The sequence below is a fragment of the Novipirellula aureliae genome, from assembly GCF_007860185.1.
In the GTDB taxonomy this organism is placed as follows: domain Bacteria; phylum Planctomycetota; class Planctomycetia; order Pirellulales; family Pirellulaceae; genus Novipirellula_A; species Novipirellula_A aureliae.
In genome coordinates this window covers 474,756-532,113 of record NZ_SJPY01000004.1, presented here as the reverse complement: position 1 = coordinate 532,113, position 57,358 = coordinate 474,756, and the positions used below count along the sequence as shown (strand labels likewise).

General features: G+C 52.7%; 48 protein-coding genes, 1 tRNA gene, 1 other RNA gene and 1 pseudogene. 29 read left to right on the top strand and 22 right to left on the bottom strand.

All coding sequences use genetic code 11. The features are described from left to right. From Q31b_RS14430 to Q31b_RS14420, 3 genes are all read left to right on the top strand, one after another. Positions 1-911: flagellin (locus Q31b_RS14430; RefSeq protein ID WP_261343856.1), on the top strand; the 911-nt coding region annotated here is incomplete at its 5' end. Between the two features lie 158 nt (positions 912-1,069). Further along, entirely contained in the window at positions 1,070-3,844 is a 2,775-nt protein-coding gene (gene fliD / locus Q31b_RS14425) for a flagellar filament capping protein FliD (RefSeq protein ID WP_146600365.1), read from the top strand. Between the two features lie 33 nt (positions 3,845-3,877). Next, a complete protein-coding gene (locus Q31b_RS14420) occupies positions 3,878-4,357 on the top strand; it encodes a flagellar export chaperone FliS (protein WP_146600364.1) in 480 nt (159 codons plus the stop codon). Between the two features lie 166 nt (positions 4,358-4,523). Here Q31b_RS14420 and Q31b_RS14415 read toward each other — a convergent pair whose 3' ends face one another. Next, positions 4,524-5,141 (bottom strand): c-type heme family protein, encoded by a 618-nt coding sequence (locus tag Q31b_RS14415; RefSeq protein WP_231617573.1) that lies wholly within the window; start codon positions 5,139-5,141, stop codon positions 4,524-4,526. A 259-nt stretch (positions 5,142-5,400) separates the two neighbouring features. Here Q31b_RS14415 and Q31b_RS14410 point away from each other — a divergent pair. Further along, positions 5,401-5,655, top strand: a pseudogene (locus tag Q31b_RS14410) (hypothetical protein); the annotation flags it as partial. A 162-nt stretch (positions 5,656-5,817) separates the two neighbouring features. Beyond that, positions 5,818-7,167: a magnesium transporter gene (mgtE, locus tag Q31b_RS14405; RefSeq protein WP_146600362.1), complete on the top strand. Its 1,350-nt coding sequence runs from the start codon at positions 5,818-5,820 to the stop codon at positions 7,165-7,167. 76 nt (positions 7,168-7,243) lie between these two features. On the opposite strand, the gene ald is transcribed toward mgtE, so the two are convergent. From ald to Q31b_RS14385, 4 genes are all read right to left on the bottom strand, one after another. Beyond that, positions 7,244-8,344, bottom strand: coding sequence for an alanine dehydrogenase (gene ald / locus Q31b_RS14400; RefSeq protein ID WP_146600361.1), 1,101 nt, complete (start codon positions 8,342-8,344; stop codon positions 7,244-7,246). A 267-nt stretch (positions 8,345-8,611) separates the two neighbouring features. Beyond that, complete coding sequence (locus Q31b_RS14395) at positions 8,612-9,508, bottom strand: dihydroorotate dehydrogenase electron transfer subunit (protein WP_146600360.1); 897 nt, start codon at positions 9,506-9,508, stop codon at positions 8,612-8,614. A 6-nt stretch (positions 9,509-9,514) separates the two neighbouring features. Continuing rightward, a complete protein-coding gene (locus Q31b_RS14390) occupies positions 9,515-10,696 on the bottom strand; it encodes a pseudouridine synthase (protein ID WP_146600359.1) in 1,182 nt (393 codons plus the stop codon). Between the two features lie 70 nt (positions 10,697-10,766). Next, a complete protein-coding gene (locus Q31b_RS14385) occupies positions 10,767-11,057 on the bottom strand; it encodes a membrane or secreted protein (protein WP_231617572.1) in 291 nt (96 codons plus the stop codon). Positions 11,058-11,084: 27 nt separating this feature from the next. On the opposite strand from Q31b_RS14385, the gene Q31b_RS14380 reads away from it, so the two are divergent. Next, on the top strand, positions 11,085-11,342 hold the full coding sequence (locus Q31b_RS14380) for a hypothetical protein (protein WP_146600358.1): 258 nt from the start codon (positions 11,085-11,087) through the stop codon (positions 11,340-11,342). A gap of 266 nt (positions 11,343-11,608) precedes the next feature. After that, positions 11,609-12,841: an NAD(P)/FAD-dependent oxidoreductase gene (locus tag Q31b_RS14375; protein WP_146600357.1), complete on the top strand. Its 1,233-nt coding sequence runs from the start codon at positions 11,609-11,611 to the stop codon at positions 12,839-12,841. 86 nt (positions 12,842-12,927) lie between these two features. On the opposite strand, the gene Q31b_RS14370 is transcribed toward Q31b_RS14375, so the two are convergent. Next, positions 12,928-13,257 (bottom strand): hypothetical protein, encoded by a 330-nt coding sequence (locus tag Q31b_RS14370; RefSeq protein WP_146600356.1) that lies wholly within the window; start codon positions 13,255-13,257, stop codon positions 12,928-12,930. Positions 13,258-13,291: 34 nt separating this feature from the next. Here Q31b_RS14370 and Q31b_RS14365 point away from each other — a divergent pair, with 34 nt between their 5' ends. From Q31b_RS14365 to Q31b_RS14345, 5 genes are all read left to right on the top strand, one after another. Continuing rightward, the gene (locus Q31b_RS14365; protein WP_146600355.1) at positions 13,292-13,579 is read left to right on the top strand and encodes a hypothetical protein; all 288 of its coding nucleotides are present in this window, start codon (positions 13,292-13,294) and stop codon (positions 13,577-13,579) included. 146 nt (positions 13,580-13,725) lie between these two features. Then, a complete protein-coding gene (locus Q31b_RS14360; RefSeq protein ID WP_146600487.1) occupies positions 13,726-14,355 on the top strand; it encodes a ClpP family protease in 630 nt (209 codons plus the stop codon). Positions 14,356-14,418: 63 nt separating this feature from the next. Then, the gene (gene clpP, locus Q31b_RS14355; protein WP_146600354.1) at positions 14,419-15,015 is read left to right on the top strand and encodes an ATP-dependent Clp endopeptidase proteolytic subunit ClpP; all 597 of its coding nucleotides are present in this window, start codon (positions 14,419-14,421) and stop codon (positions 15,013-15,015) included. 69 nt (positions 15,016-15,084) lie between these two features. After that, a tRNA-Arg gene (locus Q31b_RS14350) sits at positions 15,085-15,158 on the top strand. Positions 15,159-15,739: 581 nt separating this feature from the next. Further along, positions 15,740-17,056, top strand: a complete 1,317-nt coding sequence (locus Q31b_RS14345; RefSeq protein ID WP_146600353.1) for a Gfo/Idh/MocA family protein — start codon at positions 15,740-15,742, stop codon at positions 17,054-17,056. Between the two features lie 98 nt (positions 17,057-17,154). Here the strand turns inward: Q31b_RS14345 and Q31b_RS14340 are convergent, their stop codons facing one another. After that, positions 17,155-18,360 carry a hypothetical protein gene (locus Q31b_RS14340; protein WP_146600352.1) on the bottom strand — a complete coding sequence of 402 codons (1,206 nt, stop codon included), beginning with the start codon at positions 18,358-18,360 and terminating at the stop codon, positions 17,155-17,157. A gap of 219 nt (positions 18,361-18,579) precedes the next feature. Continuing rightward, positions 18,580-19,023 (bottom strand): tRNA adenosine(34) deaminase TadA, encoded by a 444-nt coding sequence (gene tadA, locus Q31b_RS14335; RefSeq protein WP_146600486.1) that lies wholly within the window; start codon positions 19,021-19,023, stop codon positions 18,580-18,582. Between the two features lie 444 nt (positions 19,024-19,467). On the opposite strand from tadA, the gene ilvN reads away from it, so the two are divergent. From ilvN to dnaX, 4 genes are all read left to right on the top strand, one after another. Next, entirely contained in the window at positions 19,468-20,010 is a 543-nt protein-coding gene (gene ilvN / locus Q31b_RS14330; protein ID WP_146600351.1) for an acetolactate synthase small subunit, read from the top strand. 116 nt (positions 20,011-20,126) lie between these two features. Continuing rightward, complete coding sequence (ilvC, locus tag Q31b_RS14325; RefSeq protein ID WP_146600350.1) at positions 20,127-21,131, top strand: ketol-acid reductoisomerase; 1,005 nt, start codon at positions 20,127-20,129, stop codon at positions 21,129-21,131. Between the two features lie 232 nt (positions 21,132-21,363). Next, an RNA gene (ffs, locus tag Q31b_RS14320) (signal recognition particle sRNA small type) lies at positions 21,364-21,458 on the top strand. Between the two features lie 73 nt (positions 21,459-21,531). Next, positions 21,532-23,337, top strand: coding sequence for a DNA polymerase III subunit gamma/tau (gene dnaX / locus Q31b_RS14315; protein WP_146600349.1), 1,806 nt, complete (start codon positions 21,532-21,534; stop codon positions 23,335-23,337). A 195-nt stretch (positions 23,338-23,532) separates the two neighbouring features. On the opposite strand, the gene Q31b_RS14310 is transcribed toward dnaX, so the two are convergent. Then, positions 23,533-23,952, bottom strand: a complete 420-nt coding sequence (locus Q31b_RS14310) for a hypothetical protein (RefSeq protein WP_146600348.1) — start codon at positions 23,950-23,952, stop codon at positions 23,533-23,535. A gap of 467 nt (positions 23,953-24,419) precedes the next feature. Between Q31b_RS14310 and folE the strand changes: the two genes are divergently transcribed. Together folE and Q31b_RS14300 are read left to right on the top strand one after the other, a co-directional pair. Beyond that, positions 24,420-25,067 carry a GTP cyclohydrolase I FolE gene (folE, locus tag Q31b_RS14305; protein WP_449289930.1) on the top strand — a complete coding sequence of 216 codons (648 nt, stop codon included), beginning with the start codon at positions 24,420-24,422 and terminating at the stop codon, positions 25,065-25,067. A 50-nt stretch (positions 25,068-25,117) separates the two neighbouring features. Continuing rightward, positions 25,118-28,087, top strand: coding sequence for an FAD-binding and (Fe-S)-binding domain-containing protein (locus Q31b_RS14300; RefSeq protein WP_146600346.1), 2,970 nt, complete (start codon positions 25,118-25,120; stop codon positions 28,085-28,087). Positions 28,088-28,090: 3 nt separating this feature from the next. Here the strand turns inward: Q31b_RS14300 and epsC are convergent, their stop codons facing one another. Beyond that, positions 28,091-29,059: a serine O-acetyltransferase EpsC gene (gene epsC, locus Q31b_RS14295; RefSeq protein ID WP_146600345.1), complete on the bottom strand. Its 969-nt coding sequence runs from the start codon at positions 29,057-29,059 to the stop codon at positions 28,091-28,093. Between the two features lie 430 nt (positions 29,060-29,489). Further along, a complete protein-coding gene (locus Q31b_RS14290) occupies positions 29,490-29,981 on the bottom strand; it encodes a hypothetical protein (protein WP_146600344.1) in 492 nt (163 codons plus the stop codon). Between the two features lie 311 nt (positions 29,982-30,292). Here Q31b_RS14290 and Q31b_RS14285 point away from each other — a divergent pair, with 311 nt between their 5' ends. From Q31b_RS14285 to Q31b_RS14275, 3 genes are read left to right on the top strand one after another with little or no spacing between them, the layout of a single operon-like run. After that, a complete protein-coding gene (locus tag Q31b_RS14285; RefSeq protein ID WP_146600343.1) occupies positions 30,293-30,700 on the top strand; it encodes a hypothetical protein in 408 nt (135 codons plus the stop codon). After that, positions 30,697-31,218, top strand: a complete 522-nt coding sequence (locus Q31b_RS14280) for a response regulator (RefSeq protein WP_146600342.1) — start codon at positions 30,697-30,699, stop codon at positions 31,216-31,218. Before Q31b_RS14285 ends, Q31b_RS14280 begins: the two co-directional genes overlap by 4 nt. Continuing rightward, positions 31,215-32,909, top strand: a complete 1,695-nt coding sequence (locus Q31b_RS14275) for a preprotein translocase subunit SecA (protein WP_146600341.1) — start codon at positions 31,215-31,217, stop codon at positions 32,907-32,909. Before Q31b_RS14280 ends, Q31b_RS14275 begins: the two co-directional genes overlap by 4 nt. Before the next feature lie 83 nt (positions 32,910-32,992). On the opposite strand, the gene Q31b_RS14270 is transcribed toward Q31b_RS14275, so the two are convergent. The 3 genes from Q31b_RS14270 to Q31b_RS14260 all read right to left on the bottom strand — a co-directional run bounded on the left by Q31b_RS14270 (position 32,993) and on the right by Q31b_RS14260 (position 35,061). After that, positions 32,993-33,463: a response regulator gene (locus tag Q31b_RS14270; RefSeq protein ID WP_146600340.1), complete on the bottom strand. Its 471-nt coding sequence runs from the start codon at positions 33,461-33,463 to the stop codon at positions 32,993-32,995. Positions 33,464-33,537: 74 nt separating this feature from the next. Continuing rightward, on the bottom strand, positions 33,538-34,056 hold the full coding sequence (locus Q31b_RS14265; protein WP_146600339.1) for a hypothetical protein: 519 nt from the start codon (positions 34,054-34,056) through the stop codon (positions 33,538-33,540). Between the two features lie 168 nt (positions 34,057-34,224). Next, positions 34,225-35,061: a glycosyltransferase family 2 protein gene (locus Q31b_RS14260; RefSeq protein ID WP_231617570.1), complete on the bottom strand. Its 837-nt coding sequence runs from the start codon at positions 35,059-35,061 to the stop codon at positions 34,225-34,227. An 879-nt stretch (positions 35,062-35,940) separates the two neighbouring features. Between Q31b_RS14260 and Q31b_RS14255 the strand changes: the two genes are divergently transcribed. Beyond that, complete coding sequence (locus Q31b_RS14255) at positions 35,941-36,711, top strand: rhomboid family intramembrane serine protease (protein ID WP_146600337.1); 771 nt, start codon at positions 35,941-35,943, stop codon at positions 36,709-36,711. Positions 36,712-36,778: 67 nt separating this feature from the next. Here the strand turns inward: Q31b_RS14255 and Q31b_RS14250 are convergent, their stop codons facing one another. Together Q31b_RS14250 and Q31b_RS14245 are read right to left on the bottom strand one after the other, a co-directional pair. After that, on the bottom strand, positions 36,779-39,442 hold the full coding sequence (locus Q31b_RS14250; protein ID WP_231617569.1) for a DUF11 domain-containing protein: 2,664 nt from the start codon (positions 39,440-39,442) through the stop codon (positions 36,779-36,781). 101 nt (positions 39,443-39,543) lie between these two features. After that, positions 39,544-40,053, bottom strand: a complete 510-nt coding sequence (locus Q31b_RS14245; protein WP_146600335.1) for a hypothetical protein — start codon at positions 40,051-40,053, stop codon at positions 39,544-39,546. A gap of 105 nt (positions 40,054-40,158) precedes the next feature. Here Q31b_RS14245 and Q31b_RS14240 point away from each other — a divergent pair, with 105 nt between their 5' ends. Next, the gene (locus Q31b_RS14240; RefSeq protein WP_146600334.1) at positions 40,159-41,616 is read left to right on the top strand and encodes a hypothetical protein; all 1,458 of its coding nucleotides are present in this window, start codon (positions 40,159-40,161) and stop codon (positions 41,614-41,616) included. Positions 41,617-41,811: 195 nt separating this feature from the next. Here the strand turns inward: Q31b_RS14240 and Q31b_RS14235 are convergent, their stop codons facing one another. The 3 genes from Q31b_RS14235 to Q31b_RS28240 all read right to left on the bottom strand — a co-directional run bounded on the left by Q31b_RS14235 (position 41,812) and on the right by Q31b_RS28240 (position 44,999). Continuing rightward, a complete protein-coding gene (locus Q31b_RS14235) occupies positions 41,812-42,942 on the bottom strand; it encodes a Gfo/Idh/MocA family protein (protein ID WP_146600333.1) in 1,131 nt (376 codons plus the stop codon). Then, entirely contained in the window at positions 42,939-44,054 is a 1,116-nt protein-coding gene (locus Q31b_RS14230) for a sugar phosphate isomerase/epimerase family protein (RefSeq protein ID WP_231617568.1), read from the bottom strand. Before Q31b_RS14230 ends, Q31b_RS14235 begins: the two co-directional genes overlap by 4 nt. 489 nt (positions 44,055-44,543) lie before the next feature. Then, positions 44,544-44,999: a hypothetical protein gene (locus tag Q31b_RS28240; protein WP_197171528.1), complete on the bottom strand. Its 456-nt coding sequence runs from the start codon at positions 44,997-44,999 to the stop codon at positions 44,544-44,546. A 180-nt stretch (positions 45,000-45,179) separates the two neighbouring features. On the opposite strand from Q31b_RS28240, the gene Q31b_RS14220 reads away from it, so the two are divergent. The 3 genes from Q31b_RS14220 (at position 45,180) to Q31b_RS14210 (ending at position 49,085) form a co-directional block, all read left to right on the top strand. Continuing rightward, positions 45,180-46,271, top strand: coding sequence for a glycosyltransferase (locus Q31b_RS14220; RefSeq protein ID WP_146600332.1), 1,092 nt, complete (start codon positions 45,180-45,182; stop codon positions 46,269-46,271). 442 nt (positions 46,272-46,713) lie between these two features. Further along, positions 46,714-47,883: a trans-sulfuration enzyme family protein gene (locus tag Q31b_RS14215; RefSeq protein ID WP_146600484.1), complete on the top strand. Its 1,170-nt coding sequence runs from the start codon at positions 46,714-46,716 to the stop codon at positions 47,881-47,883. Beyond that, the gene (locus Q31b_RS14210) at positions 47,880-49,085 is read left to right on the top strand and encodes a trans-sulfuration enzyme family protein (protein WP_146600331.1); all 1,206 of its coding nucleotides are present in this window, start codon (positions 47,880-47,882) and stop codon (positions 49,083-49,085) included. Before Q31b_RS14215 ends, Q31b_RS14210 begins: the two co-directional genes overlap by 4 nt. Before the next feature lie 258 nt (positions 49,086-49,343). Here Q31b_RS14210 and Q31b_RS14205 read toward each other — a convergent pair whose 3' ends face one another. Further along, complete coding sequence (locus Q31b_RS14205) at positions 49,344-51,545, bottom strand: sialate O-acetylesterase (RefSeq protein ID WP_197171526.1); 2,202 nt, start codon at positions 51,543-51,545, stop codon at positions 49,344-49,346. A 440-nt stretch (positions 51,546-51,985) separates the two neighbouring features. Here Q31b_RS14205 and Q31b_RS14200 point away from each other — a divergent pair, with 440 nt between their 5' ends. The 3 genes from Q31b_RS14200 (at position 51,986) to arsM (ending at position 54,201) form a co-directional block, all read left to right on the top strand. Then, positions 51,986-52,513, top strand: a complete 528-nt coding sequence (locus Q31b_RS14200; protein WP_146600330.1) for a hypothetical protein — start codon at positions 51,986-51,988, stop codon at positions 52,511-52,513. A 117-nt stretch (positions 52,514-52,630) separates the two neighbouring features. Further along, on the top strand, positions 52,631-52,885 hold the full coding sequence (locus Q31b_RS14195; RefSeq protein WP_146600329.1) for a hypothetical protein: 255 nt from the start codon (positions 52,631-52,633) through the stop codon (positions 52,883-52,885). 437 nt (positions 52,886-53,322) lie between these two features. After that, positions 53,323-54,201 carry an arsenite methyltransferase gene (gene arsM, locus Q31b_RS14190; protein WP_146600328.1) on the top strand — a complete coding sequence of 293 codons (879 nt, stop codon included), beginning with the start codon at positions 53,323-53,325 and terminating at the stop codon, positions 54,199-54,201. A gap of 340 nt (positions 54,202-54,541) precedes the next feature. On the opposite strand, the gene Q31b_RS14185 is transcribed toward arsM, so the two are convergent. Both Q31b_RS14185 and Q31b_RS14180 read right to left on the bottom strand, forming a co-directional pair. Then, positions 54,542-55,774, bottom strand: a complete 1,233-nt coding sequence (locus Q31b_RS14185; RefSeq protein WP_146600327.1) for an NAD(P)/FAD-dependent oxidoreductase — start codon at positions 55,772-55,774, stop codon at positions 54,542-54,544. A gap of 47 nt (positions 55,775-55,821) precedes the next feature. After that, on the bottom strand, positions 55,822-56,325 hold the full coding sequence (locus tag Q31b_RS14180; protein ID WP_146600326.1) for a MarR family transcriptional regulator: 504 nt from the start codon (positions 56,323-56,325) through the stop codon (positions 55,822-55,824). Positions 56,326-57,358: the final 1,033 nt, after the last annotated feature.

Genomic DNA, 57,358 nt, shown 5'->3' with positions numbered 1-57,358 from the left:
CGATGACCGCCTACAACTCGACCGACGGAACGGCCACACCCACCGCGTTTGCTGACGGCGTGGATGCAGCAGGCGGACTCGCCGAAGACGTTGTCTTCGAACTGCTGGGCAAATCAGGCTCCGAAGTGTTCAACGTCAGTGCCGGTACAGGCATCGACGATTTGATCACTCAAATCAACCTGGTCAAAGACGCAACAGGCGTCACAGCGACCAAACAAGACCAAAGTTTGGTGTTGACATCGAGTGACTACGGCTCCGATGCGATCGTTGACCTTCGGGTAATCAACGAAGATGCTGCTGGAACACTCACCGAGAAGGTGGGTGCGGGTGTCCGTGATACGGGAACGGACATCGTCGCGAAGGTCAACGGTATCGATGCAAACGGCAAAGGCAACGAATTGTCGATCAACACGTCCAGCTTGGACGTGACGCTTCAGGTCGAAGATGGTTCGAGCGATAGCATCGACTTTACGATCAACGGCGGTGGTGCATTGTTCCAACTCGGTGCCGATGTTGTCAGTAATCAACAGGCTCGAATCGGCATTAGCAGCGTTAGCTCGGCTCGCCTTGGCGGTCCATCAGGAAGGCTATTCCAGCTTGGTAGCGGCGAAACGGCTTCCTTGGCGAATGACCCCAACCAAGCAGCCAAAATTGTGACCGAAGCGATTGAGCAAGTGACCAGCCTTCGTGGTCGATTGGGTGCGTTTCAGTCGACAACGCTCGAAAGCAACATCGTCAGCTTGAATGACACGGTTGCCAACTTGCAGGAAGCGGAAAGCTCGATCCGTGATGCTGACTTTGCGGAAGAATCGGCACGTCTAACACGTGCTCAAATTCTGGTCCAATCGGGCACCAACGTTTTGTCGATGGCCAACCAAAATCCACAAAACGTCCTATCGCTTCTTCGATAACGTTCAAACCGTCGAATGACGATGAATAGATAGCAATCGGCCGGACGGGGTCACAACCTCGCCCGGTCGTTTGCGTTTAGGTGAACGTAACCGCTACAAAATGACGATAGAAAAGACGTCGATCCTCCTCAAACCTACCTTCCACACTCGAAACTCTCATGGGACGAATTCAATCATCCGTCGGATTGGTCACGGGAACTGATATTGTCGGCACCGTGGACCAATTGATCGCGATTAGTGCACAGCCGCGGGACCGTGTATCGGCTCGCAATGAAGCGCTCGCTAAACAGCAGCAATCGATTGCGGAATTGACCGCTTCGGTCATCGGTGTGCAACTCAGCGGAAACCGGCTTGCCAATTCCTCATTGTTTCGCTCCAAATCGGCTGAATCATCCAACAGTGACGTGATTTCCGCGACGGGAGGAAACAAATCTCCCGTCGGAACGCATACGATTGAGACGCTGCAAACCGCCGCGACCCACGATGTGCGTTCGCTGCAACGATTCGATTCGGTCGACACCGCACTCGGATTGAGTGGCCAAATACGTATTAATCCTGGCAGCAAACTGCTCGACGATTCCGTCAAATTATCGGAGCTAAATGAAGGACGCGGAGTCGAAGCAGGGGTGATCCGAATCACCGATCGCTCTGGCGCAACCGCGGATATCGATCTGTCCAAAGCCCGAACGATGGACGATGTGCTGCAAACGATCAACGATGCCAATATCGGCGTCCGCGCAACGACCGTCGGCAATGCATTCAAGTTGGTGGATGAAACGGGTAGCACGGCTAACAACTTGAAAGTCGAACAACTTGGCAGCGCCGAAACGGCAGCGGACATTGGATTGTGGGGCATCGATGAAGCTGCTTCCTCCGTAACCGGGATCGATCTAGAGCTACCCGATGGGGTCAACTCCTTGCGTGGTGCGGCACTGTCGGAACTTGGAGGCGGCAGTGGCATCGGACCGCTTGGTGACCTATCGATCACTCTATCCGATGGACAAGCGGCCACCATCGACTTGTCATCTGCCACCACATCAAGCGAGGTGATCGATTTAATCGACGCCTCCGGTCTGCCGCTAATCGCAAAGCTAAACGATGCGAAAAATGGCTTTCAAATACGTGATGTTTCGGGTGGGGAAGGCAATTTCAAAATTGAATCTGCCGACGATACAGCGTCGCAACTAGGGTTGGTTGCCGACACGACCGATCAAATAGTGGTCGGTAAAAATCTGAATCGACAGACGGTCACTTTGGAGACCAAGCTGACGGAGCTCAATCGTGGAAATGGCGTCGGCACCGGTAGCTTTCTGGTAACCGACAGCAAAGGTGTTATCGGAGCCGTCAGTATCTCAGGAGACGAGATTGAAACCGTTGGCGATTTAGTCGATGCCATCAACAATCTTAGTAACAACGTGACCGCTTCGATCAACGAGGCAGGCGACGGCATTTCGATCGTTGACAGCGCGGGCGGCACCAAATCGCTAGCCGTTAGGAGTTCGGGCACGTCCGAAATCGCCGAGAATTTGGGGATTGCTGGGACGGCAACCGATCATACGATTGGCGGACAAACGGTCAAAGCACTCGTTGGAACCCAAGCGGATGTGATCGAAATCGAGGAGGAGGATACGTTGGCGTCGATCGTTGAGAAGATCAATAGCGAAGAGGGTTACGCGAAAGCGTCGATCCGAACCAATGATGACGGCAGCTATTCGCTTCAGATTCGTAGTATCCAAGGTGGCGAAGCGGGGAAGTTGGCGATCGACACTAGCGGTTTTAACCTCGATCTGCGAACTCAATCCACCGGCCGAGATGCACTTGTTTCGGTCTCGACCGATGGTGGCGTTAGCCAATTCATGAGTTCTTCCGATGGCGTCTTCGAAATGAGCAACTCGTTCGAAGCAAGCAAGATTAGCCGCTCAACCAACCTTGCCGACATGAACGATGGATTGGGAATTAGTAGCGGTAGTATTCTGCTTACCGATAGCCTCGGAAAGTCGAGCGGCATTAATCTGGTCGTGCAGAACATTACCTCCGTCGGAGAATTTCTCGATGCAATCAACTCGCTCGGTATCGGTGTTTCGGCATCGATTAACGACGATGGAACTGGCATCACCATTATCGATACGGCGGGCGGTTCGGAAACCCTTGAAATCGAAGACGTCGGTAACGGTAAAGCAGCAACCGATCTGGGAATTGCCGGAACGGCTACAACGACGACCATTGATGGGGTAAGTGTTTCAGCATTGACCAGCTCGATCGTCGATACGAACACGACGGAAACCCAAGGATTGTCTTTTACACTCAAGGAATTATCCGACTCACCCATCACAATAACCGTCAAAGACGACGCATCCACCGTGACCAATGCGGCCCAGACCTTTGTTGATCAATACAACAAACTACATGAGAAGTTGGAATCGCTGACCTTCTACAATGCCGATACCGAGGAGGTTGGTTTGCTATTCGGATCGAATGAGACCTATCGGATTCGGGATGGCTACTCGCGATTGCTATCGGGAACGATCAGTCAAGCGGGTGATTTTAAGTCGCTCGCGCAAGTCGGCATCGGCTTTGACGAAACCGGTAAATTGGAACTCGATAGCGACAAACTTTCCAGTGCGATGGTTTCGGATCCTAGCGCGGTCGAAGCGTTTTTCACAACGGACGAAACAGGGTTGGCTGATCGACTAAGCAGCCTTGCAGACAAGCTTGCTGGGCCGAGCACCAGTTTGCTGCTCACTCGGACCGAGACACTCGGTACGCAGATGGAGAAAAACAATGAGCGGATCGAACAACTCAATGAACGACTCGATAACGAACGAGAGCGATTGCTGAAGCAATTCTATGCAACCGAGACCGCCATTGGGAAATTGCAAACCAATTCAAACTACATTTCACAGATAGAACGGATCGAATTCCCGACTTCGTAATCGTTTTTCGTTCTTGCAAGGAGGCAAGTCAGTATGTCGTACGCTCAGTCGAAACCAGCTTCGAATTTTCGTCCAAGCGGCTACCAGACGGGAAGAGGTTCAGCCGACGAATATCTCGACTCAATGGTTCGCAGCGCGTCGCCAGCCCGTCTGAGACTCATCGTGCTCGAACGGGCTGTCGAAACGGCAACGACCTTGTCGGCAACATGGCGCGAGGACACTTCGAGAAAAGGACCGAATGAATGGTCGTTGAAACTTCTCGATTTGATCAGCGAACTACTGTCGGGCATCACCAGTGACGAGGGCGTTTGCGGCAAGGTTGCCGACTTGTACGTGTTCTTGTCAAAACACTTGATCATCGCCGAGCGTACAGGTGACGCCGATGCGATCGACGAGATTCGCTTGGTGTTGGAAGTCGAAGCCGAAACCTGGCGAATGGTGTGTGCCAACGAACTCGGTGCATCCGATTCGCGGCAACCCATCACGAGCGGCGGCTTGAATCTTGAGGGCTAGCCCGGATGATTCATGGGCTTGCAAATTGTTTTGCTAACGTCTACGCCTTAAAGCGTTTACGTTCCTTGCTCGAAAAACAGTCTGCGTATTAGCAATGGGATCGCGAGCATCATCATTCCGAAGAAAGGGCCTCTTCGGATAACAAGGTCCAGCGATCGCCCAATCGTTAGGATTGCGGCGTTTCAACCCAGAACCAGCCACGCAGTTCACCTTCGTTGAAGCCGACCGCTTGGTCACCTGGATAGAGCTCAGCGAGTTGCGACTGGATGTCTGGTGAGATCTGTTCCGAGGGTCCATGGCACATCAAGCATTGCGATTGGAGTTTGATCGGCAATAGCGCCGCCGCGTTTCCGTTGCTTAAAGTTGTAAAGACGGGCGTTTCAGACTTTGCTTCGATCAACGCCGCTGCCCAAGCGGGCCCAGTGTTTTCGGGGTTTCGAAGCCGAACTCCCAGACGTCCGATGCTTAACTTATGTTCGTCGCCAACTTCATTGGCAATTTGCGTTGCCTCTTTTTGGCAAACAGCGATTGCTTGTGCAGGTCCCTGCGTCATCATCGCTTCCATCAATCGCTCTGACAATCGTTGAAACAAGGCATCCTTGGCCGCCACGATCGCAGAGCGTTGTTGGTCGGATGGCTCGGTCCCGGGCACGATTCTAACCGCCGCTTCCGCATCGGCGATCGGTTCCATCTCGCTACTTTGGGGAAGCGGATTACACCCAATCAAAAAAACGGTCGTTGAAAGGCAAAACAGGCACACCGTGCCATGCAAAAATCGCTTCATAACATTATCGTTTTGGTTGCAAGAAACTCAGGAAGTGCTTTTGGGTTGAGAACTCTCCGTAATTGTATCCCCTTTTATCGATTTTGCGGAAGAGTTCTGTCGGAATGCACATTGTTTCAAGCAATTTGCCGGCGGTCGAGCGAAGCGAATCCCCTCGAAAACGCAATCGAGGATCTACTCATTTGTGCCGGACGATGATGCCGGACGAGTGATTCCAGGCTTCACACTTTCCGGTATTTTCGATTGAGAGCGAAATCATTACGACCGGATGGTTCATTTCATGTCGGGGGTGCTTGGGTTGCCTCCGCTTTCAGAATCGCTGCAATCGTATTGTCGAATCCGGCCTGCCGCAGCGGCCCTATTGTTGGCGATTGGCATGTGGCTTGGCGATTGGTCGCAGAACCATTTGCCCTCGCTTGGCTTGCAACGATGCGGATGCTACCGCATATTTTTCGCTGGACTCCTGGTTCAGCGACGAACCATTCCAATGTATAACCTCGAATCCAATGTATAACCTCGAACGGTGCATTGTCAGCGACAAGAATGAGGGGTGGAGGTAGTGAATCTTGTTCAAGATCCCCACCTGCCAGGATCTTGAACAAGATCCATTACGCTAAGATATAAATTGACAAAGCACTGGTTCGTATTCCCGTAAGTTCATGAAGGAAGTGGCACGATGGTTAACACTCTATTCCTTCCTGAGTTGCGTGAGATGTTGGCGGAGCACAACCAGGCCGAATTGATCGAGTTTTGCAACGCGTTGAATCCTGGTCGCACAGCTGAGTTCATGGAAGGTCTTAGCAATGAAGAGGCCTGGGAGGTGTTGCAATACGCTGCGCCGTCGCGACGTTCTGAGATTTTCGGCTACTTTGAAGAAGAACGCCAATTGGCGATGCTTTATAAGCACGATCCGTCTCAGGTCGCTGAGCTGGTCGAAGAAATCCCTGCGGATGATCGGGTCGATTTACTGCAGGAATTGCCGAGCGAACGGGTCAATCAGATTCTGCCTTTGTTGCCGTTATCGGATCGGCGAAACATCCAACGACTGCGGGCCTACCAAGAGGAGACTGCCGGTGGTTTGATGACGACCGAGGTCGCTAAGTTGGGCCAGAAATTGACGGTGCGTGAAGCACTCGATGAACTTGGGCGTCAAGCGAGCGAGTTGGAAACCATCTACTATTTGTATGTGGTTGATGAAGACAACATGCTGCGTGGGATCGTCTCCACACGCCAATTGGTATCTTCACTGAATAAACCGAATCGGACACTCGGCGAGATGATGGAATCCGACGTCGTGGTGGCGTTGGTGACCGAAGACCAAGAATCCGTTGCCGAAAAGGTGGAGCGATATAATTTGTTGGCCATCCCGGTGGTTGATTCTGGCCGTCGGCTATTGGGAATCATTACGCATGATGATGTGATTGATGTCGTACGGGAAGAATTGACGGAGGATGCCCATCGAATTGCGGCCGTCGCACCTTTGGAGGATGACTTTTTACGCATCGGCTTGTACACGTTGTCTTGGAAACGTGGACTTTGGCTAACCATCCTCTTTTTTGCAGCATTATTGACTGCGTTCACGCTTCGCCAATATGAAGCGGAACTCGAAGCTTACGCATGGTTGGTATGGTTCATTCCACTGATCATCAGTGCGGGCGGAAACTCGGGTAGTCAATCGGCGACATTGGTCATTACCGCGATGACGTCGGGCGAAGTCAAGTTCCACGATTTGCCAAAAGTCTTGGTGAGGGAATTGGCGGTCTCGTTCATGCTGGGCAGCTTCTTGGCCCTGATCGGTTTTCTAGTCGCCTTGTTCATCGCTCCATCCTTGGAAGGAGCTCTCATTATACCAATCACGTTGCTTTCGGTCATCATTTGTGGCTGTATGTGCGGAGCTCTGCTGCCCATCCTTTTCAAACGAGCTGGCTTAGATCCGGCGCTGATGAGCAACCCCTTCGTTGCTGGCATCGTCGACATTCTCGGCATCGTCATCTACATCAACGTCGCGAGAGCATTGCTGAGTTAAGCCGAATGCTTGGAGCGTCGTCCGATCGTCGTTTCCGAGATCCGTGTCGGGTTGGCTAACGCCCGGGCTCCAACAATCACATTTCGGTCAAGCTCAATCCAAATGCATCAGCGACGGCGGCGTTGACCACTTTGCCATGAAAAATGTTGACCGCTTCGTGCAACGGAGGATGATCTTCAATAGCGGAAGCGAGTCCCTTGTCCGCCAACGTTCTGATCCACGGCAGGGTTGCATTGCAGAGGGCAAACGTGCTTGTCCGGCCCACCGCTCCAGGCATATTGGCAACGCAATAATGAACGATTTCGTCCACCATGTAGGTCGGGTTGCTGTGCGTCGTCGGGCGACTCGTTTCAATACATCCCCCCTGATCAACCGCGACGTCGATCAGGACACTGCCCGGTTTCATTAGCCGCAGATCCTCGGCGCGAACCAATTGGGGAGCCTTGGCACCAGGAATCAAAACGGAGCCGATGACCAAGTCTGCGCGGCGAAGCTGTTCAAGGATATTGTGTCGATCGCTATACAAACAATTGACATTTGCAGGCATGATGTCATCGAGGTAGCGAAGCCGATCGAGGTTGGTGTCGAGGATTGCGACATCGGCTTGAAAACCAGCGGCGATCTTCGCTGCATTCGCTCCCACAATTCCGCCGCCAAGAATGGTAATATGAGCCGGCGCTACTCCTGGAACACCTCCGAGCAGGATACCGCGACCCATCTGCGGCTTTTCCAAGTACTTTGCCCCTTGCTGAATACTCATTCGTCCAGCCACTTCGCTCATCGGCGTCAGCAGCGGTAAACGACCATTCGCATCACGCAGTGTTTCATAGGCGATGCACGTTGCACGGCTGTCAATCATCGCTTCGGTGAGCGGCAAACTGGCCGCAAAATGAAAGTAGGTGAACACCAATTGGCCGGCACGAATTCTGGAAAACTCTTGCTCTTGCGGCTCTTTCACTTTCACAATCAGATCCGCTCGGGCAAAGATCTCATCCGCTGAAGCACAGATTTCCGCACCCGATTTTTGGTAATCCTCATCCGGTAGACCGCTGCCCAGTCCGCCACCCGCTTCGATCAGAACTTCGTGTCCTCGCGACACCAAATCCTCCACGCCGACTGGCAACATTGCGATACGGTACTCGTCCGTCTTAAGCTCTTTTGGCACGCCGATGATCATACTTGGTTTCCGTTTGCTGAGGTGTTTCAGAATCGAGATGACGGTGGCATCAAATTAACGTCAAAACGATAACCTTCAAAACAAAGAAAAGCGATAACACTGAATGGGATCAAACTCTCAATTATTGACTATGTTCGATTCGCGATCCCATAACGCCATCCTCGGGCATTATTTTTTCCAAGTGCCTGCCAAGCCGCAAGGCTGGCGCTTGCAAGTGCCATGAGCAATAGCCCACGCGGTCCCAAGATTTGCGTGTCGGGATGCCGCCTACCAGTAAATCTGGTCGGCTCGAAAGACGGGGCCTTCAACGCAAGTCCGTTTGTAGTCCCAAGGATCATCGCCATCTTGGCGGATCTTGGCGACACAGGAAAAACAGATACCGATACCGCAAGCCATTGGCGTTTCCATCGAGACATCACAAACGACGGATGCCGAGGCATCACGGCAAACCTGGGCGACCTTTTGCATCATGACCTCGGGGCCGCAGGTTGCCACGCGGACCCGCTCACCAGATGGCAATTCCGTGAGTCGCTTGGCCAGCACGTTGGGAACCAAATCGCGAACACCGGCACTACCGTCATCGGTACAAAGCGTCACTTCAAAGCGAGACTGAGCGAAATCATCGACGCCAGCCAACAGCGACTTGCGGCGGGCACCATAGATCAGTTCCACCTTTTCGCTCCACCCGTTTGCTCGAGGAGGACTTCCATAGCATTCACTGCCGAGGGCTTCCCGGCCAAGTAACAACATCGGCGTTTGACCGATGCCGCCGACCGCCATGATAAGCCGGTCACACCCTTCGTTAAGAAAGCCGTTGCCAAGTGGTCCCCAGACGGTCACAGCAGTACCAAGAGGCGATGCGGCGAGCGCCTTGGTCATCACTCCTTTACACAGGTAGACCAGATCGATCCAAATCGCTTCACCGGATTCCGTTCGAATCACGTCATAGACGGCAAATGCCCGGCCGATCAAAGGAGCGTTTGTGCCGGAGAGTCGGATCATCACAAATTGCCCCGGCAAGACCGACTCCGCAATTGCCTTGGCTGCAATGCGCAACCGATAGGTCGCCTCGCCGATCCTCTCGTTCTGCTCGATGACGGAATCGATTTGCACCATGCGATCGGCATAGTGCTTCGCATGAAGTTTTGACGCTGTTTCTGACATGGCGTATTACCGTCCTGGTCTCCGCTTCGTCGCTCGCTTTGCTGTGGCACTGGCTCGTGTGCTACTTTTACGAGTGACTCGTTTTTTCGAGGAAGTCTTCACCGTTTTGCGAGGTTTTCGCTCCGACGACTCACCGCCGATCACGACACCACCGCTGCTAATGCCGCTGCCGGCGGCCAAGCCTGTTGAAGGTTTGCTGCGCGGCTTTGCTGCGGGTTTCTTGCGGGACTTCGTGTTCCTTGTTTCAGCGAATCCGGAGGCCGAACGCCCCGCAGCTCGTGCTCGCGCCGAAACCTTCTTCTTAGGCGATTTTGAGCGAAAAGGTTTTTCGGGATTCGCTTCGGCCGCACGCCGCGATTGCTCAGCGGACTCTTGCAGCTTTTTGATTTCCAAATGAGTCAGAACACGATAGGAGCCGATCGGCATATCGCCCAACCGCAGCGGGCCGATCGCGATGCGTCGCAACTGCTGAACCTTGTGTCCAAGCCGGGCCAAAATGCGGCGTATTTCTCGGTTTTTCCCTTCGCGAAGAGTGATCTCTAACTCCGTCGCGCGTGGCCGTGCCTTTAAGACCTTGGCACCTTCGACCTTGACGTAGCCTTCGGAGATGTACATCCCCTTTTGCATCGAACGCATCGCTTCGCTGGTCACTTTGCCTGCAACCGTTGCGCGATAAACCTTGCGGATTTGGTATTTGGGATGAGCCAATTTTTGTGCTAATTCGCCATCATTGGTCAACAGGATCAAGCCTTCACTGCTGCGGTCGAGCCGTCCGACGGCAAACACTCGTTCGCTCGGCGGAACCAAATCGATGACTCGCGGGCGACCTTCCGGATCCGAATTGGTGGTTACCACCCCGGTCGGCTTGTTAACGGCGTAATACACCAGTTTTTGGGGACGAAGTGGCGATCCGTCGACAAAAATCTTGGCCGTTTTTGCATCGACCGACGTCCCAAGTTCTTCGACAATCTTGCCATTCACCTCGACGCGACCTTCGACGATCAACTCTTCGCATCGTCGGCGACTGCCGAATCCCGCCGAGGCGAGCAGGCGTTGCAGCCGGATCGGTTTGTTCGGATCATCGGATGATCGGTCTGACTTTAATTTAGACGTCGACTTTCTTGATGATTGCTGGCGAGGCTTTTTCGCGGGTTTCTTAGCAGATTGATTTGCAGAGCGGCTTGGCATACGTGTTCTCGAGTAACGATAGGAATCTAACGTTAAATCTACCACAGCCCGCTTCGCTTGTGATTGGGGGTTAACGCCCTAACCAAGGCATTGCGTCCGGAATTAGCCGATTCCGCACAGGTTCGGGGAGCGGTTGCTGGTAATCACGTGGCCGCGACGCCGCTTCATAGGGTGCAATGTCGTTTTGCGGAAACGGATCGTGCACAATCGCATCGGCTTGTTGTTGGTTGATCGTGCCCGCTGGCGGAAACAGACCCTGGCCGCGGCATCCGCCTAGGGAAATCAGGGATAGGCAGCAAATTGCCGCCAGAATCGCTTGCTTGCCAAAAGCGTATCGGGGCGGTTGCAGGAGGTTTGTCATTCGCCAAGTTTCCATAGATTGAGCACAATGGAGTGTACAATTCGCCAAAACGACAAATCGCAATCACCCATTGGTGGAGGGTACGATGTAATGCGACTGCATGCCAAGAGCGGTTTGCAAACGGGTGGAGGGATCGCCGAACGAACGGAGATCGCCGCACAAACGGGAGGGGAGGATCAAATCAGTCGTCTAGGGAAAGCCGAAGAAAATTGGACTCTTCGCTTTCTCTTTCTTCCCTTTTCGGAAGATCCTGGCCACGAAACGCCCGCAAACCCTCCGTTTTGATAGCAAATTGGCAGATCGAAAAGGGATGTAAGTCCTGGGGTAACTTGCCGGATTGGGATGGCCGTTTAGATTCCTTGCCGATTCGGCTATAATGCCAGCGATTTTGAAGAAGTTATAAAACGGCTCATTCGCAGAGTGCTTCTTCAAGGATTCACTTAAATGCTTTAGCTCTAGCGAGTTACTCAAATGACGACGAATCACTTGAATAATCCGACTTAGGGCAGGTAAGCGATTGTCTGCCAACTGCCTGATAGCGAGAGACGAGCATGAGAACCTATTACGACTGTGTAGTGATTGGCGGTGGGCCTGCGGGCGGTTCCGCCGCATCGATTGTTGCCAAAGCTGGCCTGGATACGTTACTGATCGAACGGGACGCGATGCCGCGATTTCACATTGGTGAATCGCTAATGCCCGAGACGTATTGGGCGTTTGAACGACTCGGGCTGACCGAGCGGATTCGAAAGGCGGGCTTTCAGGCTAAGAAAAGCGTCCAATTTGTGACGCATCGCGGAACCGAGTCGGAACCGTTCTTTTTTCGCGCACACGATGACCGGCCCTGCAGCACGACTTGGCAAGTTGAACGGAGCGAATTTGACAAACTGTTATTTGACCGAGCGGGCGAATTGGGGGCGGATTGCTATGACCAAACTCGATTGCTCGACGTACACTTTGACGAGAATCATAAAGCCACCGGTGTCAGCGTCCGCACAGCCGATGGGAACAACCATTCGATCGATTGTCGCGTCGTCATCGACGCGACCGGCCAACAATCATTCATCGCCAACAAGCTAAAACTAAAACAAGTCGATGCCAATCTAAAGAAGGTTGCCATATGGACGTATTACCGCGGAGCGGTTCGCGGCGAAGGGGATAACGAAGGGGCGACCATCATTTTGAACACCGAATCGAGAGATTCTTGGTTTTGGTTCATTCCTCTCTCAAGGGGCATTACCAGTATTGGCTGCGTCGGTGACAGTGATTGCCTGTTGAACAATGGAGCGAAACCGGAAGCGGTTTTCTTTGACCAGCTTGCCCGTTGCCCTGGGTTAACTCCTCGATTAATCGATGCTGTGCGACTCGGTGACATTCGCACGGCGAAAGAGTTTTCGTACTCGACTTCTCAGCATGCTGGCGATGGCTGGGTTTTGGTGGGCGATGCGTTCGGATTTATCGATCCCGTCTACTCCTCGGGCGTCTTTTTCGCTTTGGAAATGGGCATCCGCGCTGGCGACGCCATCGTCGCTGGATTCAAGAAAGAGGACCTGAGTCGCGAGCAATTGCAATCGTGGACCGCCGAGTTTTTGGAAGGATCTCAGTGGATTCGCAAGCTGGTCCACGCATTCTATTCGAAAGAGTTTAGTATTGGTCGATTCATGAAAAGGCACCCCGAACATCGGGGTCAGATCACCAATTTGCTAATCGGACGTATCTTTGAGAGCAGTGCGGAGCAGGTGTTTCAGGACATGGAAGCGATGATGAAGGAGTCTGCGACGATGTGAAACGAGTAAGGCGAGTTGTTTTGTCTCTTGCCTTAAAGAACCGTGCTTCCTTAAAACGCGTAGCCTAGGAACTGAAAAAAGCAGGCTCATGCTTCGCCACCGCTTGATTTTAGGCTTGGCAGAAGAGTGGCTGGAGCATCTTGCCCCAGCAAGAGAGTGACTGGAGCATCTTGCCCCAGCAAAAGAGTGGCTGGAGCATCTTGCCCCAGCAAGAGAGTGGCTGGAGCATCTTGCCCCAGCAAGAGAGTGACTGGAGCATCTTGCCCCAGCAAGAGAGTGACTGGGGCATCTTGCCCCAGTAAGAGAGTGGCTGGGGCATCTTGCCCCAGCAAGAGAGTAACTGGGGCATCTTGCCCCAGCAAGAGAGTGACTGGAGCATCTTGCCCCAGTAAGCTGCGGCTGGAAGCCACAGCCACGCAAAGGGCATATCTACCTATCGAGGAGTATTTGATGTCGCGTTTTTTAGCTGGGATGGTATGTGGAGCCGTCTTGTTGTTCGTCGGTATGCATTACCATGTCGTCCGTGGAAAGCAGGGCGTCTTTCTGGTCCCTAAAATCAGTAATAATCTCAGCGAAGTGTACGTTGACATTCGTGATTTCCAAATCACCGATTGGCAGAAACACAAGCCGTTGGCTGCTGCGATGGTAAAAAACGATCAATCGGACATGCTGGAAGAAGCGTCTACTTCTCTTTTTCGTGGCCAGGTGGATTCATTGGTCCGCGGTTTATTCGAATAAAGAATCTGCTCGGCAAGAGAGTTTTCTGACCCCATCTTGTCATCTTGCCAATAATGGCAAACACTAACGATATTGAAACAGACTCCTTCAAACCGACATCTTTTCGGAAAGACATCCGCATGAATTTGCCGCCCGTTCACGGTCTTATGAACAGTTCGATCGACCAACACGAGTTGTCCAGCAGCCATTCTTATCAAAGTTATCAACGGCAACGTCAAATGACGCTTGGCGATTTGTTGTTGGAAAACCGCATTGTGTTCTTGCAAGGTGAAATTCACTATGCAAACGCCAACGATGTCGTGATGAAATTGCTTTATTTGCAGAGCGAAAATCGTCGCAAAGACATTCACTTTTATCTCAATTCGCCTGGCGGTAGCGTGACCGCGACTTTGGCCATCTACGATACGATGCAAATGCTATCATGCCCGGTCGCGACCTATTGTGTCGGAGAAGCGTGCAGTGGAGCAGCGGTTTTGTTGGTCGGCGGAGCCAAAGGGAAACGGTTCTGCTTACCGAACAGTCGCGTGATGATGCATCAACCAATGGGTGGTGTTGGCGGGCAAGTCAGCGATATCGAAATCCAAGCTGCTGAAATGTTCCGTTACCGTGACGTTTTGAACGAAATCATCAGCAACCATTCGGGCAAATCAGTCGAACAGATCGCGAAGGACACCGATCGCGATTTCTTCTTGAGTGCAAACCAAGCGAAAGAGTATGGTTTGGTTGACGACATTTTGACGAAGCCGCCTGCGTCGGAAGAACAGGAAGAAGACTAGGGATTTGTTTTCTATCCGACTCAAACATCAACACCATTCAACAAGAAGCAAAGAGTACTTAACATGCCATTAATTCCGTATGTCGTCGAAAAGAGCGGACGCGAAGAACGAGTCTACGACATTTACAGCCGACTTCTGAAAGATCGAATTATCTTTCTCGGTCAGCAAGTCGATGATCAAATTTCGAATGCCTTGGTCGCGCAAATGCTGTTTTTGCAATCAGACGATCCGAAAGCGGACATTCACTTGTATATCAACAGCCCGGGCGGCAGCATTACGGCTGGAATGGCGATCTACGATACGATGCAATTCGTTTCGTGTGACGTGGCAACCTATTGCATCGGTCAAGCCGCTTCGATGGGCGCGGTCCTGTTAACCGCTGGCGCGAAGGGAAAACGATACGCACTTCCGAATGCGAGAATCATGATCCACCAACCGCTCGCTGGGATGCAAGGTACGGCCAAGGAAGTGGAAATTCACGTCGGAGAACTTCGCCGTATCAAGCAGCGGATGAATGAGATTATGATTGAGCATACCGGTCATTCGCTTGAAAAGATTGAAGCAGACACCGATCGTGACCGCTTCATGTCGGCCGAAGAAGCTTGCGAATACAACTTGATCGACAAAGTCGTCACCCGTGCCGGCGAAATGGAATCCTGAGTTTTTAAGCGAGAGGCGAGTGGCTTGAAATGCCAATCTTTCAAGCTTCTTTTTTTTAACTTCTCAATGGCCCCCTTCGTCTAGTGGCCCAGGACACTGGACTTCTCGGTCCAGAAACAGGGGTTCGAATCCCTTAGGGGGTATAGCCGTTGCCCTCGCGAATCCTCGGTGCCGATCCAACACGGTGTCATTGAGGTTTCGCGGCTTGGCTTGGCTTGGTGGCTCCTGATTCCCTAAGACCGGCAGGAATGACACTGCCGGGGGCGCCGCCGTTTGAAACGTTGGCTCCTTCTTTTGAATGGCCCTCGGTGATCGCTCGCTCCCAGCGCGTTTCGGTCACCGTCTGGTTAGCTGTGTGTTCCGTTGGCTGCCGACACGGTTTCTATGTCATTCGGCTTTGCTTTGGGGCGGACCTGCATACCCGCCTTTGCGTCGTGCAAAGCGGAGCATGCAAGCGATCCCATCGTGGCCCCCTTGTTTTGTCGATTGGAATCCGGATCGTTGTTCCGTCCCAACCATTCTTTTTAGCCTGACAGGCCTAAAAAACCTGGCATCCCATGCGAGGAATTCAAACATTCATCCACGGGCCATTTTTCTTTCGGGGGGGGGTGAGAAAATGGATCAAGCGTGAAGTCTGGCTCGACATCATTGGCTTTTTTTCGGTTACAATGGAACGCAGTCTTACCTCTACCAAAGCCCTCCTAAAAATACAAGGAACTCGCCAATGATTACGCGCCGGAGCTTTTTGAAATCGACTGCCGCAGCTGGTACTGCTGCCAGTGTGCCCTATTTCACTTCGACACAGAGTGCATTCGCCAACGACTCCGCCAATGATCGTCCTCAAGTTGGATGCATTGGTCTCGGCGGCATGGGACTCGGAGACATGAAAGAGCATCAACGTTTTGGTGACGTGGTTGCACTTTGTGATGTTGACACAAGCCGCATTGCAAGGGCGAAGTCACGCAACGATGAAAAGGGTGATGGGTATACCGACTATCGCAAAATCATCGACCGCGATGACATTGACGTGATTAGCTGTGTGACGACAGACCATTGGCACACCAAAATTTGTATCGAAGCGTTGGAGGCAGGTAAGCATGTGTTCTGCCAAAAACCGTTAACGTTAACCCTTGAAGAAAACCAATTGATTCGCGCAGCGGTTGAGAAGCACCCCGATCAAGTGTTTTTCATTGGCACCCAACAGCGAAGCGACCAGCGTCGTTTTCTTCGCGCAGTCAACATGGTCCAAAAAGGTCTACTTGGTGACATCAAGAAAATCACCATTGGAATCGACGGAGGCGACGTCGGTGGCCCATTCCCCGTGGAGCAACCGCCAGCGGAATTGGACTGGGAAACATGGCTAGGCCAAGCACCCAAAGTCGATTATCGAGCGAAACGTTGCCATTATCAATTCCGATGGTGGTATGAGTATTCAGGCGGAAAGTTCACCGATTGGGGTGCCCATCACATCGACATCGCATTGTGGGCTTTAAACCGAAACGGTGAGGGGAGCGGTCCGGTTTCCATTGACGGCAGTGATGCAAAGCATCCTGTTCCATACAAGGATGGCTATCCGACGGTGGATGATTGCTACAACACCGCTCACGACTTTTCGATCGATTGCAAATTCGAGGACGGAATTGAAATGATCGTTAGTAGCCGCGTCGACAACGGCTTGCTGTTCGAAGGAAGCAAAGGCCGTATATTTGTCAATCGCGGGAAAATCACAGGTGTTCCGATTGACGAAAATTGGGATGAAGGTCAATACGGAGTGGAAGAAAAGTCAGCACTCTTCAAAGGCAAACCAGCCGAAAGTCACAAGGACAATTTCTATCGTTGTCTTCGCGAGGGAGGGTTGCCGGTTTCCGATGTCTATACACATCTGAAAACGATGAACGCATGCCACTTGTGCTCGATCGCTGCTCGCCTCGGACGGGAAATCCGTTGGGACCCTCAAGCCGAGAAGATCCTTGATGACGAGCAAGCAGCATCGTTCTTCGCAAGAGAGCAACGAGCAGGCTACGAAATTCATCGAGTGTGATGATCAGGCGATTTGAATAGCCAAAGACAACAAACGAAAAAAAGGGCAGGAGGTGGAAACCCTGCCCTTGTTTCGGTTGGAATGGACAACCTGAACGCTTAGCGATTCAGTTCGATACCGAAGGTGCCGCCGACCATCACGTAGTCTTGATTGGGATCGCCTCCAACGAGAGGATTGCCGGCCACGGAAGGTCCGCCACGCCAAATTCCGGTCGCGTAGTCGACGACTTGAAAGCCACCGCGAACCTTGATTGACTTGGTCAATTGGTAAGCCAATTCGCCTCGAAGATCGAAGCCGATGACAAATTCTTCGTTGCGAGTGTAGACCGTCGGCGTTTTGCCTAGGATGACTTGCGAAACCGCTGCTCCGGTACCGGCTCCATCGTAAACGGTCGTCTCGGTAATCTGTTGGCTCATCGCACATTGCAGATTGCCACCGGTGAAGACACGGAAGTCAGCCGAGTAGGTGAATCGATCTCGAAACTTGGTGTAGCGAAATCCAAACTGGCCTGCCAACACTTCATTTTCGGTGATCGTGGCATTGGTAAACAGCCGTTCGTAATTTTCACCGAGAGCCGCATTGTTGCCAGGTGCATCATCGATGATCACGATCGAACCGTCACCGGTGGAAGTGTATTGTTGCTGTTGGTTCAGGTCATTCAAGCGACCCCAGCGGAAGCCCACAAACGGTTCAAGGATGCCGCCATAGTGATACGGTTCCATCCGCCACGTCTTATTGAGTTCGTAGCTATTGTAATCCATCACGTTCAAGCTATCGCTAACGAAATAGATCCGCTCGTAGTAGCCGATGTTATTGGCGTCTTCCGCGGGATTGATTGCCCCAAATGGCGGCACGGTCACGCCTCCTTTCTCACCGTAATCTGGAAAGTCGTCCTCGTTGTAACGATTGAGTCGCTCTCGCTCGGTCGTGTCGTTGGCGGAAACATCATTGTTCGTCGCGGTAAACAACCAACCATGCTCGACATCGGGCAGCATGTAGCCGATCTCGTATCGATGTCCCCAACCGGAGTCAAGTCTCGTCTCGGCTGAGTCACCGCTGTTAAGCTCGGGACGCGAACCGTAAAGAGCTAACCGATCATAGGTGGCAAACCACCCGGTGTTGGCTCGTTTCTCTGGCTTCATATCGGCCAAGTCCATGTTCGTCACAGGACGAAACCATTGAAAATCAGGATCGAATGCAAACGGATCCGCCGGAGGAACGTGCTCCTGTGCGTATCCGTTGCTCATCGCCCCTAGAATGGCTAGCGTCGTGATAAGGCTTGCCGTCAGCTTCCGTACCGACATTGCGTGTTCCACCATCTTCGTAAAGTTAAGATTCAGTAGAATCCCGCCGTCTGGGCGTTTGCATCGAGCCGTTCAAAGCAACGATGCGTAGAGATTCTAGTTCAGGTTGTACCGGAAGTATCGGCTGGAACGATTGAAAAGGCTTAGCTTGTTTGGCAATAGAAACGGTAAAAGTCCGAGAATACGAAGAATCAGCACAAATTGACATTGCAGCAACGGCTATTTTTTGCCAATCGCCCGTTTGCTGGCAAAAAATTCGGTCAAAATCTGGCCACATCGATCACCCAGCACGCCCTGAGTGATCTCGCATCGATGATTCAAACGAGAGTCTTCGAGCAGCCGATAGAGACTTTCCACAGCCCCCCCTTTGGGATCCGATGCCCCAAACACGACACGTGGGATTCGCGACTGCAAAATCGCACCTGCGCACATAATGCAGGGCTCTAGCGTCACATAGAGCGTGGTTTGTTCGAGCCGCCAATCCTCGATTGCGGTCGCCGCCTGCGTGATCGCGATCATTTCAGCGTGAGCCGTCGGGTCCTTTAGCAGCTCGCGCTGATTCGAGGCAGCGGCAATGATCGTATGGTTTTTGACGATGATTGCACCGACAGGCACTTCGTCCGCCATTGCGGCTTGTTGAGCCAATTCCAAGGCTCGCTGCATAAAATGATTGTCGGCATCGAACGCCAAACGGCTCGTTGGTTCAGATTCGCTCACTGCTTCGCTTTCATGACTGGAATAGAGGAATGGTGATGGGAAGAAGGGAATGGTGATGGGAATAGAGGGAATAGAGGAATGGAATGAAAGAGAGTAGAGAATGTTGGGCTGAGAAACCAATGATTCACCCAGCGGGGGCGAAGTTCTCCCCTTATACCACACATTCGAAGGGGACGAAAATGTGCTCGATTCCTGCCCCAATTCCTGCCCCCGCTCCCCCGCTTCGCTGGTTCGTCGCTCTGTTGGGAGAGTGGGAAAACGAAGAAAACGGTTCCCCTCTTGTCGATTTTTCGTTGGAAAATTAGTATACCGAGCTTATCGTATCCTCGAGGTTCGGATTTTCCGGCGACAATGTCCCCCCTTTTTCAAAACGATCAGTTCGTAATTGCGATGAGCAACCCAAATCAACGACATGTGTTGTCGGCACTCGTGCAGAACGTTCCAGGCGTGCTCGCCCATATTTCTGGAATGCTGGCTTCACGCGGCTTTAACATTGATTCCTTGGCGGTCGGCGAGACCGAGGACAATAATTTGTCTCGAATGACGTTTGTCGTCGTCGGCGATGGCCATGTCCTTGAACAAGTCGGCAAGCAACTTCAAAAGATCGTTACGGTCGTCGAGGTTTTGGACGTCAGTAGTCGCGATTTCGTGGAGCGTGATTTGTTGCTGCTCAAAGTGTCGGCACCTGCTGGGGCGGTACGTTCGGAGATTCGCGAATTAGTCGATATCTTTCGCGGCAAGATCGTCGATGTCGGACCGGATGAAATCATGGTCGAAATCAGTGGACGTGAAAATAAGGTTCAAGCATTTATCGAGAGAATGCGTGAATACGGCATCACGGAGCTTTGTCGCACAGGACGCATTGCGATGGTTCGCAGCGAATCGCGGATGCCAAGTTTGAACCATTTGGCGGGCAGTTACACTACGCTGTAACGACGACTTGACGGTTTGACCATCCGTTGGCCACTGCTGGCCAACATCCAAATACATTGACGGCCAAGAGTGGCCATCCTACTTCTTTAACCAAAGCGAAAGACGATTTATCCATCATGGCTGCTACGATTTACTACGAAAACGACGCCGACTTGTCAAACCTGAAAGGCAAGACGATTGCGATTCTTGGCTACGGTTCGCAAGGACACGCGCAAGCACAAAACCTGCGTGACAGCGGTTGTGACGTTGTGATTGGCCAACGGCCTGGATCGGAGAACTACGACTTGGCCGTCTCGCACGGTTTCAAGCCGATGTCGATCGCCGATGCGGTCAAAGCAGCGGACGTGATTAATGTTTTACTTCCCGATGAAGTGCAGGGCGATATCTATCGCGATCAGATTCGCGACAATCTAAGTGCCGGCAATATCCTAATGTGCTCGCACGGCTTCAACATCCACTTCGGGCAAATCGACCCACCCAAGGGAATCGACACGTTGCTCGTCGCACCCAAAGGGCCGGGGCACTTGGTCCGAAGCGAATACGAAAAAGGTGGCGGTGTGCCATGCCTCATCGCTCTTGGCGAAGGCGCTTCAGAAACGACGAAGAAGATCGGCTTGGCCTATGCCAAAGCAATCGGTGGAACGCGCGGCGGTGTGATTGAAACCACTTTTGCGGAGGAAACCGAAACGGACTTGTTCGGCGAACAAGTTGTGCTGTGCGGCGGAGTCAGTGAACTCGTGAAGGCCGGCTTTGAAACACTCGTGGAAGCCGGGTACCAACCCGAAATGGCTTACTTCGAGTGCATGCACGAACTGAAGTTGATCGTTGACCTGATTTATCAAGGTGGCCTGAGTTACATGCGATATAGCATCAGCAACACGGCTGAGTATGGTGATTACGTTAGCGGACCTCGGATCATTACTGCCGAAACCAAGGCGGAGATGAAACGTATATTGACGGAAATCCAAAACGGCGAATTCGCTCGTAAATGGATTTCAGAAAACCGCGCTGGAGCCCCTTTCTTCAAAGCCACTCGCCGTCGCGAGCGTTTGCATGGTGTTGAGCAGGTCGGAATCGGACTGCGCCGCATGATGACTTGGATCGAAGAAAAAGAAGTTTAAGATCTGCTAGTCCGAGCAGCGGGCGTCGCAATCATCCACGCGGTCGTAGGGAAATTGCACGTTTACCGTCGTTGCAAAACGATGGTCGGCGTCGCCGTGGATGGACGCCCAGGGGCGGAAACCTATCGCGTCTTCTGCGCGACAGAATGGAAGCCCCCGCTTTTCGCCCGCGTGCATTCTCGTTACAATTCCTTACTCTTGAACAATATCGCTCGAATGCCGTTTGTTTGAGGGTGGCGACCCTTGCGATTGTGAATCGTGAACCTGGTCAGGCCTTAACTGGAGCAGCCATAAGCGGTGTAGCTCTGTGTGAGGGTCGCCTCCCCCAAACAACGGTGACGGGTGATTCCTTTGTCGATAGCCTTACCGTTCACTTCTATCTCGTAATCGACCCTGCGATATGCCTGAGTCTGATGGCCCATCCAACGGCCCGAACGCAGACGGCCCCAAAAACTCGTATGTCGTCGTGGCCCGCCGTTACCGCCCTCGTGGTTTCGATGAACTCGTGGGACAAGACCATGTGGGGCGGGCTCTAAAAAACGCGATCGAAACCAACCGGGTTGGGCATGCTTACCTGTTCACCGGTGCTCGTGGAGTCGGTAAGACCAGCACGGCCAGAATCTTTGCCAAGGCGCTCAACGATCCATCGGGTCCGACCGGAGACCCGGACAATGATTCCGACGTTGCCCAGGCGATCGATTCGGGGGAAGACGTCGATGTGATCGAAATCGATGGAGCTAGCAATCGAGGGATTGACGAGATTCGATCGTTGCGGGCGAACGTCAGCGTCCGGCCGAGTCGATCACGGTACAAGATTTATATCATTGACGAAGTTCACATGTTGACCGGGGCGGCTTTTAACGCGCTGCTTAAAACGCTCGAAGAGCCACCGGAGCATGTCAAGTTTATCTTTTGCACGACCGATCCCGAAAAGCTGCCCATCACGGTTTTGAGTCGCTGTCAGCGATTTGATTTTGCACCGGTCGAAGTGCCGAAGATTGTTGGCCGACTTCGCGAGATCATCGAGAAAGAATCGGCGGAAGCCGACGACGACGCATTGGAATTGATCGCCCGTCGAGCCGCGGGATCGATGCGAGACAGCCAATCGTTGCTCGAACAGGTCATGAGTTTCAGCGACGGCAAATTGACGGTCGAGCAGGTTCACTCGATGCTCGGCACAGCGGATGACGTACGGCTACACGCATTGGCAAAAGCGATGGCCGATCGTGATGCTGCCGAAGTCATTCGGCAAATGGACGCCGGGATTGACGCGGGTGTCGACGCGGGCCGACTCGCCGAGCAACTACTAGCCTATTTCCGAGACCTGTTGGCCGTTACGGTTGGCTGCGAACCGAGTTTGATGCGGCATACGGCCGTCAGTTTGCATGACGAGTTGAAGGAACTCGGTGAGCGATGGGGGTTGCAGACCGTCTTGGCAGTTGTTGGATTGATCGACCAAACGCTGGTGCGAATCCGCCATAGCGTCTATTCACGCGTGCTACTCGAAGCGACGGCAATCCAAATTTGCCATCTGCCCGATTTGCAGCAGATTGTCGACCTGGCGGCCGCAGCCGATTCCGTCAAACCCGGCGCGTCGGGAGTATCGGCAAGTGCCGCTACTCAACCAGTCGTTCGTTCGACACCAACGAGCCGTTCAGCGGAGAGCGAAAAAAAAAACGGTGAACGAAAGCAAACGCCCACCGCTTCGGTAACTCCGCCGCCTACAATGGAAACCAGCGCCACCGTGCCGCCTTCGCAAATCGCGAGTGCTGCTCCCAAAGCCGTAAATCAGGCACCCCTAAGCCGTCAAGCATGGACTCAAGAGGTGGCCGAGAGGATTTGGAAGGAAGCGACCGAGAAGGTTGAGCCGATGACCGAGACCCTCTCTCATGCGGTCAAGCAAGTTGTCGCAGAAGAGGGACGTTTGCGATTGATCTTTCCTGGCGAGGCGAAGTTGGCCTACAGCCGCTGTGACCATCCACAGCATCGCAACTCGCTGGCCGAAGCGGTCTCCGCGCTCGCGGGCCGTGAAATCATACTCGAGCTACAGCTGGCCCCCCCTAAAGCGGTCGTCAAAAAGGAAGCCCCCATCCCGGCTGGTAAAGCGAGGCTGCAACGACAAAAAGAGATCGAAAACAATGAGATGGTCAAATCGTGCATCGAAATCTTCGAAGCGGAGATCGTCAAAATCGAAAAGCCCCGATGAATCGAAAAGCCCCGATGAGCTGTATCGAAACCCGGTGAGCTGTATCGAGAGAAGATGTCCCGGCTGCCAACGCAGGGACGGTTTCTTGCCGCGTTGGCGTCGCTTTTCAATTCGCGCCGCGTTTCAAGCTGCGTCTTGAAGCGAACGCAGTAGCCAGATCGCAATGGAGCCAGATCGCAATGGAGCGAGTGCTTGCTACGACTGTTCCACGGCCGTTTTCAGTGCGCGATACGTTTCGATACTCTCGATCACTTCCACGTGGCCACCTGCCTCTTCGACGTGGCCCAAGATCGCGAGCAGATTATCCGCCCCCTTTGCGGCCGCTACGGCGGCCGCCAAATGTTCGAGCTGATACTCACTTGGCTTGACCGTCGTTTGTTTCGTCGCTGCGGATGCCTTCGTCTTTTTGGGACGATTGGTAGACGGTTTACTGGCAGGAGAATTGGTGGGTCTCTCCTTTGCTTGGCGAGTCGGGCTCTCTTTCTGATTTTGATCGGGCGATTTCGAGGCTTCTTTCTTCTTTTTTTCTGTCGGCTTCGTTTCCGCTTTCTTTTCGTCTGACGGATCGCCAGGAGTGGTCGTTGGTGGGTCGGTCTGTTCGTTGATTTCCATCATTGTTTCCTTTCCTTTGGATGGTGCGCAGGGTCACTATGGATGATAGTGATTTGTCGTCTGCTAGCCTATCCTGCAAACAACCCATCGAATGAATCTTTGTTCTCGTGACGATCGATCGTTTGAGGAAACATCTGTTATTGGAGTCAAGCAGGTCTTTGCTCCCGCCGTTGAGGAGGGCACCTTTCGCCATGCGCCGTTGCCAGTATTTAAACCGAGCAGTTAAAACCCATAACTTATTTGCGAATAACGACTTAAAAGGATTCTGGCGGTGCTAAAATGCAGCTTCACCGCCATTTTATGCTGGCCAGGCATTTCCTAGCTGCCAGGAATCTCACCAAACTCGACAAGCTGCTATCATATGCAGAGGGTTGCGATCTGCGATCTTGTTGGCTGCAGCCTGGATGTTTGTATCTCTTGAAGGAAAAGAATCCGTGGAACTTAGTTCTCCCAAAGAATCATTTACCGATTTGCCCGAAGAAAGCTGTGGCTCATCGCGCAACGGCGATGGCGTACCACCACTTTTTATCGATCACAATGCCCCTCGCACCGACGCAGTGGACCTAAAGCGAATCGAAGCTGCAGTGCGTGTCATCTTGGATGCAGTCGGTGAAGACCCAGACCGTGAAGGGCTTCTTGAAACCCCTGCGCGCGTGGCTCGTATGTATGCCGAGATGTTTGCAGGCCTCCATTCCGATCCAGCCCGTCATTTATCAAAAGTATTTACAGAGGAATATGACGAAATCGTTCTGGTTCGCGACATCAGTTTTTGCAGCATGTGCGAGCATCATTTGCTACCCTTCACAGGAAAAGCGCACATCGCGTATTTGCCGAGCGGAAAGGTCGTTGGGCTTAGCAAATTGGCCCGTGTGGTCGAAGAAGTCGCTCGTCGCCCTCAAGTTCAAGAGCGAATGACGCAAACGATTGCCGACATGGTCGAAGATCGTTTGTCCGCCAAGGGCGTTGCGGTCGTCTGCGAAGCGACCCATAGCTGCATGACCATGCGAGGCGTTCGCAAGCCGGGCAGTTTGTGTTTGACCAGTGCGATGCGGGGCGCTTTTCGAGATGATCCAAAATCGAGAGCTGAAGTGCTTGGTTTGATCAACCGCGAAGCTTAACAAGCTTGTTCGCTTGACAACCAACGAATTCTATGATCGAAATAGGATTCATGGACACTGAACGCCAACGCATACAAGATGACTTACGCGGAATCGTAAGAGGGGAAGTCCTCTGCGATCCGTTGTCGTGCCAATTGTATGCCTCGGATGCAAGCGTTTATCAACTCACCCCGTTGGGAGTCGTCCGTCCGCGAATAGGCGCGGATGTAGCGGCGACGATTCAGTATGCGTCGAAAAACCAACTTTCGATACACCCGCGAGGTGCCGGTAGTGGGGTTGCTGGCGAATCCCTGGGTCGGGGCATCGTTATCGACTTTTCTCGGTTTATGCGCCGCATCTCGGTCGACCGTCATGCGGCAACCGTCACGGTCCAGAGTGGTGCCGTTTTAGCGGAGGTGAACCGTTCTTTGAAACCGCATGGCCGTTGGTTTGGTCCCGATCCGGCAACTCGCAGCATCACGACGATTGGGAGCGTGTTGGCAATTAATGCTTCGGGAAGTCATTACTTGCGGAGCGGATCGGCGCGAGACAACATCGACTCGATCCGCATCGTAACCGCGGAAGGGGAGATGATTGATCTGTCGCGGCATCGGGCTGACGAGCCGACGACGGCGGGCCGCATGGCGCGCGGACTCATCGAAATCGAGAAGCAATTTCGCCAACCGATTGCCAATCAGGCAGCTGCTCCGAATTCCCGTAGTGGATTCCGCTTTGACGGCGTCATTGATTCGGGGGGCCAGGTCGATCTGGCGAAATTCATCGTCGGCACCCAAGGAACCTTGGCGGCGATCATTGATGCGACGCTGCGTACCGAAGCGATCCCGACCCATCGCGGTGTGGTGCTGTTGTTTTTCCGGCGTCTCGATTCAGCGGCCCGCAGTGCAACCGAAGCGACCAAGCATGGGCCTGTGGCCTGTGATTTGATGGATCGGCGGCTATTGCAAATCGCGCGTGAAATCGATTCGCGATTTGCCTCGCTGCTGCCGCGTGAAGCCGAAGCGATGCTGCTGGTTGAAATCCAAGGCGAATCCCTTAGTGAACTGCGTGATCGTTTGCAAATCATTGCGAAGGATTTGTCGCGTGGCGTCGATGCAGCATTCGCATCGGTTTCAACCGTCGAGCAAGCGGAACGAGATCTATTTTGGGAGTTATCGCGGCGAGTGATTCCGCGACTGCATCGAGTAAAGGGTAAGCAAGCTCCTCTGCCGTTTGTCGAAGACATCGCGCTTTCCCCTGAAAAATTGCCAACCTTGCTGATCGATACGCAAGCGGTGTTGCAGCGACATCGGACGACGGCGACGGTGTTTGCTCACGCCGGCCATGGACAGTTGCACCTCCGTCCTTTTTTAGATTTGGCGAACCGTCGTGACCGCGAGAAAATATTGAGCTTGTCGAATGAGATCGCTGAGGTTGTATGGAAACATGGCGGCCAAGTCAGTGTGGAACATGCAGCTGGTTTAAGCCGCTCCCATTTGCTGCCTCAACAATTTAAAGATCTTTGGCAGGTGATGGGACAGGTCAAGCGTCTATTCGATCCAAACCATCGGCTTAACCCTGGCAAATTATTTGGCAGCGAACTGCAAAAACCTAATGAAAACCTGCGTCCCGCAAATCAAACGATCGAAGTCAGTCGAGACCAACGAATTCTGATCGAGGCCGACGCAGCCAGCGTCGAAAATGCTAGGAGTTTGGGAAAGTCGGTGCCGCAACTTCAAGTTCTGCAAAACTGGACCGCCTCGGGATCGATTGCTCAGGTTGCCAGAAGTTGTAACGGATGTGGGCGTTGCCGAACCAATTCTCCTAACGAGCGACAATGCCCTATGTTTCGCTCGCTACGGAGTGAAGAGGCATCACCAAGAGCGAAAGCGAATTTGCTTCGAGGCGTCCTTAGCGGCCAAGTCAAAGTGGAGGACTTGGCGGATGATCGAGCCAAACAGATTGCCGATCTCTGCTTCAATTGCCACCAATGCCGATTGGAGTGCCCTGCGTCGGTCGACATTCCAAAAATCGTTGGCGAATTGAAGGCGCAGCATGTTGCGACCAACGGGCTGCCGCTTTCCGATTTATTACTCGGTCGAATCGACACCATTGCAGCCATCGCCTCACGGGTTCCTTGGATATCGAATTTGTTAATTCGCAGCGGTCCCTCACGCTGGCTTGGCGAACGGTTGTTCGGATTGTCGGCCGCTCGAGAATTGCCGAGTGTGGTGGGGGAAACGTTTTTACGATATGCCGCCAAGCGTCGCTGGACAAAAATGCGGCCCCATGGAGGACTGAAAATCGCTTACTTCGTCGATCATTTTGCAAATTACCATGACCCCAACCTGGGGCGGGCACTTGCCGAGATCGCGCAGCATAACGGCATCGGGCTGTTCGTACCGCCGGGGCAAAAGGCCAGCGGCATCGCCCGCATCTCCGCTGGCGATATCAAGGGGGCTCGGCGAGTCGCAAGGCGAAACCTGCGGATCCTAGCCGATGCCGTTCGGCAAGGATTTACCATCGTCGCCACGGAACCAGCGGCCGTGTTGTGCTTGCGGCATGAGTACGTCAACCTGATGGACGATCAAGACGCCCATTTGGTCGCCGAAAACTCGTTCGAAGCATGTGAGTTCTTTTGGAATCTGTATCAGCAAGATCGTTTATCGATCGATTTTGCATCGATACCGCTCGACATTACCTATCACGAACCGTGTCATCTAAGAGCCCTGACATCCGAGAAGGCGGGGCCGCGATTGATGGCTCTGATTCCCGACCTGAACGTCAACCCAATCGAAGCGGGATGTACGGGGATGGCGGGCACTTGGGGACTGCAAAAGAAAAACTATCGAAATAGTCTTCGCGTCGGTTGGCCGCTCATCTCAACGATGCGCTCGGCTGGGAAAGGCAAAGCCGCAAGCGAGTGCAGTACATGCAAGATGCAAATTGAACACGCCGCGGGGCGGCAAACGTTGCATCCCCTCAAACTGTTGGCATTCGCCTACGGAAGGATGCCGAAGCTAGAGAAAGAAGTGCTCGGCTAGGACCTAAATCTGAAAGTCCAATTCGTCGCCTAGCGAATCATCCAGTCCCGAACGCACCCGAAGCAGAGGTTTTTCGAGCGTCACGGTCGTCTTCGGAACCACCGACTTTGTGATCCAGACACTCGACCCGATCACGCTATCCTTGCCGACCACCGTGCGGCCACCCAAGATCGTTGCATTCGCGTAGACGACAACTCCGTCCTCAATCGTGGGATGTCTCTTTTTGCCACGAATCAACGCACCATCTTCATCGGTTTTGAAACTCAATGCGCCGAGCGTGACGCCCTGATAAAGCTTAACATGGTCTCCAATTTCACACGTTTCACCCACCACGACACCCGTACCATGATCGATGAAAAAGTACTTGCCAATCGTCGCACCGGGGTGAATATCGATCCCCGTTTGTTTATGAGCCCACTCGCTCATCATGCGAGGAATGAATGGAACTTGAAGCTTTACCAGTTCGTGGGCAATTCGGTATACCGTAATCGCTGCAAAACCGGGATAACAAAAAACGACTTCATCGGTCGTTCGACAGGCGGGATCCCCATCGTAAGCGGCTTGTGCGTCCGTCGCCAAGCTCTTGCGCAAATCAGGGATCCGAGTCAAGAGCTCGATCGCCATCGCTTGACCTTTGGCTTCAAAATCGATGTCGCTCTCGCAATCGCTATGCTTCTGGAAGACACGATGCTCATGCCGTAGAGCTCGAGCGATTTGGGTGGTTAATTCGTCGTGCAACGAATCAATCAGGCTACCGACATGGTAACGAATATTCCCAGAGTGCAGGCCGATTTTGCGTCGATACCCAGGATACAGGACATCCTTCAAGTCCAACAGGATTTCTTTGACGGCTGTGTAGCTAGGTAGCGGACAATGCCCCAAATGGTTCATTGCATCGTCAGCGGTATAAGTCGCAACAATCCGCTCAGTTAAGTCTGGCAGTTGTTCTTTAAGTCGAAAATCAGACGCCACAATCGTTCTCGCAAATGATTGGCAGATGGATTTTTTCGGGATTGACACTTGGAAAAACGCCGCATACGACGTCTCCAGGCCAAAGGCCCATCGGTCTACCAAGCCCAGTCCGTCGGACTGGGATCGGGGACACCAAGTATTCATAGGGCCAAAGGCCCGACCGTTTGTCCTGGCTTGAAGCCAGACGGACAAACTGCCGGGCCGTTGGCCCTATCGGTTTATCGCTTTGCCGAACCCCGGCCCGTTGGGCTGGGGTAGGCTGGGCTGGGTAGGCTAGGCTGGGGTAAGCTGGGCTGGGTAAATCGCCGGGGCTTTGCCCCCAACATCCCAACTTGCCTGCAACAACGAGGGGCTGACGCCCCCAGTCGATATGCTGTCGCCACTAATATTGTGGCTAACCACGTATTGTGGCTAACCAGGCGGACCTGTTCTAGCGGCCTATGGTTGGAGGGTTATCCATCAAAAAGTCGCGCGGCCCATGGTGCGTGTAGTAGGGATAACCTACTTGAGCAGATGATGGGCCAGGAGTGAACGGCTGATTTTGCAGTTTCGCTCCTGCACCATGCCCGCAAAGGCCTGGATTCAAATGAGAGCTGTAGTCAAGTCCACCCTGTTGCCACCCCAAAGGCCCAGCAACACACCCGTTTCGTCCGCAGCCGCCTAGGCAGCCACCAATACGGCATCCGCCACAGGAGCCATCTTGGCAATCGCCACAGGCACCACTTTGGCACCCGCAATCACCACCGTTGTTCTGGGACAATCGGCCTAGAATTCCTTTGCCGCATTGACCACTACTACAGCTCCCACTGCCACAACTTGACGTGCAGTCCTGACAACCACTGCTACGCAAATTATGATGCAGGCATCCGGTGCTGCATACCATTAAACTTACTATTGATCCAATCATTAACCAACGATTCATCGCCGAATCCTTCCGCGTGCTCAGCCACCGTCGCGCGGCCGTTGTGATTTATGTTTCTTTACAATACCCTTCACGAAGTCAATGAATGAGCAATCGCTCACCATCTTGATTTCGATCCGAGGCAATTCCTTCGCATTATCCTCTTTCGGTCGTCGCCATCGGTTTGATACACATAATCACTAAGACCACATCAAACCGGCTGAAGGGTCCCTTGCAAATATGCCGCAAACTGCCTGCTTTAATGCTAGCGGTGAATGCAACCATCGGTTTCCGGCTTGAATGAGCCAATCATCCACGAAAAAGGACTTTCAATGATGAAGAACAAGATCTCGTTTCACACGCTCTCCTCCGTTTTATTACCTCTCTCTGTCTGCGGAACTTTATTTATCTTTTCCAGTTCGTCCTCTGCCCAAATCGTGATACCTACGACTCCATCGATTGAAATTGATCGATACGCATCGCTTGAAGACCAACTCATCAATCGTCTTCATGCCGTCACGGAGCAGCAACAAGCGTACATTCGATTCGTCGTTCGGCAGGTCAAGGAGGGAAAATTGGAGATCAAATTGGTTGTCGCGATGGAGCGATACGCGATCCGCCGCCGACCCGATTTTCCGCTACCATTTTTCGAACGAGCGATGAGGCTACAGGCCGCTCGTGTCGGAGTCAGCTTGCCAGCAATCCAATCGTTCGTCGCCCCCGCTAGGTTGGCACCGTGATGCGAAACACACTCCGCCCTGATGATGGCAGTGGCCCTGGTGACGCACGGGAGGGCACTTTTCGCGAAGGCAACAAAAAGAATGCATCTGTTTTGATTGTTGACCCCAGCCCTTTGTCGCTGATTGCGGTCGCTGGGGTTTTGCACTATTACGGTTACATGTGCACATGTGCACGAACCGCCAAAGCGGCGCACCAAGCCACCAGCGAAACAAACCTTGATTTGTTAATATGGGATGTTGCAGATGACGCGGCAGGCGTCTTGGAATCACTTGCTCAGCTACGTCGGATCGCTACCCTCGACCAATTGCCAGCGGTTCTGCTCGCGGAAAGCCGGTGGGCGGGGCTCGAAAAAAAAACGCAATCACTTTCCGCCGCGACGCGAACGCTTTTCAAGCCGATCGACCCTGATGCGTTGATGGCGGTCGTCGACCATCTATTGTGGATGCCAACGCTTATTTCGGCTCACCGAAAAAGAGGAGCAAAACCAAGCCGCACGGGCTGGGTCACTCTCGAATGAATGCTCACCCGACGCAGCTTCTCGCTGCATCGCTATTACAAAATCGCTGTATCGTCGAAATGGATACAGGCGAAGGAAAAACCTTGGCGGTCGCGTTGGCAGCGGCAAGGTTCGCGGCCGAGAACCGTTCGGTTTGCATCGCGACCGCCAACGAATACTTGGCCCAGCGTGATGCGGATTGGATGCATTCGATGTATGCCGATCGCGGCCACACGGTCGCAGCGGTTACCTCGTCGACGGCGGACAGCGAAAAGCAGGTCGGTTATCGAGCACAAGTCGTCTACGGCACGATTCGCCAATTCGGTTTTGATTTCCTAAAATGGCGACTACACAACCGTGCACTTGGGAGCGGGGCTGTCCAGGAGCGGTCTGCCAACAGAAGGCTTTTGCCCTCTTTCGACGTTTTGATCGTCGACGAAGCGGACAGCATCTTGATTGATGAAGCCCGCACACCGTTGGTGATTGTTGGCCCCGATCGTTCGATCGAATCACTCGAGCAAACCGAAGCACGAGCGGCTTTGTATCGTTGGGCTGCCGCTTTTTGTTCAACCCTCGACTTCCAACGTGACGTCATAATCGATCAAGCGACCGGTGCGATCGCGATTGGCGAGTCGGGCTATGCAAAAGTGATCGAGTCAAAAATGCCTCGAGAAATTCATAACAGCACAACGACGCAGATCCTCCACTGCGTTGAAACGACGATCCGAGCGATGTTGTCATTCACACGTGACCAGCACTACGTGGTCGATGAAGGCAAGATTGTTTTGATTGATGAATACTCAGGCCGCAAACAGGTCGATCGATCGCTTGGTGGTGGATTGCACGAAGCATTGCAGGCGCGAGAAGGCTTGGCGATTGGAGGTCAATCGTATCCGCTCGCTCGAATGACCATTCAAGATTTTGTGAGCCGATTTGCTCATGTTTGCGGGATCACGGGAACCGCGATGGAGGATCGTCGCGAGTTTGAAAACGTGTACGACTTATCCATTCGTCGCATCGAGCCGCTGCGGCCCTCACAGCGATCCATTCTTCCAGCGGTGATTTGCCGAAGTGAAGCGGAGAAGTTTTTGGCGATCGCTAGCGAAGTGAAGCAAATGACTGCCCAAGGGCGTCCCGTTTTGGTAGGCACGCGAACGATTGAAAAATCAAAACGACTGAGTGAGCTCTTTCAAAAACAAGGCATTGCACACGAAGTCCTCAACGCCAACCAGGCTGCCTATGAAGCGGAGCGAATTGCGACTGCGGGTCGCAGAGGCCAAGTGACCGTGGCAACAAACATGGCGGGGCGTGGAACCGATATCGCATTGGGCGATGGCGTCGAAGAGGAAGGCGGTTTACACGTCATCGTCAGTGAGATTCATTCGGCGGAGAGAATCGACCGACAATTGATCGGTCGCGCGGGAAGACAAGGCGATAGAGGTTCGGCTCGATGCTATTTCAGTCCCGATGACGAACTTATCCGTCATGCTTACGGAATCGATTTTGCAGAGCGTCTAAAACAACGGGTAAGGGAGAAAAAAACGTGGACCGACCGCGAGCAACAACGCATCCGAGCGACGATCGTCCGCGCCCAGCGAATGATCTCGCGATCAAACCAAAAGTGGCGTCAAGCATTGACAAAGGCCGAAACAGAAGTCGGTGAGGACCTAAAAGAGCTAGGGCTTGATCCTCATTTGGATCCGTTAAGGTAGATCGTGGATCTTGCTATAGATCCTAACTCGCGGAATCTTTGACAAGACCCACGACCGACACCCCCGGAACGATATGACTGAAACTATATGACTTCTGCGAGCTGGGGCGTCGAATGGACCATCAGTCGTTTATGATCCCTTACCACACGCAAGAACTCTTCTTCATTTACCGGTTTCCGAATATAGTCGTTCGTTCCCAATTCGCGGCAACGATCGCGAACGGTGTCGTCCTCGTTAGCGGTTAAGACAACCGTTGTGATCGTCTCAGAACCAAAGCTGGTCGGGTCGGTCGAATTCTGCTTGAGGAACTCCAGTATCTCGACGCCCGAGCCATCGGGCAGATTCAAATCGAGTAGCAACAGATCGGGTTTAGGTGCACGTGCAAAAATCCCTTCCCGATTTAAAAATTGCATTGCCTCGGAAATACTGCGGACCAATGTCAAGCGATGATGCACGTGACTGCGTCGGAGCGAGAAGATCGTCACGCGCGCGTCGAGCAATCCATCTTCGACCAACAGAATTTCCATTGGCTTCATTCGGGATGTAGCGATCATGTTAGTTCCTTCGCGTTATTGGTTTCGCGTCTACTGATGCGTGGTTGGTATTCTTAATCGAATGGAAGAACGGATTAGGTCGATCCCAAAGACCGATCGATCAGTTCATTTTCCACTCGTTCATGCTCTTGTAGTCTTGCGTCAAACTGTCGTGTTTGCTCGAGTAACTCATCGACCTGCGAGACGCCGATGCCTCGATACTGGTACTCTTCGGCCCGCTCAGCCAAGACACTCAGTTCGAGATAGAGCGAACAATGCTCACCGCGAACCGCATGGACAAACTCATCGTCCGCATCACAAGAAAAACTAGAGTTGCCGGCCAAACTGGGATCGGGTAGATCAACGTACCCGTAGCACTCTTCTAGTGCAAATTGCATCGCGACATTGTCACGGAGACTATCGAGAAGTTCCACCAGTTTACTCGAAACTTGACGTTTGTCTTCATCGGATTGGCAAACCTGTCGAACTTGGTGAATCGCTTGCCAATAGTCAGGATTACTATCCTTGATCTCTTGCAAGAACGCAGCATTGAGCACCATTCGGGTTTGAGTCTTCGTATTAGCTGTTTCAACCTGCTTTCGCAATGTAACCATCGATCGAGGACTCCGAAGTTCAAGCCTTGAATAGGTGGGATCGTGGTGCTCATTCTTGAGCACCACGAACCTCATAAAAGGTGAACCGCTATTATACCATTTCTCCAATCGATCGGGGCCCGTAATCGAACCAAAAAATGCTGGCCTGGGCCAAGATTCCGAAAACCGCTAACGGCGAAAAACCCCGTATTTTAGGATGCACCACAGTGCCCGAACCCCGTCTCGCCAGCCAATTTTCTTACCTTCATCGTACCAACGATGTTGATAGCAAATCGGCCGTTCTGTGAACCTAAGTCCACTTCGTACCCAGCGTGCCGTCAATTCGATCTCGATGCCAAAACGATTCTCCTTGAGATCAGGCAAAATACTTTCGAAGTGCTTTCGGTAGCTCATCTTATAACAGGTCTCGACGTCACTCAATCGAATCCCAATTCCGATACTGGCTAGCATCGTGACCAATCCATTGACCGCCTGATGCCACCACGGTGATAGCTGGCGATTCCAATGCCCGTAGCGTGTTCCATAGACGACGTCAGCGTCGTGGTGGATGAGCGGTTGCAGTAGATAGCGGAAATCGGCAGGGTTGTATTCGGAATCGGCATCTTGGATGACGATCACATCACCGGTGCAAACTCCGACGGCGGTCCGGATTGCCGCGCCTTTCCCACGATTGTTCGGATGATGAATGACGGTGATCGCTTCATTGTCGGCGATCCGGTTCATGACCGCTTGCGTGCCATCGGTACTGCCATCATTGACCAGCACGATTTGCATCGGGATTCCTAATGATTGTAGTCGCTCGACCATCTTTTCAACCGTTGCCGCTTCGTTAAAGACAGGCACAATGACCGACAGAACAAAATCGCGAGGCAGTTTGAAAATCGACAATCGCTCACAAACACTTTCGCCCAACAACTCCAGCATTTCATCAACGTATTCATCGGACCACAATCGCTCGCTAGACAATCGCTCGCTAGACAATCGCTCGCTAGGAAGAGAATTCATAGGCAACATCATTCGCATCCGTTGAGTGTCTCCATCACCGTGCGAATAGACACACTCGTATGTTTTTAAAATCGCTAAAGGTGCGGCTTGTAACCTGATACACTACCATGAAGAATCGCTAGAACAATACACTCGATAATCTATTCGCCTTCAACAGGCCCATGCTATCGCATCCCCCGCAAAATAGAACAACGATTTCATTTCGATTCAAAAAAAAGTTTATGCGAAGATGCCGTAAATTCCAATCAAATTTAACGATTGAGCAGATTGTTTCGAAAAGAGTGGCTACTTTGTTGTTGACAATTCCGCTTGTCCACGCCACATTCTCTTCAGTCGCCAACCGTTGGCTCTGGCGAGTGGAAACGAACACAGACCGCTGTGTAAGAGCACTCATCATCTCTCTTCTAAATCGAACAAATCATTAGAGGTACACAGATGCGAAATCCGAATGACTCCATCTTGCTTGGCTTCATCGGCTCGCCTCCTTTCTTTGACACGTGCCATCCTGATTTGTACTGCTGAGCGATGTCTCAGCGGTACCTTTGAATATCAGTCGCTAAAGGATTTAGTTGACTGACATATCGTCGCAACGGATTCTGATGACGAAATAATGGGAGTTGGTGATGAAGGATTCCTGCCAATGGGTTATTTCATTATGCTCATGCACACGGACGTCGCTCCCAATTTTTGCTGCTATTGTTTCGATTGAACATTGTGAATGAAACCTTGCTTGCGAGGCGAAGTCCATTGCATCTGAACGAGTGTCTTTCATTTGCCGACAAGGGAATGCCAGTGACGACGGGCACTCAGCAGCGAAGTGCGAAGCCGATTTAGCAAGATGCGAAATCGGCTCGCTTTTATCTTTTCAGCGTCATCCCCATGATCCCTATCCGCGATAGCATTCCAAGCCGCACAACGCCTGTTGTCAACTATGCCATCTTGGCTATCTGCTCCGTTGCCTTTTTGATTCAATGGTCTTCAGGCCTCAGCGGCGGGAAAATCGCCGAACAGTTCGGAATGATCCCGGCCCGCATTTCTCATCCCGATGCCAGCATCATCATCGAACAGCCGGTCCAGCGGCTAACACCACTGGGGATTCAAGTTGGAACGATTAAACGAGAACTCGAACCGTCGCCCATCCCAGCTTGGATGACGCTACTCTCCTGCATGTTTTTGCATGGTGGATGGATGCATTTTCTTGGCAACATGTGGTTCCTCTACATCTTTGGTGACAACGTTGAAGATCGCTTGGGGCATGTTGGTTATGCGATGCTGTACCTAGGTACTGGCATTGCCGCCGGGTTGTCACATTACATAACGGCCACCGATAGTGTGATACCGACGATCGGTGCCAGTGGAGCGATCGCCGGGGTGATGGGGGCTTATGCTTTGCTCTATCCGCACGCCAAGGTGTTAGCAGTGATTCCCATTTTCGTGATCTTGCAACCAATCGTGGTTCCCGCACCGATCTTTTTGGGTATCTGGTTCCTGTTTCAAACCTTTAGCGGAGTGACGTCGATTGCGGGCGGAACCGCGGGCGGTATCGCATGGTGGGCTCATATCGGCGGATTTGTCGCTGGCGCCCTCGTGGCATTGCTAGTCGGCAAATCTCCACTTGGTCACGAAGCCGTTACCGAAAGACGCTTCTAAGCCGAGCCAGTAGGCGAGTCTCTCCGAGACTCGCAAATTCAGTGTCTCGGAGAGACGCAGCCACTTTTTAGCGGTCGGAGTAGACCATCGTGCTCTCTTCTTTGGTCACTGGGACCGCTGATTGGTCGCTCGTGACGATCGCTTTGACGATATGGGTTCCTGGGGTTGTTCCGCGAACGCGAACACGATAAACCAGCTCACTGTTCGCTGGCATCTGTGTTTTTGGCGCAAAGAAGATTCCTCCGCGTCCGTCTTCCTGAGCGTCTCCATCGGCACTCATGCGTTCAATCCCCGGAGGCAATTGCAACTGGACTCGCACGTTACTATCGTCGCGCGACCCACTGTTCGCCAAGCGGATTTCATAAGTCGTTTCGCCACCCACTTCGATTGGATCGGACGAGTCACTGATCTGGAACGACAGCTCCGCTAATGACTCGACCGTCACGAACGATTCGCTTTGGGCGACGGTGCCGAGATCGGCTTTGGCTTCAATCATAATCTTTCGATTTCCTTCTTCGACAGGCAATAGAGTTAACGGCACTTTTCCGTTCTTGCCTTTGGGTAAACTTGCCAACGACCAATAAACCGCATGTCGGGCTGGATCATATTGGCCTTCGAAATCGGTACTCACAAATGTAAAACCGCGATCGAGTTGGGCCACGACTTCAACATTGGTTGCATCCGCAGTACCGGTATTGGCAATTTCTAGTTGATAGGTTGCTTGCCGCTCCAGAAAACGTCTGGAGGGTCCCACCAAGCCAACTTGTACTTCTGGTGCGATTACCTCCACGGCAACGCTATGCATTGCCGTCAATCCGTCGTCTGCCGTTAAGCGTATTTGGTTTTCGATGACCCCCGGCGCAACGGCTCGTAACCGCAAGACTTGGTGACGTACTTCTCCAGCAGCCAAATCGCCCAAGAAGTTGTCAAGCTGTTTGCCTTTCGGATGATCGAGGCCTTCGGGAACGTCTTCTTGTACGATCACTCCTGTCGCAGATCCGGTGCCTGGGTTGGACACTTCGACTTCGATTTCCAATTGTTGACCAATCAGTACCTGCTCGGGTGCACGTTGCACGACCTTCAGTTCAGGCCGTGTACTAACGGTCCGTACCGATGCGGCGGCTTCGAAGGAGACACGAGCGACACTACCGAGTTCACCTTCCTGCTCTGGAATCAACTGCATCGTCACCGTCCGCTCATCGCCCGCTGGCATCGAGCCGAGGTTCCAAACAAGAACTCCCCCTTGCTCGCTCGGCGCAGGAGACGCGTCGACAAGCCGCATGCCAGCGGGGACCCGATCGTGAATTTGAACATCAAGTGCTTCGACCGAGCCGACGTTTTGAACATGAATCACAAACGAAGCGGGTTTGCCAACTTTGACTTCACTCGGTGCACGTTTCTGAATAACAACGCTTGGCGATTGCAATCCTTCAAGACGTCGATCGCCAGGCGAAGCGAACGTCGAATCGGGATTGACTTGAACAGGCTGAGCGGCGATCGGTGTTTGCATCGGCATCGGTGCCTGTTGCAGCGAACGGGAATCCGTTGTTCGTGATGCGATGCGTTGGATCGGTTGACCGGCCGGATAACTCTGTGGTGCAGCCTCATATGCTGGTGACTCGTATGCAGCTGCCCCATATGCAGCTGCCCCATAATTCGGTGCTTCGTAATTTGGTGCTTGACTAGGTTGGGAGGCGTCAGATGCAGGTTGGTCGTAGGCCATCGGAGCAGCCTGAGACGGATCGTACTGTGACTCAGCGGCCAACGATTGAGCAGCCTGAGGCGGATCGTACTGTGACTCAGCGGCCAACGATTGAGCCGGTTGAGGCGGATCGTACTGAGGCTCAGCGGCCAACGATTGAGTCGATTGAGGCGGATCGTACTGAGGCTCAGCGGCCAACGATTGAGTCGATTGAGGCGGATCGTACTGAGACTCAGCGGCCAACGGTGGAGTCGATTGCGACTCATCGTATGGAGGGGCAGCGTACTGGGGTTCCTGAAGTTGGCTATTGTCAAAGTTAGGCGCGGCAAACTGATTTAAGTCAAGTTCCTGCGACGAGGTTTCCGGTTCGACCGGAACCGTTGAGCGTAGCATGTTACTCGGCTCCGCCGCTGATGTATTGGTTCGTTCATCGTCAGCTTCGGGAACCAGGCTCGGCTCGTCCTGCACCGACATGCTCCTATCCGGAATCGCCAATTCCTGATCGCCGCCGGGCGTCGACATTTCAAACGAAGGCATCTGGTTCGCGGGAGTCGGCAAATCGGTCTGGGCCATTTCGGATGGCATCCCCCAATCGGAAGATTGGCTGTCCGTGTTGGCACTGGTTGCACCGATCGCTGGCAAGTCCAACTCGGCACCGTAAGCTGGATCGTTTTCAGGTTCGGTAGCTGGTTGGTACTCTAGGCCTGCAGGAATAGGCATCGCGTTTGGCTCGGTATACTGAACCTGCTCCACCGCGCCGCTAGATCCCCAAACATCCGAATGTTGCATCGCAGCATGCATGACAGCCGATGGTTGATTTGATGCTTGACTTGAAGCGGCAAATGCGGGAGGCGAATCATTCGACAATGCCTCAATGGGTGTAGGTGGCACGTTTACTTGGGCGGGAGTGTTCAAACTCCAGTCTGACTCTTTATCGTCACCCCGGTCTTTTTGGGCCTGGGCAGCAGCGAGCGCCCCTAACAAAATGGTGACAGCACCAGCAGCAAGTCGAATACCGAACGGTTTCATCAGTCGCATTCCTTCGCGAGAAAACTAGCCTCATCCTTGGGCTAATTCGGTACATAACAGATTCCCATTTGCGGCGCGAAGAGCATCTTTTGATTTTATTGTCACTCCGCCAGCGATTGCTTGATTCGCTCGGCCAACTTTTGTAGTTTTGCCCGTACCGAAGCAAACGTGTACGGATCGTCGCTATCGGGCTCGCCCTTGCCTGTTTCAAAATGGGGTTTTTCTCGATACATCCGCCCCCATTCGCTGTCGATTTCCGTAACAAATTCTTGTAGACGCTGTTCACAGCTGAGAAGATGCTCGATCAACGCAGCCAAACCATCGAGCGGGCGATCATAGCCGAAGTCGAAGACGGTTTCGCTGGTTTTGTACCGTCTCTGTAAAACGACTTCGAGAGCTCCCTCGCCATCGATTAGATTTTTCTCGAGATAACGTTCCACCTCGATCTCTGCTTGCTGTTTCCTTGAGATGGGCGAAGTTCCTTTCAGCAGGTTTTCGCCTCCCATGCGTCCAATCGCATCGGCAAGTGAATAGCCGCGACTCGCCAAAACCTCTTGTTCAATCTTCGCATTCCTTTTCTTCTTATCGTCTTGCTCGTTTCTTGAACTCATCAAAAGACCTTGTGCTGAAAACTTGTTTTTGACTACTCTCAAAAACTATCTTAGCACACGCCTCCTTGGGAATCGCGTGGGTACAAATGACCGCGAGGGGAAAGAATGCAAATCGGTTTACGTCGAGCCAGAAACTTTTTGTCGATTGACTTCAGCATTCTAATGAAGCCCGCCATTCTAATTGGTCCGAGCGTATTGATTGGAATCTCGCTCTTGGCTGGATGTTCTCCGAATGAGGTCACCGAGGCTGGTAAACCCACTCTCGGCGGGCAAGCGATTCACACGGTTTCCAATTCGAAAGTCATGCCGCAAGAATACTTGCGGAATGTATTCGCACGGTATCGCGATGCTGGATCGTACCGTGACAAAGGGCAAGTCCGTCTGCAATTCATGGAAAATGGAAAACCTGCAAGCCGGACGGCTCCACTTGGTGTCTGGTTCTACCGAGACTTGATCTATTTGCGTGCTTATGACACTCGGCTTTGGTCCGACCAAGAGGGATTGGCTGCATGGTTAGTCGACCCGTCAACGGAACATTTCGATTCACAAGTCCTGCGTCTACCTCCGCTTGGCCCTCGGCCTAAGTTGACGAGTTTGTTTTCGGACCCCATTTTGGCCGAACGTGTTTCGGCGGGACTAGCCGGTCCGCCGCCACAATTGGAATGGTTGTTTTCAGACCAACCAATGAAAGCTCTATTCAATCCAAAGCATCAATTCTCATTCGGCGATCAAGCGACGGTGGACGGTGGCGGTTGCCAAAGCGTTCACGTCCAAGCCAACGCGGACCGCTACACATTTTGGATCGACACGAAGTACGGAGTGATTCGACAAATCGATTTGCCACCCATTGCGATTCCAAGCGAACCGAACCAACCCACCGAGAAAGTGACTTTATCGCTCGAGCTTGTCGATGCGACCTTTGACGCCCCGACCACGACTCCCGAAACGAATTCGCTCCCCAAAAAACCCAAATTAGTGACTCGGTTCATTCCCCTTCCACCACCTGCACCCCCGAGTATTCTGGGGAAACCGTTCGCGGGTTTTGAATTACTAAAACAGACGACGGCCGGAGTCGAACCCACGCGGCCAACCGTTTACGCGATCGTCTATTTAGCCAACGACCAAGGTTCGCTTGTTTCTGCAACCAATCTGCAGACATGGATCGAAACGTTTCCGCCCGAATGGAAAGCGAGCCTTCACGCCGCGGCGATCATCCATCCAAGTGTCAAGGACATCGATGCCAAGACGCTTGCCTACCTTCACGACCAAGTTCGTCTGCCGTGGCTAGAAGAGATCCATCGCTCTGAGTCTTTGCCGCCTGGATTCGAACCGGGAAATCTGATTCTGGTCGATCACACGGGCCAGATCGTTTGGTTCCAGCCCGACGTCTCGCCACAAAGCTTGCCGGCTCTCGGAGCGATCGCTGCCGACGTGCATAGCGGAGTCGACGTTCCTCAACGGATTCGCGAACAATCCGAGCAAGAGCGAGCCGCCTACAAAACCGTACTTAAGAACGAGCACAACGAAGTCGTGCGACAAGGCTTAGCCGCACCGTTGCAATAAGAAGCGTAGCAGACAAACGTTCCCCGTAGTGGATCTTGTTAAAGATCCGTACGAATCAAACGTTCCCCGTAGTGGATCTTGTTAAAGATCCGTACGAATCAAACGTTCCCCGTAGTGGATCTTGTTAAAGATCCGTACGAATCAGACGTTCCCCGTAGTGGATCTTGTTAAAGATCCGTACGAATCAGAAACACACTACACCGTTTTCCATGCCCGCTCGTTGGCACTCGCCAAAACGGCATCGCAAACCTTTTGTGTCAGCAATGCGTCTCGGAAACTTGGGTGGAACGGCTCTCCCGTTTCTAACGACTTTAGAAAGTCAGCGACCTGATGGATAAAGGTGTGCTCGTAGCCAATGTTCAAACCTGGCACCCACCAATTCCCCATATACGGCATGTCACCATCACTAATGTGAACACTACGCCAACCGCGAACGACGGAGTCGTCGTGATGGTCAAAGAACTCCAAGCGATGCAGGTCGTGCAAATCCCATCGAATCGAGGCGTTTTCTCCATTGATTTCAAAAGTGTAGAGTGCTTTATGGCCTCGAGCGTAACGGGTTGACTCAAACAAACCGAGCGAGCCATTTTCAAAATGGCAGAGGAAGCTGCAGGCATCATCGATCTTGACCGGTTTCTTCTCACCCGTCTCCGCATGGACTCGTTCTTTCACAAACGTTTCGGTCATTGCGGTCACATCGTTGATGCCTCCATTGAGCCAAATGGCGGTGTCGATGCAATGCGCCAGCAGGTCGCCCGTCACGCCACTTCCAGCGGAATCGGCATCGAGTCGCCAGGTCGCCGCGCCACCTTGGGGCACGTCAGCGCTGATTGTCCAATCTTGTAAAAAGTTGGCTCGGTAATGAAAGATCTTGCCCAGTCTACCTTCATCAATAAGCTGTTTGGCAAGCGTCACCGCTGGGACTCTCCGGTAGTTGTACCATACCATGTTAGGGACGCCTGCCTTCTCGACCGCTTGGCACATCGCTTCGCCTTCGGCCTGATTCATCGCCAACGGTTTTTCGCACAGAACCATTTTGCCAGCTTCAGCAGCGGCGACCGAAATCTCTTGGTGCAGATGGTTGGGCGTACAAACATCAATCGCGTCGATGTCATCGCGTTTGAGCAATTCTCGCCAATCCGTTTCGACCGATTCATATCCCCAAACGTCAGCAAACCTCTGAGCGTTTTCGCGGTTGCGAGCGCAGACGGCCTTCAGAACCGGTTTGTACTCGGACTCAAAAAAATGAGGAGCCTGAGCGTACCCATTTGAATGCGTTCGGCCCATAAACCCACAGCCGACGATTGCTACATTAAGCGGCTTCATGCTAATCCCTCACTTATTTCATTGGTATGTGCATCACGAACTTCGATCATCGTCTTGAGGATGGTGTTCCAGGTGTTAGGATCTTCAAGCGTTGAGTTGGGGAACATACAACCATCCCAACAAAGATGCTCAATCCCCCGGCTCTCCGCATCTTTGAGCCAATACTTTGAGCATCGCACGATATCCAGCTTTCCATTCGGGTCGTCGGGCGGGCAGTGCTTTCCGGTTTTGTCATGTGACCCCGCTCCGTGAACTTGACCGTCGTTTTGTGCAACGTGGAAGTCGATAGTCCAAGGCCGAAGCTGATCGGTCATCGTTTCATAGGCCGCATCGAATTCCTCTTCGCTATAGCCTTCGCCGAGCAACGCATGCTCGGGGGCGTTGTACCCCATCAAATACAAATAGGTATGCGCCAAGTCGGCTTGGAAACCGAGCGACTCGGGCATGTCGACCGCTTCGAGCAGGTTGAGCATGTCTTTCCAGCTGTGCATTCCTGCCCAGCAAATCTCACCTTCTGCCGCGAGTCGTTCGCCATGATCGGCAGCAATTTTGGCTGCCTCTTTGAACGTCGCTGCGATCGATTTGGTGTTTGCGACTGCATCTTTTCGCCATGCGTCGACCCCGAACTCGGCACTGTCGATTCGGATCACTCCATAGCGACGCACCCCATGTTCGTTGAACCGATTTGCGATCCTGCAGGCCACCTTTACGGCCGACAGAAAACGCTCGCGTTGCTCCGCGTCGCCCATGGCAGAATCACCAACCGTCCCCGGCCAAATGGGAGCGACCAACGATCCCACCGCCAAGCCAGAATCCGAAATATTATCTGCCAAAGAACGAATCGCGTCGTCGTCCGCGTACGGATCGGTGTGGGGGTGAAACAAGAAACAATCAATCCCGTCAAACCGTTGCCCATCGACCTCGGCAGCGGCCGTCAAGTCAATCATGCGGTCCAAAGAGATCGGCGGTTCGAGTCCCTCATCGGTTCCCTTACCAACCAATCCAGGCCACATCGCATTATGCAGTTTCATCATCGCTAGCTCCCGGCCGTTGGCAAGTTGTCGTGAATCGCGGGGCACATCAAACAGCGGTTCGCCGTTCGACGGTGCCATAGACTATCTAAAGATCCTCGTACCCCTCTCCGCGGAAGGGCAACGAAGACACCTATGATTTATTTGTTTTATTTGTTCTGGATCGAGATTGCAACCGTGCCAGAAACAAATTGTGCCGTGACCCCAGGCGACCAAGCGGCCGCGATCAAGGCCCGCGATTTGCATGCCCACTCGACGACAGCAAGCTCTAAACGGCTAAGTCTTCGGGTTAATACCAACAAGCTTTCGCATGCATTCCTCACGATAGGGACGACTTGCTAAAGCCTCGGACGCAAGTGCCTGGGAGGGGCGAGATTTCGCCACAATGAAGAAGCCGCGAAGCAACGAAAGAAGAACGTCGCTGCGACCGTAGCACGCAGCCGATCGAGTGCGAAACCAATTTTCCTGCCGTCCCGTCAGGACCTCCAACGCCAGAGGATTTCGCGTCCATGGAGTCTACGTCCGTCCGGGGCGGATACATGCCGTGGTTTCGCCACGGATAATCGCCCCTTAGTTGTTAACCATTTGGTCCACGCTTGCAGCGGCATCCACGAACGGATTGCTTCGGATGGGACCAGGAGCGGTTCTTTGCCTAGCTGCAACCGACAACGTTTCTGAATAGCTGACGCACGGGTTTGAACTTCGACGTTGCGTAGGCGAGCCCGGTTGAATGAACTCTGATTCCAAACGAGCCTTGTATCCTTGCGGAGCGCTGACCTGCGGTAACGCTGGGAATGGGCTGATGCCATAGGGTCGCGCGTAACGGGCACCGTAATAGACGGGTGGATGGACGGAGAAGTAGGGCGGAGTACGATAGCCACTACCGAATCCTGCTCCAAACCCTCCGTAGAAACCGGGATATCCAATGCCAGGAAAAAGGCCAGCTGGATATTGGGCGGAAGCGGTGTTCGATGCCGAAAAAATACTGGCCACTGCGATAACGAGAGCGATTGCAAGTTTATTCATGATATTTTCTCGAAAAGAGAATCCTGGTGTGTCGTTTGTTTCGTATAGAGTAAACCCGCCGTGCTATCATTTAAGCTAGTTACCACCCATAGCCGTTTCAACCGTTAGATTCCCACAATTCACTTTTTCTGTCATGTTCGATATTTTCGCGTCGTTGCGATTTCATGAAGGATTCATTCATTGAGAATTGTCTGCGCGATTCACTCTCTTGATGGCGGTGGAGCCGAACGTGTGATGGCTCGGCTCGCATCGATGCTTGCAGGTCGCGGTCACGACGTGGCCCTTCTTACTCTCGATAACGCCTGTAAAGATCGGCACGAAGTAGCAACGGCGGTGCGGCGAATTCCGCTCGATGTGATAGGCAATCCCCAACGAGGAATCGCTAAATTATCGAGCATAAAGACTCGCCTGCTCGCGATTCGGTCAACACTTCTCCGCGAAAATCCTGACGTCGTCCTCTCTTTTTGCGACCGCAACAATATCGATGTGCTTCTCGCAACGACCCGATTGTCGATACCGGTCGTTATCAGCGAGCGAAGTGATCCCTCCGCGCAGAAGCTCAGTAAGAATTGGGTGCTCGGTCGATTTTGGGAATGCGTTCGCCGCCGTGTCTACCGGCGAGCACGTCGAATCATTGCTCTGACGCCGGAAATCGCCGCCGCTTTGCAACCGCTTTCCAAGCGTCCGATAGCCGTCATCCCCTCCGCGGTCGACCCCGTTTCCAACCTACGTCCGCTTGAGGAACGGGACAGAGTGATCCTCGGTGTGGGACGGCTTGAAAGTGAAAAAGGGTTCGGACGTTTAGTGGATGCATTCGCTGCGGTCGCAAACGACGTTCCTGGCTGGAACCTTCGAATTTTGGGCGACGGCTCGCAGCGAAATGTCTTGCAGAACAAGATCGACAGGTTAGGACTGGCAAATCGAGTCGAACTGCCTGGCTGGATACGTCCGATTGCACCGGAGTACGGCAGAGCATCACTCTTCGTCCTGCCGAGCTACTACGAAGGCTTTCCATCCGCGTTGCTCGAGGCGATGGCATCGGGAATACCTGCGATCGCAATGGATTGCCAAAGTGGATCCTGCCAAATCATCGATCATGAAGTCAACGGACTGTTGATTTCAGGTTCGAGCAACGAAATAGCTCAAGCAATTCGTCGTTTAATACTCGACGCCTGCCTGAGAGAACGTTTGGCCAAAGAAGCGATTCATGTCTCGGAGCTTTATTCATGGGAGCGTATGACCGATGCGTATGAGTCGGTCATGTCTCTTTAGACGAGTTCCCTTTTCAAATCCTGCATCGCAGGTTCAGCCCTGTTCATGCTGCGTTTTGGCAAGGTAATTTGCGATCAATGCCTGGGTCCCCCCCTACGTCCAATGCTGGTCCTTCTGTACAGGCAATCGCCTTTTTTAGGAGGACGATCTTGTTTCTTGTTCTGAAAAACAGAAAAACCCTTGCCGCGAGCTAAATTGGCGGATAGTCTATCTACAACGTCAGTGGACGCTTGCTCGGCGGAGCAGCGTTACACTAGGGATTTGAGGCCGCTTGCAGCCTATAACTGCTAAAGAGCCACGCTAAATGAATATTAGTATGCTGTCTAAGAAGAACGATACGGGTTGTGATGGTTTGTCCGGTCCTGCTTCTCCATCCGTTGCCGATGAGGACACCAAGCCCGTTAAGGACGCCCCACCGCAGGGCGATCCCATAGCTAAAAAGATGCTTGGACCGTCCACGCAGTGTGTTCACGCAGGTGAAAAACGGCAGAAATCGGAAGGTGCGATCGCCACCCCGATCTACATGGCATCCACGTTCACATTCGAATCGACCGACGCGGTGGTACGGTTCGCGCGAGGTGAAGAACCACGCGAAGAGTATGGTCGCTACGGTTCGCCCAACGAAAAAAGCGTGGAAGCAAAATTGGCCGCGTTGGATGGGGCCGAAGATGCGATTTTGTATAGCTCAGGCATGGCGGCCATCGTTGGGCTATTGATGACGAAGTTAAACGCGGGCGACGAAATCGTTTTCTTTGACCAGTGTTATCACCGCAGCCGCGAGTTTTGCAGCAAACACTTGGCTCGCTTCGGGGTCGTCACCCATCAAGTTCCCACAGGTGACTTCGCTGCTCTCGAAGCAGCGATCACTCCACAAACGAAGATGCTGGTCAGTGAATCGCCAACCAATCCGCACCTGACCGTTATCGACCTCGAAAAATTTGCTGCCGTGGGCAAAGCATTCGAGATTGAGACGCTCATCGACGCGACCTTGGCAACCCCGCTGAACATCAAGCCGATTGGCTATGGCATCGACTATGTCTTGCACTCGGCCACAAAGTATCTCGGGGGGCATAACGACCTGCTTGCGGGTGCCATTTGTGGCAGTAAACAATCGCTTGAACCGGTGCGAGCGATGCGGGGAATTCTAGGTAGCGTCAACGCACCACAAAGCTTGTACCAGCTTGAGCGTGGGCTTAAAACGTTTGGATTAAGAATGCAACGCCACAACGAAAACGGGTTGGCGGTGGCAAAGTTCTTAGAATCGCACCCACGTGTTGAGCGAGTTTATTATCCTGGCATCGAGTCGCACTCGACTCACGAAATCGCTGTGGAACAAATGAAAGGCTTTGGCGGTCTAATCTCTTTCGAAGTCAAGGATGCGGATTGGCGAGACACGTCGCGAATTGTCGACGCAGTCCGAATTCCGCGAATCGCACCGAGTCTTGGTGGCGTTGAATCCCTGATCGAACAACCCTATGTTATGAGCTACTACAACTATTCGCCTGCCGATCGCAAGCGGTTTGGAATCGCTGATAACATGATTCGAATGTCGTGCGGTATCGAAGATGGCGAAGATTTGATTTCCGATCTTGAGCAAGCCTTAACAACATGAACGATGAAAAACGAGATGAGTTTTTAGTCGGAGCAGAATTTTGCACACGAGCGATTCATTCACAAATGGATTCGCACGTGGCGTCCAATTCATCCACCGGTGCGGTAGTCCAACCCATCCACATGGCCACCACCTTTCGCCAACCCGGTGCGGGAGAATGGGGCGAATTTGACTATTCCCGTAGTGGCAATCCAACCCGGAACGTGTTGGAAAAGACGCTTGCCAACCTCGAGGGCGGTGTGGGTGCTTTGGCATTTTCGTCCGGCATGGCCGCGATTCACTGCGTCACCATGCTGCTTCGCAACGGTGATCATGTCGTCGCCGGATGCGATCTCTATGGTGGTGCCTATCGACTTCTACACAAGATTTGTGACCGTAGCGGGATTACCGTGACGCTCGTGGACATGACCGATCCGGCGGCTGTCGAAGCGGCCATGACCGCTAACACCAAACTCGTGTGGGCCGAAACGATCGGCAATCCTCGCCTCTCCGTTCCTGATCTAAAATGCTTGTCTGAAATCGCACACACACACCATTGCCGATTCGGTGTCGACAACACATTCGGTACGCCCGCACTGCTGCGACCACTCGACTACGGTGCGGACATTGTCATGCATTCGGCAACCAAGTATCTGGGTGGACATAGTGATTGTTTGGGCGGAACCTTGGCGGCCAAAGAGGAATCACTCTTTGAGGAACTCTATTACATCCAAAATGCGACCGGTGCCGTCCTCGACCCGATGACGAGCTTCTTAACAGCCCGTGGCGTCAAAACGTTGGACTTAAGAGTTCGGCGACAATCGGCGACCACGCTGCAATTGGCAAAGTGGTTGGAAACTCGCAGTGATGTCCGGAGGGTTTTGTATCCTGGACTCGAATCTCATCCGCAATACGAACTCGCGGCGCGTCAATTCGATGGTGGGTTTGGAGGCGTCTTGACATTTGAACTTGATGCTGGACTGGCTCGGACCGCACACGTTTGTGAATCAACAAGACTGTTTCAGTTAGCCGTTAGTTTGGGAGCGGTGGAATCCTTGATCGAACAGCCTGCGACCATGTCACACGCCAGTTATGACGCTGTCGATCGAGAGCGATTTGGGATCACCGACGGATTAATTCGCTTGGCGGTAGGCTTGGAATCGTTCGAAGATCTACGAAACGATCTCGATGCTGCCATGTGCCAAAACAGCTTGTCTGGTTGAGTATCGATGCCTACTCAAACCACCGGTTGCAAACCGTTGAGAGCTGCCTGCGGTGTAATCGCACGCTCAGAAACAAGAAGGTAACGACCATAGTGAGTGACGACACTCGCAATCTTTCCGACGGATAGCTAGGTCATCAAAAAGATGAACGGGAATCGGAACGCACGCGTCATTGCAATTAGATGCCAGCTTCGATAACGGCAAAAGCTCATGCTGCCCTACATTGCCTACGCGTCAAGCTTCGATTCGCATCAACGCTTAATTGCTTGGACGTACGTAGACTCGCAACCGTTTGGATGAATATGCTGAAGCGTTTGAAACAAACGTCCAATCACGGGTTTTTCCGCTGCTGTTGCCAATGCCAATTTCGGCATCGGCCCCCGCTTTCCATTTATTGATCGCAAAGATGGTTTGTTGCTCGCCGTGATTGTGTACTTGCATCGATCCGTAACCGTCGATTGGCGGAACCGGTTGGTCCCCGAAATCGTATAGGGACGAGGACGCATTTTCGACATTACCGTCGTTGGCAGCAGCGTAGTTGTTCGGCCAAAACTCAATATTTCCCGTTGCGATCGAAACACAATTCGTAACAACATCGGTCGAGCTAAACACGTCCATCGATTCGACGGGCATTTGGAAGTTAGCATTTGAAGAGACGGTTGGAATTCCAATCTGTTTTGCATTGTTCGTAAATGCATTCATACTGACGAAGACACTTTGTTCTCCGCCGTCGCTCGATTCGAGTTCCAGTAGATAGCCAACGCGATCAAACTCGGTCACCTCTGCACTTCGATCAACGTCATATTTTGGTTCCTTTGCCAATTGGCGAAGATCTAAGTCATAGACGAGTTGGTAGTCTGAAAAGCGAGGAATCATGTCAGTGAATGTTGGCATGTCTCCGCCACGAAATGCGGAAACGGGTAAGCCGGTCGCTCCCGTCAAGTTCGGCTCCGCTCGTTTGTTCCAGGCGAATCGAAAGGCGACTGCCTGCTCCACGTTGGGCGAACTCAACACGACGCTTTCACCGTCGATTGTCGCTTCAGCATCGTGAAAACCACCCGAATTCTTCCCGATGATTTCGAAATGGCTCGGCGCTTTCCCGTCACGTGTTTTCAACTCACCGCCGCTGTGCTTGAATCGGATTCGAAGCTTGCGGCCCTCAACGCTCATCGATTCCATTTCAGGACTTCGGGCAACAAGATCCGTTTGCCCGTAGTCGTTCTTGAGAGCCAGAAGCGCCAATCGATATCCGACATCTTTTTTATTTTTTGGATGGATGTTTTGCAGCGTAGCAATGTCATTGATGACAACCATCCCGGTGTTCGGAATTTGCAAGGCGGCATTTTGAGCTTCCCAAAACTGAGGCAAAATCGAGGCATCTTCCGTTCCATACATATAGGGAGCAAGTTGCACGTAATAGAATGGAAAATCACCTAGCTCCCATGCCCTACGCCATCCCTCGATGAGGGCTTGCATCTTGTCGGCATAGAGCATGCCATCGATACGGTTCGATTCACCCTGATACCAAATGGCACCGCGAATCGAATAGCGAACGATCGGATGGATCATTCCGTTGTAAAGCATCGTCGGATCTTGATGGGACTTCAGCGGTCTCTGGTTTTCGGGAAACGCCGGATGAAGCGGCACCGATCGTTTATTTTGCAATGCCGACTTCGCCTGTTGGACCCAAGATTCCAACGACGACACATGCTCGGTCATCAGGGTTTGATACAATTCCGATTCTGGGTTTTGTTGTTGTACGCGGTGATAGATGTCGTGAAGTGATTCAATTTTTCCAAATGCTTGGGCAGTCGTCCAAGGTTCGATCCGCGTACCTCCCCACGAAGAATTAATTAGCCCGATGGGTACGTCGAGTCGATTTGCTAATTCAATTGCCATATAAAAACCGACGGCCGTGAATCGACCTGCTGTTTGGGGGCTGCATACTTCCCACTTCGCAGCAACGTTATCCACAGGCGTCGGCGATGCACTATGAGCAATCTTGATGTGCCGGATATTTGGGTGGTTTGCGGCAGCGACCACCTCTCTAGCATTCTCCGTATTATCGACGACCCATTCCATATTGGATTGTCCTGAGCAAAGCCACACTTCACCAATCAATACATCACGCAAATCGATCCTGTTGGAACCTTCAACCGTCAACACGAGTGGTGTGTTGCTCGCTTTCATTGGCGGTAGTACGACATTCCAAGTTCCGTCATCTAAAGCTTTTGAGCGGATGCGATTATCTGCGATCGTCACCATGATGTTTTCACCAGGATCGGCCCAGCCCCATATCCTAATCGGCTTCTGCTGCTGCAATACCATCGAATCCCCAAAGATTCCTGGCAGCCGAACTTCGGCACAAGCTGGGGTGCTTGATCCAAACGGAAACATGATGGCTACAACGAGAAGACAAAGGGAGCGAAGACGGAGCGGGCGGGTAAGGCAATCTTTCATAGCGGATTCTCGGGGGGGGAAAAGGCGGGTTGGCATGCGTTGCTGTTCGGGATGAATATGTTCTTGCTCAACAGACCGGAGGCCGACACCACCGGCAAGGATAGGCCGGCCTCAGGACTAAAACCTTCATTGGTTAGGCTGGCGGTGCACCAACCATCGATTCCCTTAGTGTAATGAATGCTGCGGAGTATTGTGAGCAAGCCAAAAGAGTTAAAATCGGTAGAATCGAGCGCATCGATACTCGATTACCCCGTTCCCAACCATTTCGAAACGGTCGCTTCGCCATCGCCGGTTTTACGAGCTAGCCTTGAGATGCTGAGTTGTCGATCTATTGGGGGGGGAAACGTGCGCGACAACTTGCAAATGATCGTTTGTTGATTGACACTCGCAATTGCAAACCATCTCCTTTTCGCCCCCCGCGTTAGCTGAGACCTTTGTCGATGAATGCTGCTACTCCATCGAGTTCATGCCAAACTCAACAAGCTTTCTTTCGCTGCCCCGTCCCTCAATCCGATGGTGCGGCGACGATACGAATTGGTGCGAAACGCATGAGGGCGTCGGTTGCGGAAACGTCGATTGATGGGTTCACCGTCATGATCACGCCCAAGTATGCGAAACGCATTCAAATGGGCGGGACCTGGGTCCTCGATTTTCAAGAGACTCGGACGGAAGTACACCCTCAGTGGTTTTTTCAGTCACCCGAAGGTCACGTTCAGCTCGGTTTGCGGCGGCTTCGCGATCTGACCAAAACCAAACCGATCCGAAACTCCTGGAGGCCTTGGCCATCGGCGGGTCGTAGCGACCATTCAAACAACTCGACGATTATGTTTGGCGGCTTCGTCTTGGCACTGATTGCGGTTTTATCGACAACGAGACTCGGAGAACAACTTGGCACCGCCGATAAAATTGAATCGGCTTTCAAGTGGGTTGTCGGCGAACTTGACAGCCAATTCGGACGTTGGTTGTAATTTCCGCCGCTCCAACGCGTTTCCATCATCCATCCATCTTCCGTTGGGCTGCCTATCCCAGCACCCGATTTCGCACTGGGTAGGTGCATTTTGAGGGGCACACCCTTCGCATCGACGATGCCTTGCGTCTTATCCGCTTGGCGACTTGGCGAGTCCAACTTGGACCTTTCGATCCTTCACGGCATCGCTCTTGGATCATTGTGTGGGCGAGCGAAAGGCGGAGTCACCGTTTTGAAAGAACTGCCTTTACCATTGATAAAATTGAGTGGGCTGGAGCCCAAGTGGATCGCAGACATCCGAAACGGGTATCTTGCCTCGCTATGGAAAATCACGACGGCGAATCCGGCAACCGTGGTTCGAACACCTGGGTGACCACGCCCCAACAGAAAACCGCCAACGAATCTCGATTGGTTGAACGGCCACAAAGGACCCGATGGGGGGAGTAGCACTGGCCCAAACCGCTTGATAGAGCCACGTAAAAACGCCATTTCGCAATTGCCCCCCAAGAAAAGGGGGCACCCGTGCCGGTGATCTTTTTGGATCCGCCTTGACAAAAAACGAACCCACCCGTATCGTTAATCGACGATAGACAATTTAGCGGTAGTGGGCGAGCCGAACTCGAAAGGCAGAAGTGAGGGCCGCGAGTCTTCTGCTGCTGCAACAAAGATGCGATGGCTAAGCGAAAGAAGTGGATCGCGGAGCTTTCAGCAAACGTTCGATCGCTTCCGTGCGATTGATACAGACTAAAAAATTATCACCCCAGTCTATCGCCCTTTGGCGATAGCCGATAACGTGCGAAGGAGCACACCATGAGTAAGCGAATGATCATTGATGATGTCCGAGACCAGTACGCAAACGTGGCCAAAGGCGGCCTCTCGAACGAGTCAAATTCGATCCGGTCGATCGCATCTGCCTTCGGCTATTCCGAGGAAGACTTGAATCAGTTGCCAGCCGAAGCCAACATGGGATTGTCGTGCGGCAACCCGATGGCTCTTGCCGGCATTCGAGAAGGAGAAGTGGTTGTGGACCTCGGTTGCGGCGGCGGCATGGATGTGTTTCTGGCTGCTCGCAAAGTGGGTTCAACCGGTCGAGTTATCGGTATCGACATGACAACAGAGATGCTTGAGCGAGCTCGCGCGGGTCAGCAAAAGCTTGGACTGACCAATGTCGAGTTCCATCAATCAACCATCGATCGATTGCCGCTGCCAGACAATTCCGTCGACTGCGTGATCAGCAATTGTGTGATCAATTTGGTACCCGACAAGTTGGCTGTCTTTCAAGAGATAATGCGAGTACTCAAGCCTGGCGGCCGTGTGGCATTGAGTGACATTGCAACCAAGAAAGAACTTCCAAACGAAGTGAAGCAAAGCATTGAGGCCTACGTTGGTTGCATCTCCGGTGCAATTCGGATCGACGAGTATCGCAGCCTGCTTGAACAAGCGGGCCTTACTTCGGTGGTCGTGAATGAGACAGGAGCAGACCTGAACGCTTATGCGATGGCTAGCGGAGGCGAATGCTGCGGCGAGGTTTCATGCTGTTCCGATGCTGGCCAATCGCCAGCTGAGACCGAACAGAAATCATTGCATGATGGACTCGCTTCTGCGATGCAATCGTTTGATGCCAATGCCTTTGTGGCAAGCGTCCGGGTACATGCTCTCAAGCAACCTTCGACGCACGATGCAAGTTGACGAGCTAGTGCTTTGACACAGCTTGATTTTTGGCTCGGCAAAAGAGTGGCTGGGGCATCTTGCCTCAGTAAACCGCGGCTGGAAGCCACAGCCACGAAAGATGCTTACCCTCATTCTTCGTTGGGACAAAGGACGGGTAGCTCGATTAGCGAAAGGGCGGCAGATGGCAAAAATCCTACGTGCCGCCGCAGCTTGGTCCACGCACTCAATGGCGAGGGTTTTGCCCAAAGGTTCGCTTGACCATGCCTCCAAGCGTATGGTTCAACGAAAACATCGTTGAAGTGGCGTTTGAAGATCAATGGTCCGCCTCGTCCGTGGTGGACGGTGGTGCTGAGCCGATTCAGCCAGGACCCTTCGTCGCTCTCATTGAGTCGATGTCAGTGAAGACTTGGTCGAGATCCTGTTTGAACAGGTCGCCGATGAGCAGGTCGGTAACGCTTCCTCGATGATGGGGGTAGCGGCGTATGAATTCGCCAAAATTGAATCCGTCGTAATACTCGCAGACCAGTCGGCGCATCCGGTTCATCCCTTCGACGAATCCCGCCTCCCACTTGCCGATTTGCGTCTTCGAGGTATCACCATTTTGCAAGCCTTCGACAATCGCATCCGCAGCAAGTTCTCCCGACTTCAACGCCAGCATCACTCCCGATGAGTAAAGCGGATCGAGGAACCCGAAGGCGTCACCGACCAGCACCCAGCCGTCACCTGCAGCTTGGCTGGCACGGTAGGTGTAATCCTTCGTCGCCTTCACCGGGGCAACTTGTTCTGCGTTTGAAACCCGCTCTTTCACGCTGAGACAGTTCTCCATCTCCTCCGCCAAGGTGGTCTCGTGATTCACTCGCCCCTTGAACAGATAGTCGAAATCCGCGACGACTCCGACGCTTACCGTGTCATCTTGCATTGGGATGTACCAGAACCAACCCTGCTTGTCACGCAAGCTCAGAACGATGGTCGCCCCTTCGTCCTTGCCTTGATCTCGATAGGCTCCCTTGAAGTACGTCCAAATCGCACCCTTGTTCAACTCGGTATCGGGAACCCGGAGTTTGAACTTGTTGATGAGCATTGAGCTTTGACCGCTGGCATCCACGACCACACTTGCCCGAATCTCCTTCAAGTTCCCGGTCTCGTCCGTGATCTGCACACCAACGGCCCGGTCTCCCTCAAAAAGGACATCGTGAACTCGCACGCCCTCGCGAACCGTGACCCCCTGTTCTTCCGCGTTCTTCAGCATCATCACGTCGAATTCGCTGCGACGGATCTGCCAAGTCTGCGAGCATTCGTGCGGCTTGTTATCGTGGAAATAGAAGGGAGCAGAATGCTTGCCCGACGGACTCACGAACTGCACACTGTGCTTCTTGATGAAATGGCTCGACTTCATCTTGCTGAGCATTCCCAATCGCTTCAGAATCCAATAGGTTTCAGGAATCAACGACTCCCCAATATGGTAGCGGGGAAATCGTTCACGCTCGAACAGTTCCACGCGATAACCCTGCTGGGCAATCAACGTTGAAACGGTCGCACCGGCGGGGCCGCCACCGATCACGACGACATCGGGAGACTGGTGATCTAACATACTGGAACACTTTCGGTAATTGGTTGCATTGGAAAGCTGACGGCCAGTCACTCATCGATGAATGACAGATTCTCGGTATCCTCATGTGGTTGCCGGGCTTTTCGGAGCAAGTCAACCAATTGACGCAATACCTTCTTGTTTAGGTGCCCCAACTGCTGCCGATGACATTCTTGAACAGCATCGTGAACCTCGTTGAGCAGTTGCATCCCGTCCTTTGCAATGCGGACCTCGACGACTCGGCGATTCTCCGGTCTCCGCTCCCTCAAAAGCAAACGTCGTTTTTCCAAGCGATCGAGTAGACGAGTCATGTCGGGGGCACGAGAGATCAGCCGACTACCGAGCATTAACGTTGGCATCGCATCGGGATGAACCGAACGCAACAACCGCAATGCGTTGTACTGCTGAGCAGACAAGCCGACACGTCCGAAAACCTCGTCTTCGATCAACTTGAGACGGTCATAGGTCCGCCATAAGTTCAAGAAAACCTCTTGTTCCAACGAATCAAAGGATTCCTCGGCCGCTGTCGCAGTATCTCTCGATCTCTTGCTCATGCAACGAAATTAAACGTTGAAACAACTGTCGTCAAGACGTTTATCGTAAGCCCCAACAAGATCCTGCGGCAAAGTCGCAAGCATGCTCGGTCGTCCTTCGGCTCATGGAAAAGTTTTCTCCGATGCTTGTTTCGGTTCCATGCCTGATAGAATTAACCTAACTCGTCGGGGCGTCTGGTTCGTGGTATCTTTTATCCTTGCGCGTCCCCAACCAATAATTCTGTTTTGAGAGAATTTAAACTCGGCTATTTATCGCAAGAAGCGGATCGAGGGATCGACCATCGAATTCATCCAATCCTCTGAAACCACAATCGAAAACATGATGAATCATTACCAGAGCATGAGCAAACGGCTTTTCATTCTAGGTGCATCCTTGTTCAGCTAGCCACAGCCACGATCTGCACAGCAGAGGAAACCTCTACCGATGTTTGCGTCTATGGCGGCACCGCTTCGGGAGTAATTACCGCGGTTCAGGTCTCCCAGCATGGGCAAGAGCGATCCGTAGCACAGGCTTCCAGCCTGTGATGTCAAAAACACAGGCTGGAAGCCTGTGCCACCAACGAACCGACCTCAATGTATCCGAGCGACCAGCCCGTCAAAGACAGACAAATACTCGCACCTGACAAATTAAATCCGTGGCACAGGCTTCCAGCCTGTGATATCAAAAACACAGGCTGGAAGCCTGTGCCACCAACAAACCGACCTCAATGTATCCGAGCGACCAGCCCGTCAAAGACAGACAAATACTCACACCTGACAAATTAAATCCGTGGCACAGGCTTCCAGCCTGTGATATCAAAAACACAGGCTAGAAGCCTGTGCCACCAACGAACCGATCTCAATGTATCCGAGCGACCAGCCCGTCAAAGACAGACAAATACTCACACCTGACAAGGAAAATCCGTGGCACAGGCTTCCAGCCTGTGATGTCAAAAACACAGGCTGGAAGCCTGTGCCACCAACGAACCGACCTCAATGTATCCGAGCGACCAGCCCGTCAAAGACAGACAAATACTCGCACCTGACAAATTAA

Coding starts and splice junctions, on each gene's coding strand:
- fliD (WP_146600365.1), top strand. CDS start 1,070: ATGGGACGAATTCAATCATCCGTCGGATTGGTCACGGGAACTGATATT.
- Q31b_RS14420 (WP_146600364.1), top strand. CDS start 3,878: ATGTCGTACGCTCAGTCGAAACCAGCTTCGAATTTTCGTCCAAGCGGC.
- Q31b_RS14415 (WP_231617573.1), bottom strand. CDS start 5,141: ATGAAGCGATTTTTGCATGGCACGGTGTGCCTGTTTTGCCTTTCAACG.
- mgtE (WP_146600362.1), top strand. CDS start 5,818: ATGGTTAACACTCTATTCCTTCCTGAGTTGCGTGAGATGTTGGCGGAG.
- ald (WP_146600361.1), bottom strand. CDS start 8,344: ATGATCATCGGCGTGCCAAAAGAGCTTAAGACGGACGAGTACCGTATC.
- Q31b_RS14395 (WP_146600360.1), bottom strand. CDS start 9,508: ATGTCAGAAACAGCGTCAAAACTTCATGCGAAGCACTATGCCGATCGC.
- Q31b_RS14390 (WP_146600359.1), bottom strand. CDS start 10,696: ATGCCAAGCCGCTCTGCAAATCAATCTGCTAAGAAACCCGCGAAAAAG.
- Q31b_RS14385 (WP_231617572.1), bottom strand. CDS start 11,057: ATGACAAACCTCCTGCAACCGCCCCGATACGCTTTTGGCAAGCAAGCG.
- Q31b_RS14380 (WP_146600358.1), top strand. CDS start 11,085: ATGGAGTGTACAATTCGCCAAAACGACAAATCGCAATCACCCATTGGT.
- Q31b_RS14375 (WP_146600357.1), top strand. CDS start 11,609: ATGAGAACCTATTACGACTGTGTAGTGATTGGCGGTGGGCCTGCGGGC.
- Q31b_RS14365 (WP_146600355.1), top strand. CDS start 13,292: ATGTCGCGTTTTTTAGCTGGGATGGTATGTGGAGCCGTCTTGTTGTTC.
- Q31b_RS14360 (WP_146600487.1), top strand. CDS start 13,726: ATGAACAGTTCGATCGACCAACACGAGTTGTCCAGCAGCCATTCTTAT.
- clpP (WP_146600354.1), top strand. CDS start 14,419: ATGCCATTAATTCCGTATGTCGTCGAAAAGAGCGGACGCGAAGAACGA.
- Q31b_RS14345 (WP_146600353.1), top strand. CDS start 15,740: ATGATTACGCGCCGGAGCTTTTTGAAATCGACTGCCGCAGCTGGTACT.
- Q31b_RS14340 (WP_146600352.1), bottom strand. CDS start 18,360: ATGTCGGTACGGAAGCTGACGGCAAGCCTTATCACGACGCTAGCCATT.
- tadA (WP_146600486.1), bottom strand. CDS start 19,023: ATGCAGCGAGCCTTGGAATTGGCTCAACAAGCCGCAATGGCGGACGAA.
- ilvN (WP_146600351.1), top strand. CDS start 19,468: ATGAGCAACCCAAATCAACGACATGTGTTGTCGGCACTCGTGCAGAAC.
- ilvC (WP_146600350.1), top strand. CDS start 20,127: ATGGCTGCTACGATTTACTACGAAAACGACGCCGACTTGTCAAACCTG.
- dnaX (WP_146600349.1), top strand. CDS start 21,532: ATGCCTGAGTCTGATGGCCCATCCAACGGCCCGAACGCAGACGGCCCC.
- Q31b_RS14310 (WP_146600348.1), bottom strand. CDS start 23,952: ATGATGGAAATCAACGAACAGACCGACCCACCAACGACCACTCCTGGC.
- Q31b_RS14300 (WP_146600346.1), top strand. CDS start 25,118: ATGGACACTGAACGCCAACGCATACAAGATGACTTACGCGGAATCGTA.
- Q31b_RS14290 (WP_146600344.1), bottom strand. CDS start 29,981: ATGAATCGTTGGTTAATGATTGGATCAATAGTAAGTTTAATGGTATGC.
- Q31b_RS14285 (WP_146600343.1), top strand. CDS start 30,293: ATGATGAAGAACAAGATCTCGTTTCACACGCTCTCCTCCGTTTTATTA.
- Q31b_RS14275 (WP_146600341.1), top strand. CDS start 31,215: ATGAATGCTCACCCGACGCAGCTTCTCGCTGCATCGCTATTACAAAAT.
- Q31b_RS14270 (WP_146600340.1), bottom strand. CDS start 33,463: ATGATCGCTACATCCCGAATGAAGCCAATGGAAATTCTGTTGGTCGAA.
- Q31b_RS14265 (WP_146600339.1), bottom strand. CDS start 34,056: ATGGTTACATTGCGAAAGCAGGTTGAAACAGCTAATACGAAGACTCAA.
- Q31b_RS14260 (WP_231617570.1), bottom strand. CDS start 35,061: ATGAATTCTCTTCCTAGCGAGCGATTGTCTAGCGAGCGATTGTCTAGC.
- Q31b_RS14255 (WP_146600337.1), top strand. CDS start 35,941: ATGATCCCTATCCGCGATAGCATTCCAAGCCGCACAACGCCTGTTGTC.
- Q31b_RS14250 (WP_231617569.1), bottom strand. CDS start 39,442: ATGAAACCGTTCGGTATTCGACTTGCTGCTGGTGCTGTCACCATTTTG.
- Q31b_RS14245 (WP_146600335.1), bottom strand. CDS start 40,053: ATGAGTTCAAGAAACGAGCAAGACGATAAGAAGAAAAGGAATGCGAAG.
- Q31b_RS14240 (WP_146600334.1), top strand. CDS start 40,159: ATGCAAATCGGTTTACGTCGAGCCAGAAACTTTTTGTCGATTGACTTC.
- Q31b_RS14235 (WP_146600333.1), bottom strand. CDS start 42,942: ATGAAGCCGCTTAATGTAGCAATCGTCGGCTGTGGGTTTATGGGCCGA.
- Q31b_RS14230 (WP_231617568.1), bottom strand. CDS start 44,054: ATGGCACCGTCGAACGGCGAACCGCTGTTTGATGTGCCCCGCGATTCA.
- Q31b_RS28240 (WP_197171528.1), bottom strand. CDS start 44,999: ATGAATAAACTTGCAATCGCTCTCGTTATCGCAGTGGCCAGTATTTTT.
- Q31b_RS14215 (WP_146600484.1), top strand. CDS start 46,714: ATGCTTGGACCGTCCACGCAGTGTGTTCACGCAGGTGAAAAACGGCAG.
- Q31b_RS14210 (WP_146600331.1), top strand. CDS start 47,880: ATGAACGATGAAAAACGAGATGAGTTTTTAGTCGGAGCAGAATTTTGC.
- Q31b_RS14205 (WP_197171526.1), bottom strand. CDS start 51,545: ATGAAAGATTGCCTTACCCGCCCGCTCCGTCTTCGCTCCCTTTGTCTT.
- Q31b_RS14200 (WP_146600330.1), top strand. CDS start 51,986: ATGAATGCTGCTACTCCATCGAGTTCATGCCAAACTCAACAAGCTTTC.
- Q31b_RS14195 (WP_146600329.1), top strand. CDS start 52,631: ATGCCTTGCGTCTTATCCGCTTGGCGACTTGGCGAGTCCAACTTGGAC.
- arsM (WP_146600328.1), top strand. CDS start 53,323: ATGAGTAAGCGAATGATCATTGATGATGTCCGAGACCAGTACGCAAAC.
- Q31b_RS14185 (WP_146600327.1), bottom strand. CDS start 55,774: ATGTTAGATCACCAGTCTCCCGATGTCGTCGTGATCGGTGGCGGCCCC.
- Q31b_RS14180 (WP_146600326.1), bottom strand. CDS start 56,325: ATGAGCAAGAGATCGAGAGATACTGCGACAGCGGCCGAGGAATCCTTT.